The following is a 57,671-nucleotide window of genomic DNA, read 5'->3' on the forward strand; positions in this document are numbered from 1 at the left end:
GCTGTTGCGGTCCACGCGGACGTCGGTGGTGGCGACACTGAATTTGCAAATGGCAAGACCGCTGGGGGTGTAGCTCACCTCCGGGTCCCTGCCCAGGTTTCCGATAATCATCACCTTGTTTAAACTGGCCATGGATGCCTCCTTGGAAGGTCAAATCGAATGGGCCGGAGCCCTTTATTTACAGATCAATTAAGTAATGACAGCTTCGCAAAAAGTCGAACAAGCCATTATGAATGGATTAGATACAAGATATGGAAAGGGTTGTCAATCTGCTCGCCTATCCATGCCGGGACGGATTTCCGGGCCACAGGCGGGGTTAACCGGGGCGGGCGGGCTTCTTCAGGGAGCGTAAATCCTGTTGACGGTTGCCAAGTGCCTTCACTAAGATGATGAAATCCCATAGCCGAACCGGAGAGAAGCTCCCATGGCGGCTTTTAAAAAAAACTGCAGGGATGGTGGGACCCCGAAAAGGGGATGCGCGCCTATGCTGTGACGGTTTTTTCCAAAACGGGGTATGGCCTGAAGGGCGCGGACAACGGGCGCTGAATGACCACTCTTGAGATGGCAGGTGTTGGATGAGGTCGAAACGGAACGTATGGGCCTGGCTCGTGGGAGCAGGCACTCTTTTTTTTGCGGCGGATGCCTGGGCCGACGGTCTTTCGGAGATTCACTGGGGATTTCAGATCATGGGGCTGATGGGGGGGCTGGCTTTTTTCCTCTTCGGCATGGAGCTCATGAGCGACGGCATGCAGCGGGCGGCCGGGGACAGGCTTCGAACCATCCTGGCCAACCTGACCAAGAACAAATACCGGGGGATGCTCCTGGGCATCGTGGTCACCATGCTGGTGCAGTCGGGCAGCGCCACCTCGGTGATGCTGGTGGGCTTTGTCCAGGCCGGTCTCATGCAGTTTATCCAGACCATCGGGGTGCTCATTGGGTCGGGCATCGGCATGACCATCACGGCCCAGCTCATCGCCTTCAAGGTGACCGATTATGCCCTTCTGATGATCGTGGCGGGTTTTCTCATCCGGCTCCTTGCCAAAAGGGACTCGGTGAAATCCTTTGGCGACGTGCTCCTGGGGTTCGGGGTCCTGTTTTACGGCCTTAAGCTCATGGGGGACTCCATGCGGCCCCTGCGCAGCAGCCAGGAGGTGATCACCCTGCTCTCAAGCCTTGAGAACCGGTTCCTGGGCCTTCTCATCGGGGTGGTGCTCACCACCCTGATCCAGAGCTCCACCGCCTTTATCGGGATCCTCATCGTGCTGGGCCTTGAGGGGCTCATTTCCCTGGAGGCGTCGATTCCCATGGTCCTGGGAGCCAACATCGGCACCTGTGTCACCGCGGGGTTTGCCAGCATCGGCGCCAACCGGGACGCCAAGCGGGTGGCCCTGGCCAACGTGATGATCCGGGTCATCGGGGTCATGATCTTTATCGGGTTTATCCCCGAGTTCACCTGGTGCATTGCCTGGCTGGGGGCTGAGTTCAACTCCGACATTGCCCGTGAGATCGCCAACGCCCACTCCGTGTTCAACATCGTCATCGGGGTGATTGTGCTGCCCTTCAGCGACGCCTTTGCAAGGCTCATCGTGCGGATGCTGCCGGAGACCTCCTGCCCCATCCCCAGGTACACCACCACCTTCCTGGATGAGAGCAAGATCTTCTCTCCGGCCCTGGCCGTTGACCTGGCCCGTTCCGAGATCTCACGCATGGCAGCGGCCCTGGAGTACCTGCTCAAGGCCGTGGCCATCCCCTTTGTGACCCAGAGTCCCAAGCGGGACAAGGTCTACCCGGAGCTGACCCTCATGGAGGGCATCGACATGCGCGAAGAGGAGATCGACTTCCTGGAGGAGAAGATCACCGATTACCTGCTCAAGGTGGCCCGCAGCGGGGCCTCGGACGCCCAGTTGCGCGTGGTCTACGCCATGGTCTCCATTGTCCGGGACATGGAGAGCATCGGGGATATCATTCACCGCAACGTGCTGCCCCTGATCCGGAAAAAGCATGCCCTGGCCCACGACTTCTCCGAAGAGGGCAGGGAAGAGCTCACCATCTATCACCAGAAGGTGTGCAAGCAGATCCGGCTCCTGAAAGAGGCCTTCGCCGAACAGGACCTGGAAAAGGCCAACCGCATCATGGTCAAGGAACGAAAGTACCTGGACCTGGAGCTTCAGTACCGGGTCCACCACCTCGACCGGCTGGTGGGCAAGCAGGAGGCCTCCGTGGAGACCCACGAGGTCCACACCGAGCTGATGAACCTTATGGTTCAGATCATTGTCTACTCATCCAACATCGCCAAGACCTTCCTGGAGACCGAAACCCGGGAGAAGGCACTGCTTATTTAACCAAAAAGCTTTCTGTGGTTAACGTTTGGGTGGAAAAAGCACGCCTCCGGCGGCCAGGTGGGGGCACCTGGAAACCTTGTGGCGAATGCATGAAGGCAGATATCATGCACACGTTTTCGGGGCATTCGCGTGGGGTGCGACATGTGGCAACCGTTTTTGCAGGAGAGGCCAATTTTATTCCTCTTGGATGAGGTTTGGGCCCTGGGTTTTGGTTGTCCGCGACCTTTGAAACACTGAGAAAAATCGACTGAAACGGAGGACCGCACTCCGGTACGGTTTTTTTAGTCCGTCGTTACCCGAGCCGCACCGGAGTGCGGCGCTCCAGGGGACAAGGGTGTTCGGGCGGGGACAGGCCGATGGCCTAAATGATGATCAAGGCCTACGTTTGTTTGAAAGGCGGATGTGATTTGACCCGAGGAACGAGGGGCAAAGCGCATGCGCAATTTGCTTTCAAGGTGGCACACCTTGCCGCCGGAGGCCCTTTGAGCTGAGTATTTATGTTTTTTATTTTTGGAGGACCGGAGACTGGAAACACCTCAGGAGACGAAAAAAGGCGACACCGCCTTTGAAAAGAGGGTGCGCCGTCGTGTGGCGGGTCGAGAGCACACCTTTTATGTAAGTGCCGCGCCGGGCCTCGGCGGGCTGCTGGCCCAGGAGGCCGAGGAGTGCCTGGGCGTTTCCGTCGCGCGGGTCACCGGCGGGGTGGAGTTTACCGCACGCCTGGAGGCCATGTGGCAGGCGGCTCTCTCCTTGCGCCTTGCCAACCGCATCCTGGTGCGCCTGGCGAGCTTCAAGGCCGAGAACTTTGAGAAGCTGGAGCGGCGGGTCGCTGAAATTCCCTGGGAGCTCTGGCTGCCTGCCCATGCCGTCCCCGAGGTGGTGGTGACTTCCCACCATTGCCGTCTCTACCACACCGACGCCGTGGCCCAGAGGGTGGCAGGTGTGGTGGAAAAGGCCCTGCCCGGCGGGGAGGGGCAGGTGTCCCAGAAGATTTACCTGAGGGGGGAGGACGATCGCTTTACCCTCTCTTTGGATGCCGTGGGCGAGCCTTTGTACAAGCGCGGGGTCAAGACCCACGGCGGCAGGGCGCCCATCCGTGAGACTCTGGCTTCAGCCATCCTCACCCTGGCCGGGTACACCGGGGAGGCGCCCCTGGCAGATCCCATGTGCGGGGCCGGGACCTTCAGCCTGGAGGCGGCCATGCGGGCAACCCGAACGCCCCCGGGTATGTATCGCCATTTTGCCTTTGAATCCTGGCCTTCTTTTCGGGAGAAAGGCTTTGCCCACATGAAGCGGGAGGCCCAAAAGGCACTGCACGAGGTGTCAGCCCCCGTGATCTTTGCCTCGGATTTGGACCAGGGGGCTGTGGATCGCCTCGGGGTCACCCTGGATGGGCTGCCCTTCGGCAAGGCCGTGGGGGTCAGGGCCGGGGATTTTTTCGCCCTGGATCCGGCTTCCTTTGCTTCTGAGCCCGGGGTGGTGGTTTTCAACCCGCCTTACGGCAAGCGGATCAAAGGAGGCAACGATGCCTTTGTGGTGCGCCTGCTGGATCATCTCGCCACCCACTGGCGCGGATGGACCGCTGCCCTGGCCGTGCCCAAGCAGCAGGTTCCCCGGCCCATGCCCAAGGGGTTCCATGGGCATCCCATGTCCCATGGGGGGCTGGATCTCACCGTCCTTGTCGGTCGTCTTTCCTGACGCCTTTTCTTCCGTTTTTCATCTGTCCGGGCGCATGAACGTGCGCCTGGATCCCTCCTGCCCGATTCATCCCTCGACATATCGGAACTGCTCTGTTTTTTGTGCGATTGCGCCTTTTTTCTGATGCGGATCGATCCCAAAAGGACCCTACGCGTGGTGAACGCCGTTCCGGGTCTGGGACCGGATTTTCGGTGTGGTTGTCCGCTTTGCCGGATGGGAAGGCGCGCGGGGAGATGTTCGCGTCGGGGATTGATAAAAAATCAATGGGATTATTGACCGGACCTATTCGCCGATCCGGCGTTTGTTTTTGCGTTCCCCCGGTACTCCTTCAAGAAAAAGTTGAAGGGAATCATTTTGTTAGCGGCTTTACAATTGACAAAACTTTCATCGTCATATATCTGCATTCTAATTGCTCGAAAAGAACTTTTTATTTGGTTTGGGAAGGCCAATACGTGCTTTTCGGCAAGTAATCGCAAGTGGAACAGACGCCTGCTGGAGCACAAGGGACGAAACCACGCTCCAGGTGATGGCGTTTGTTGTTTTATGAACAACCGGCAGGGTTTGTGCAAGACCCTCTGCGGTTTGGACACCGGATATAAAAGGACAGGGAAGTTCCTTTTAAGAATAGGAAGAAAGAGGTTTATGTATTTAATTTTCTGATTTTCAGGGGGAAGTATCGTTATGTTGACCAAAGTGTTTCCATTTCTGCTCTGGTTCAAGGACTACGACACAGGAAAGTTCAGAACCGACGTGGTGGCCGGCATTACCGTGGCCATGGTTTTGATTCCACAATCGATGGCATACGCTCAGCTGGCCGGGCTTCCGGCCTACTACGGCCTGTATGCCGCATTTCTGCCGCCCATGGTGGCGGCGCTTTTTGGCTCCAGCCGCCAGCTGGCCACCGGACCGGTGGCTGTGGTGTCGCTGATGTCGGCGGCGTCGCTGGAACCGCTTGCCACGGCAGGGAGTACCGAATTCATCGCCTACTCGGTGCTGCTGGCCCTCACCGTGGGGACCTTTCAGTTCCTGCTGGGCGTGCTGCGCCTCGGCCTGGTGGTGAATCTTCTCTCCCACCCGGTGGTGAACGGGTTCACCAACGCGGCGGCCATCATCATTGCATCGAGCCAGTTCTCGAAGCTCTTCGGGGTCTATGTGGACAAGGCGCCTCATCATTATGAGACGATTCTCCATGTCTGCCGTTCGGCCCTTCATTACACCCACCTTCCGACCCTCGCCATGGGGGTCTTCTCCATCGCCATCATGGTGATCCTCAAACGGGTCAATCCCAAGATTCCCAACGTGCTGGTGGCCGTTGCCGTCACAACGGTGATCTCCTTTGCCTTTAAGTTCAACCACGATGTGTTCGTACCTGTGGAGAGCATCAAGGCCCCGGCCATCACCGCCAAGATCGACGCGTTTAACCGGGATGTCGCAGAGATTGCGACTCTGGGGGCAGAGCGTGCCGCCCTCAACACCCGGCTCAAGGCTGTGGAGGATCAATCCGAAGGGCCCATTCCCAGCTCCGAGAAGATGGAACTGGACTATGAGCTGGCACGGATCAATGCCCGCATCGACACCCTGAAGACCTCCTCGGGGTCCCTGCGGGAAGAGCTGCGCCTGGTTCATTTCTCCGCACCCAAGGAGGCCGGGGAGAGCCCTGTCTTTTTCGTGGGCGGGAAAGAACCCCAGGGCATGGTGACCGACGGGCGTAAGTGGCGCCTCAAGGTGGGGAACAAGCCCCTGGCCCTGGACGGCCTGAAGATGATCGGCGCCGGTGCCGTGGTGGGGGACATCCCCAAGGGCCTCAAGGTGGGCATTCCCACCCTGCCCGACAACACCACCTTCCTGGGGGCCTTTATCCAGCTGCTGCCCTTTGCCGTGATCATCTCCCTTCTGGGCTTCATGGAGGCCATCGCCATTGCCAAGGCCATGGCCGCCAAGACCGGCCAGAAGCTGGACCCCAACCAGGAACTCATCGGCCAGGGCCTGGCCAACATCATCGGTTCCTTCGGCCAGAGCTACGCGGTCTCCGGCTCCTTTTCGCGGTCTGCCGTGAACCTCCAGGCCAACGCGGTGAGCGGGATCTCCTCGGTGGTTACCAGCCTCATGGTGGCCCTGACCCTGCTCTTTTTCACCCCCCTTCTCTACCATCTGCCCCAGGCTGTGCTGGCCTCGGTCATCATGATGGCGGTGATCGGGCTGGTGAACGTGAAAGGCTTTGTGCACGCCTGGAAAGCCAAGCGGGCCGACGGCGCCATCAGCGTCATCACCTTCATCTGCACCCTCTACTTTGCACCGCACCTGGAAGAGGGGATCATGGTGGGGGTCGCCCTGACCTTCATCGTCTTCATCTACAAGAACCTGCGGCCTCGCGTGGCACTGCTCTCCAGGTCCGAAGACCAGACCTTCCGAAGCTCTGTGAAGTTCGGTCTCAAGGAGTGCCAGCACATCGCCGTTGTCCGGTTCGACGGACCCCTGATCTTCACCAACGCCTCGTATCTTGAGGACAAGGTGTTGGAGTTCATCACCGTAAAGCCGGACCTTCGTCACATCCTCATCGAGTCCAGCGGCATCAACGACGTGGATGCCTCCGGGGAAGAGGCCCTGGCAATCCTCATCGAGACGGTGCGCGAGAGCGGGCGCGGTATCTCCTTCAGCTCCATGAAGGAGGAGGTGGTCGCCGTTCTGGAACGGACCCATCTCCTGGAGACCATCGGCAAGGAGAACATCTACCCCAACGGGGAGAGGGCCCTGACCGCCATCTACCAGCAGATCCACAAAGAGGGCGCCTGTGGCGGGTGTCCCCTTTCCAAGTATCTGCCTGCGGAAGAGGCAGCCAGCGCCTGATCAAGGCCGAACCAAGGTGCAAGACGAGGGGGACGGGCCCTGTGCCCGTCCCCCGGCAACGAAGGACAACATTGCCGAACAGGACGGTCCATGGACCGTTTGAAGCCCGGACGACCATGCCGCCGTTTTTTTTCAAAAGGACGGCATGGGGGCAAAACCCCCCTTTCCTGTGGCGGCAATCGAAAAAAGGAGGTACCACAAGATGAAACAGTTGGAAAAACTCATTGATCGCGTGATCGCCCGGGTCAACGTGAACCTGCGGACGTTTTCGTTTGATGCGGAACCCTATGCCAAAGATGTGGTTCCCTTTAAGCAGATGCTTCGCTTCAACGCCTTTTACGGCGTCACCAGCCACCATCCCCTCCACGTCAATTTCAAGAACTCCAGCCTGGCGGGCAGCTATTTTCTCGGCAAGTGCTTTACGGACAACGCCGTCCTGTACAAGACCGATGTGCGGGGGGACGAGCTCAAGCGCAAAGGGGACACCATGCTCTTCCAGGGCGCGGAAGTGCCCGTGGAAAAGGATGAAGAGATCCATATCAAGGACAGCTACCTCATCAAGGCCTTGATCCACAACTATTCCCACGACCCCGAAGCCCCGGAGGAGTTTCTGATCCGGAACACCATCGCCAGCTTTTACTCCAACATCCACGGCGCCCCGGTGGAAGGGTGCTATATCGCCCCCTTTGCCACCGTGGACCTGACCTCTCTGCACGGCTGCAAGGTGGGAACCTTTGCCTTTGTCCAGAGCGCCACGGACCTCTACCATGAAGAGATCCCCGACGGCACCATCTGGATCAACGGGGGCACCTTTGAGTTCAAGTACACCTACGATCCCGAGGTGCTGGCCCGCTACATCAAGAACGTTCCCGGCGGCAAGCCCGAAGGGGTCCTCTGGGACTTCATGGAGGACCGGAAAGGGGATTACAGCGATATCTACAGCTCGGCTGTGAGCACGACGCCGGTGACTGTTTCCAGCAAGTCCGCCCTCAACCGGTACGCTTACGTGGCCGGGGACACTCACATCCATGAAAATGTCCTCGTCTCCCAGCGGGCCTATTTGGACAATGCCTGGATGGGGCCGGGCACCAACGCCCAGGAGCACTCCTACGTCATCAACTCCATGCTGGAGAAGAACGATGTCACCGCCCATGGCGCCAAGATCATCAACGCCAATTTAAGTGAGCGGGTGTTTGTGGGGTTCAACTCCTTTATCAACGGCAAGCCCGGCATGCCGGTTTCCATCGGCGCCGGTTCCATGGTGATGCCCCACACCATCATCGACGTGGAAGAGCCCCTGACCATTCCAGAGCGCCATGCGGTCTGGGGCTATATCCGAAACGCCGACGACCTGAAGAATCACAGCATCTCCCTGGACGACCTCTCCGAGGTCACCGGCGAGGTGAACCTGGGCAACCTGACGTTCTCCGGCAGCGGATACGATTTGGTGCATGCCTTCGAGCACCGTATCGACCATATCCTGGAGGCCAACGGCGCTTTCTTCGGGGATGTCAGCAAGGTGAGGGGCCATGCCCAAGCCGGGCATATGATCTCCTTCAACACCCTGCAGCCTTACCTGACAGGCAAGAGCAAGGGGATTTTTCCCACCATTGATATTCAGCCCTAAGGAAGAAATCCGGTCCCTGGTTTTCAGGGACCGTTCAAGGGGGACGGGGCGCTGTCCCCCTTGAAATGATGCCCGGCCTTGGGTATTCTTTGGCCATGCATCTCCCACACATCTTAGGGGAAAGGGGGCGCCATGAAGATTCGAGAATGCCTTGACGTGAACCATATCTACGTGGGGGTTCACCTGCCCGGCAAGGACGACGTGCTGGCGTTCCTGGCGGACAAAGCGGCGGCCTCCGGCCTTGCCGCAGATGCCCCGACCCTTTTGTCCGGTTTCCGGGAGCGTGAAGAGAGCTTCACCACCGGCATCGGCCTGGGCATTGCCCTGCCCCACACCACGTCGCCTTTGTGCACCCGCACCACCCTGTTTCTCCTGCGCCTCACCCGGCCCGTGGACTTTGACTCCATCGATGATGAGCCCGTGGACGTGGTCCTGGCCCTGATCATTCCCACCACCAACCCGTCGGAGCACCTTCAGATCCTGGCCCGTACCGCACGCCTGTGCAAGCAGCAGGCCTTCCCCGAGGCCATTCGTCAGTCCTCGGATGCCGGGACCCTCTGGGAGACCATCCGGCGGATTGAAAAGGACGCGGAGATTGCCTGGTACGGCGGGGAGGTGTAGCCGTGTACCAGATGATGATTGTGGTGCAGAGCGAAGAGACCGCCGATGAACTCATCACCGGCTTCATGGACCTGGGCGTCACCATGAGCGCCGTGGTGGATGCCACCGACGCCCTGGAGATCATCAGCCACCATGTGCCCCTGTTTGCGGGCTTCCGTCTCATGGCAGGGGGCGGCATCACCCGCAGCCGCGCCATCTTCTCCATCGTGGAGACCGATGCCCTGCTTCGCCGCCTGAAAAAGTTCGTGGGCCGCACCATCTCCGGCCGACGCGAAGAACGCGGGTTTTATACCGTCACCCCCATGACCGAAGGCGGTCCCCTCTCCAACCTGGTTTGATTCCCTTTTAAAAAATGCCTCCGGCGGCAAGGTGTGCCACCTTGAAAGCAGGTAGCGGATGTGCATTGCCCCTCGTTCCTCGGGTCAAATCACATCCGCATTTAAAACGACATCTATAAAAATGTTTTTTATGACCTGTTTGTTAAACTTTTTAAAAGTTTAGCCCCCGGCAGGGCCGCCGGAGGCAGGCTTTTACCGCCGGTCTTTTCCCTCTTCTCCGGTCAGTACCAGGGCGCGTTTGAAGGCCACGGGGCCTATGAACTGGTTGATGGTGATGACGGCCAGGGTGAGGGTGGTGAGGTAGCTTGCGGTGAGCGGGTCTTTGCGTGCGATGATCTGGGTAAGGCCGATGGCCACCCCGGCCTGGGTGAGGTGTGCCATCCAGGCGAGGCGGCGTTCCGGTGCGGGGAGGTTTGCCATGCGCCCTGCAAGGCGGGTGGAGATGGCAAGCCCTGCGGCACGGGAGGTGGCCAGGACCAGGGCCAGGGGCCAGCAGATGGCCAGGGCGCCAAGGTCCAGAGAGGCCCCTGCCACCGAGAAGAAAAGTACGTAGATGGGCAGGGAGAGGCGCATGAGGTCCCCTTCGAGTTCTTCGCCGAAGGGGGTGGCGTTGCGCACCACAAAGCCTGCGGCGATGCAGATCAACAGGGGCTCCAGGCTGAGGTGGAGGGCTGTAAATGCGCTGAGCTGGTGCCCTGTGAGCACAGAGAGGCGGGTGACGGTAAAGGCGATGAAGAGCAGAAAAAGGGCGTGGTCTTTTCCCACCCGCTTGTAAAAGGCGTTGATGCCCATGCCCAGAAGGGCCCCCATGGTAAGGGAGCCTGCCAGTTCGAGGACCAGGACTCCGGCCTGGTGCCAGCCCGTGGCGCGGCTTCCGTCCAAAAGGGGGGAGAGCAGGGCCAGGGCCGCGGTGAACAGGACGATCACCAGCACATCCATGGCCACGGTGATGCCCAGGGCCGTTTCGGTAAAGGGGCCCCGGGCGCGGCATTCGGTGATGATGGCCATGGCCGACGAGGGGGATCTGGCGATGGCGATGATGCCCGACAAAAGGGCCAGGGCCAGGAGCTGGGCCTGGGTGATCTGGGCGGTGAAGGCAAAGAGGGGGGCGGTGACCATGATGGCGCCGAAGACGATGAGGGGCACCAGCAGGCACTGAAAGGCCAGGTTGAGGCCCAGGGCCAGGCTGCGGCCCGAGAGCAGGGTCCGGTCCAGGGCGGCCCCGGCGTGCAGGGCAATGAAGCTTAAGGCGATCTCGTTGATGAGCTGGAGCTTTTCCACGGTGTCCACATCGAGGAACTGGGTCACGTGGGGGCCTGCCACCACCCCTGCCAGGATGTAGCCGGTGATTTTGGGGATGCCCAGGTGGGCGAGGAGTTCGGCGGTGAGAAAGCCGCAGAGCAGGGTGGCTGCCAGGGTGATGTTGATGGCTCCGGCCACCTGCCAGCTGCTGTCGATGGGGATCTCCATGGACCAGGCGCACAGGGCCACGGCCATGGCCAGGGTGATGGCGTTTCGGACGATGCGGGTGGCGGGGCGCGGGGTCATGGCGTGGTCTCCCTTTTGGGGACCAGCTCGCCCCAGGTAAGCCGTCCGGAGAGGTCACTGACCAGGGTGGCCAGGAGGATGGCGGTGACAAGGTTGTGGGTGATCGGTCCTGGAAAGGCGTGCTGGGCGTCAAAGCAGAGGGCCAGGGCCAGGCCTCCCTGCTCCATAAAGGCAATGCCAGCGCGCCTGGGCAGGGCCACGCCGGTGTGCAGGTGAGAGATGAGCCATCCCCCGGCCAGCTTGGCTGACGAGCGCAGGAGAAGGTAAAGGACCGCCGTCAGCACAAGGCTCTGGGAGAAGGTGACGGCCCGGGCTCCCAGTAAAATAAGCAGGAGCAGGTAAAGGGGCTTTTCAAGGATGATCACCATGGATAAAATGCGGTCCCTGTACCGGGTGGTGTTTCCGAGGAAAAAACCGGTGATGGCGTTGGCCAGCAGGGGGGAAAAATGGTGGGTTGCCGCCAGCCCGCTCGTGAGGACCACCATGCCGGTGACGATGAGGAGCAGTTCTTCCCTGGGGCGCCGTTCTGAGAAAAAGAGGGTGTAGAGTACCACCAGGGCGGCGGTGCTCATGAGGACCATGGGAAGGTCGGTCTGGATGGACATGGAGAGCCGGTCCGGCAAAGGGTTGGGGGCGCAAAAGAAAAAGGCCGCCGCAAACACCCCGAGGCTGAGGAGGCTTCCCGCCGTTGCAATGCGCATCAGGGTCGTGACGGCCCGGGTGGGTCTCAGGCCCGGGCTGGCCATGACCAGGGCGGCCTGGGAGCTGCAGGCGGCCGTGGCAGCCGTCACCAGGGCCAGGGAGAGGGTGTGCCCCGGCTCCAGCAGGGGGAAAAAGAGCAAGATCACGGCCACGAAGAGAAGAAGGGTCATGCCGGTGTCCAGGACCACGGCCACCAGAAACGGCGGAGAGAGACGCCGCATAAAGGGAAGGTCGAGCTGCAGGCCGTACATCAGCCCCACCCACCCGGTGACCAGCCCGTCCAGGGGGTAGAGCTCCGTGGCGGTTTGTTCGTCGAGGATCCCAAGGAGGTCCGGGCCCAGGAGGTATCCTACCAGGAGAAAGGCCGCCCCCGAGAGATGAAAGCGGCTGCCCGGGCTCCCGTAGACCAGGTGGTAGCCGATGAGGGCCAGAAAAAGAATCGTGGAAAGTGTGATGAAAAGGGACATGTCTCATCCTGCGTCAGGGTGAAGGGCATGGTTTTGTTTCGGCAATTATATAGAAGGATGGAAGGAAAAGTAAACATGCCTCATGTGATGATCAGCGCCTGCCTGGCGGGAGAAAACGTTCGGTACAACGGAATTCCCGTGGAGGATGTGGACAAACGGCTCAAAAAGTGGCTGGCGGAGGGAAAGGCTGTTTTGTTCTGTCCGGAGGTGGAGGGTGGGCTGGTCACCCCCCGGGACCCGGCTGAGATCATCGGTGAAGGGGGCGGAAAGGCCGTGCTGGACGGCACGGCCCGCGTTGTCTCGGAGAAGGGGGAGGATGTGACCGAAGCCTTTGTGGACGGCGCCCGAAAGGCCCTGGCCTTTTGCCTGGAAAAGGGCATCCGCTTTGCTCTGCTCCAGGAGAGAAGCCCCTCCTGCGGGAGCCACCTCATCTACGACGGGCGCTTTCAGGGCACCCGTATCCCGGGCCGCGGCGTCACCGCGGCCCTTCTTGAACAGCACGGCATCCGGGTCTTCAGCGAGGCCGAGATTGATGCCCTGGAATCTGCCTTTACAGGTTCTCTTTAAAAATTTCGTCGCGGTCCGCCTCCCGGGTGAGGGGCTGGGACTGCTCGGTGGGAACGGTGCCCTCTTTGAAGCATTCAAAGAGGGTTTTTTTTGTGTCCGGGCCGGGCAGGAGCCCGGTTTCGGTGTCGATCTTGGCAAAGACCACCCCTTCGGGCACCTCAAAGACCTTCACGGGTTTGTCGGCGAGGATCCCCTTCATGAAGCTCAGCCAGATGGGGCTGGCGGCCCGTGAGCCGGTTTCGCTTTTGCCCAGGGGCGCTTTCTTGTCGTTGCCCACCCAGACCCCGGTGACGTAGGTGGGGGTGTAGCCCATGAACCAGGCATCGTAGAGGTTGTTGGTGGTGCCCGTCTTGCCGGCGGCAGGGCGTCCGAGCTTGCGCACGCGCCTGCCCGTGCCCTCTTCCACCACGCTTTTCAAAAGGCTTGTCATGAGGTAGGCGGTGGACGGCTCAATGGCCTGGTTTTTGATGGGCACGGCCTCTTCCAGGACGTTTCCGTCCCGGTCTTCGATGCGCGTGATGAAGGTGGGTTCCACCAGGTAGCCCAGGTTGGTGAAGACCGAGTAGGCCCGCACCAGCTCCAAAAGGGAAACCCCGGAAGACCCCAGGGCAATGGAGAGGTCCTGGTTGATGGGGGAGGTGATGCCGAGCTTTCTGGAATAGTCGATGGCGTAGTTCACCCCGATTTCTTTCAAGACCTTGATGGTGATGATGTTCATGGACTTGGTGAGGGCTTCCCGCAGCAGGGTGGCGCCGTGGAAGGTGCGCTCGTAGTTGTTGGGCTTCCAGGTGAAGTCCCGGTCTTCATCCAGGTAGACCACCGGGGAGTCGATGATCACCGTGGCCGGGGTGTACCCCTTGTCGATGGCGGCGGCGTAGACAATGGGCTTGAAGGCGGAGCCCGGCTGCCGCCTGGACTGGATGGCCCGGTTAAACTGGCTGTTCTGGAAGTCCCGCCCGCCGATCATGGCCTTGACGTATCCGGTGTCTGCCTCGATGGAGAGCAGGGCCGCCTCCGAGGCCGGGTCCTGGTGGAGGGCCAGGGACCAGAGCTCCGACTTGCTGAGGAGGCTCTGGGTGTCGGTGCCGGGGTTCTCGGTTCCCCATTTGCCCTTGCCGTCGTATTTGCCTGCGATTTTGACAAGGATGAGGTCGCCCTGGGTGAGGGCCTCCGAGGGATTTTTGATGCGGTCTTCCCAGTAGCCTCTGTGGATGTTGGGTTTTCTGGCCCATTTCATGTTGGCCAGGGGCAGGACACCGCGTCGGTTGCCGCATCGGACCAGTACCTCACCGCTTTTGTCGTCCACCTTCTCCACCACCCCTTTTAAGATGGTGCCGTCGGAGATGGTCTTGCCCTCCATCTCCCGGGCGAGGTCGATGGCGGTCTGTTCGGCCTCGGCCGGGGTGAGGTGGCCCAGGGGGCCCCGGTAACCCTGGCGACGGTCCAGGGCCTCAAGGCCCTGGGTGACGGATTTCCGGGCGATCTTCTGCATCTCGATGTTAACGGCGGTCTGGATCTTTAGGCCCCCTTCGTAGAGGGCGTCGGCACCGTATTTTTTCTCCACGTAGCGTCGGACGTACTCGGTGTAGCAGGGGACCTTTTCGATGTACCAGTTTCGCCTGGGTTTGATGTCCAGGTGGGTGGCCATGGCCTCGGTGGCCTGGATGTTGGTGATGTAGCCCTCCTCCACCATGCGGTTGAGGACGTAGATCTGCCGCTGTTTGGCCCTCTCTTTATAGCGGAAGGGGGAGTATCGGCTGGGGGCCTGGGGGAGTCCTGCAAGGATGGCGCATTCGGCCAGGTTCAGGTCCTTGGCGGACTTGCCGAAGTAGTTTTCCGCGGCGGCCTCCACCCCGTAGGCGCCGTGGCCCAGGTAGATCTGGTTCAGGTAGAGGTAGAGCACCTCGTTTTTGCTGAAGCTCTTGTCCAGCCGGTAGGCCAGGATCGCTTCCTTGATCTTTCGTTTGTAGTTCCGGGCCGGGGTGAGGAAAAAGGACTTGGTCACCTGCTGGGTGATGGTGCTGCCCCCCTGGACAATGGCGCCGGCCTTGAGGTTTTTGGTGAAGGCCCGGATGATGCTGAACAGGTCAATGCCCCGGTGTTTGTAAAAGCGCGCATCCTCGGCGGAGACAAAGGCCTGGAGAAGCTGGGGGGGCATCTCGGACAGGGGAATGACAATGCGCCGCTCCCGGAAGAATTCCCCGATTTTGCGGCCGTCGTCCGAGGTGACCACGGTAACCGTGGGGGGCCTGTAATCCTTCAGCTGGGTGATTTTGGGCAGGTCGGCGCTGAAGTAGAGGTAGATGGAAATACCGGAAACCAGGGCGAGACAGAACCCCAGGAGCGCAACTCGCAGCAGAAAGCGCAGGACACGCCGCTTTCTGGGGGTGGGTTCAGGGGGGGGGCGTCGGTGGTGTTCGGGTCGCGGTGATCTGGGGTATCGGTCATGACAATCTCTTTGTTAGCAATGATATCGGGGGTGTTGGCGCCATGGCATTGTCCCCCCACTGTATACAGCCTCTCTTTCCCTGGGGGAGGAGGGCATGGGATCGTTGTGGGATGTCGTCGTACAATCGAAAAAAACTATCAAGGATTGGACCCCGATGCAAGGGGCGGGAATGAAAAAGCAATTGACAAGGGGGCAGGCAGCGATTAGGCAAGGGAGCATGCCCGGCTCGGACGCCGGGGCTCTGCGGCGCGTAACCGGCCGGGCCCCCGGGCGGTGTCCTTTCGGTGACGGCACGTACCGTCGGGGCCGATCCGTGGCGGATTCTGGTGTGAAACAGCGTGATGTGCGGGGGCGTGTGCCGCCCGGCGCGAAAACGATACCTGTGGAAGGAGACGAGGTGATGGTGGAACTGGATTACACGAAATTTGACGGTCTTCTCCCGGCCGTGGTGCAGGACTGGGAGAGCGGGGACGTTCTCATGGTGGCCTTTATGAACGAAGAGGCCTTTAAGCTCACGGTGGAGACCAAAAAGGCCACCTACTTCAGCCGATCCCGGGGCAAGCTCTGGGTCAAGGGCGAGAGCTCCGGCAACGAGCAGATGGTCAAGGAGATCCGCATCGACTGCGACGCAGACACCGTTCTGCTCAAGGTGGTCCAGAAGGGCGGGGCCGCCTGCCACCTGGGGTACAAGAGCTGCTTTTTCAGGAAGGTGGAAGGGGAAGAGCTCGTGGTGACCGGAGAGCCCCTCTTTGACCCGGACGAAGTGTACAAGAAGTAAGAGATAAAAAAGGCGTGGTCTGCCCATGCTCTATGGGGATAGAAGACGGAGGCGACCACACGATTTGGTGATCAACGCCCGGCCGGGCGGGGGCCTTTGATGTTGGTGTATGGCCGTTTGCCGCGAGCCGGGCACAGACCGAAGTCTTCGGTGGTTTGACGAAGCCTTCATGCATGGAGTGTGTATGAACGAGCAGTTGAAACTTGGACTTCCCAAAGGCAGCCTCCAGGAGGCCACCCTTGCCCTCTTTAAGAAAGCGGGTTGGAACGTGTCGGTGAGCGGGCGAAGCTACTTTCCCGACATCAACGACGACACCATGACCTGTGCCCTTTGCCGGGCCCAGGAGATGGCCCTTAATGTGGAAAACGGCACCCTGGACGTGGGGCTCACCGGCAGGGACTGGATCGCCGAGTACCAGTCCGACGTCCACGTGGTGACGGACCTGGTCTACTCCAAGGTGAGCGCCAAGCCCGCCCGGTGGGTGGTGGCCGTGGCCTACGACTCGCCGGTTAAAACCCTGGAAGACCTCCAGGGCAAGACCGTCTCCACGGAGCTGGTGGGGGTGACCAAGCGGTTCTTTGCCGAGAAGGGCATCGACGTGAAGGTCAAGTTCTCCTGGGGCGCCACCGAGGCCAAGGTGGTCTCCGGCCTGGCAGATGCCATCGTGGAGATCACGGAGACGGAGAGCACCATCAAGGCCCACGGCCTGCGGGTGATCCACGAGCTTATGCAGACCAACACCCAGCTCATCGCCAACCGCGCGGCCTGGGCGGATCCTGCCAAGCGAGAGAAGATTGAAGAGATGGCCATGCTCCTGAAAGGGGCTCTGGTGGCCGGAAAGCTTGTGGGGCTTAAGATGAACGTCTCCAAAGAGGATGTGGAAAACGTGGTGGGCCTGTTGCCCAGCCTCCACGCCCCCACCGTGGCCCACCTCTACCAGAGCGACTGGCTCTCCGTGGAGACGGTTGTGGATTCAGGGACCGTGCGGGACCTGATCCCCAAGCTCCTCAGGGAAGGTGCCGAAGGGATCATTGAGTACCCCTTGAACAAGGTGATCAATAAATAAGCCCTTCCCGCGGCGGGAGGCCTCTTTTTTGTGGCAAGTGCCCTTGGGGTTGTGGTAAGGGTATGAAACCATTCGGAAGAAAGAGACGTTTTCCGTCCTCCGAACCTGATTGACATATACGCCCGGAGCCGTATGGCCCGGGCTTTTCGTTGTATACCAGAAACTGTGGCGCCTTAACGCTCTGCGGTTTATGACGCCGCGGCATGATGCACCTGCGCACGGGCCGCCGGGAAAGAAACAGACCATGAAAATCCTGTCAGCCGAGTTTGTGACCAGCGCGGTGAAGGCGGATCAATACCCCGAGCTCCGGCTCCCGGAGATCGCCTTTGCAGGCCGCTCCAACGTGGGGAAATCCTCCCTGATCAACGTGCTGGTGAACCGCAAGCGCCTGGTGAAGACCAGCTCCACCCCCGGGCGGACCCAGCTGGTGAACTTTTTTGACATCAACGATGAGATCACCTTTGTGGACCTGCCCGGTTACGGGTATGCCAAGGCACCCAAGCGCGTGGTGCGCGAGTGGGGCCCCATGGTGGAACGCTACCTGGCCGAGCGCCGTTCCCTGAAAGGGGCGCTGCTCCTCATCGACATCCGGCGGTCGCCCCGGGAGGATGAGTTCAACCTCATCGAGTGGTTCCGGGCCCACGGCATCCCCTTTCGGGTGGTGCTGACCAAGGCCGATAAATTTTCCAACAACAAGCGGCAGAGCAATGTGTCGCGCATTGCCAAGGAGCTGGGGCTGAAGAGCCGCGAGATGATCGTTTTTTCCGCCCTGACGCGAAGCGGCAGAGACGAGGTCTGGCAGGCCATTACCGAGTTGATCGCGCCGCCTTCGGCCCCCATGGACCAGGAGTAAGGGACCACCCATATGGAAAACACACACGATTTCAACGGATTTAAAAGCGGCTTCGTGGCCCTGGTGGGTGCGCCCAACGCAGGCAAATCGACGCTGATGAACAAGCTGCTGGGGGAAAAGCTCTCCATCACCTCCCGAAAGCCCCAGACCACGCGTCACCGCATCCTCGGCGTGGTGCACCGGGAAGAGATGCAGCTTGTCTTTGTGGACACCCCCGGGGTGCACAAGTCCAACCGCGCCCTGAACGTGCGCATGGTGGATGTGGCCCTCACCGCCCTGGGCGACGTGGACGTGGTGGTCTTCATGACCGACGTCCATGAGCCCGACGAGGAGTCGGACGCCTACCTCGTGGGCCAGCTCAAGAAGGTGAACCGGCCCGTGATCCTGGCCCTCAACAAGGTGGACCGCATCAAGAAGCCCGAGGTTCTGGCCCACATCGAAAAGTGGCGAGGCATCCACGACTTTCATGCCATCATCCCCCTGTCCGCCAAGCACGGAGACCAGGTGGATTCCCTGCTCTCGGAGATCGCAAAGATCATGCCCGAGGGCCCTCCCTTCTACCCCGAAGACGTCATCACCGACTTGCCCGAGCGCTTCTTTGTGGCGGAGATGGTCCGGGAAAAGATCTTTCGCCTCACCGGCCAGGAGATTCCCTACTCCACGGCTGTTACCGTGGACACCTTCACCCGGGAGAAGAAGCTCGTGCACGTGGAGGCCACCATCCACGTGGAGCGTGATTCCCAGAAGGGGATCATCATCGGCAAAAAGGGCACCAAGCTCAAGGCCATCGGCGAGGAGGCGAGAAAAGCCATCGAAGAGATGGTGGGCAAAAAGGTTTTCCTTAAGCTCTTTGTCCGTGTGGAGAAGAACTGGTGCAAGGACACCAAGGCCATTCGACGCCTGGGAATTTAGCGATGGACTGGTTTATTGGTGCCGATGAAGCGCACATCAAGCGAGAGCGGCGAAAGGCGCGGGAGCTTCGCCAGAGCCAGTGGTGGAAGCGCCGCTGCGCCAAGGGCGTGTGCCACTGGTGCGAGCAGCCGGTGAAACCGGCGGAGCTCACCATGGACCATGTGGTTCCCGTGGCCCGGGGCGGAATGAGTACCAAGGGCAATGTGGTGCCCTGCTGCAAGACATGCAACACCAAGAAGAAACAGCTGCTGCCCATGGAGTGGGACGCGTGGCTGGAGGGTGTGAAAAAAAGCAGCGTGTAAAACGACGCGGATCACTCCCCATGGCGTAAAGACGAATAAAAAAGGCCGGTACCTGGATGATTCCAGGGGACCGGCCTTTTTTTGTCTGGGGGCGGAGGTCTTTAGCCTTCCTGCTGGCAGAGCCGATGGATGGTCTGGGCGTGCCATTTGCCGCGACCGGAGAAGGTGGGCAGGCCCAGCTCGGTGAGGTGGGCGGCCACTTCGTTGTAGGTGGAGCCCTGGGCACGCATTTTGTGGATCATGCCGATGATTTCGTCCTTGGACATCTCGGCGGCCGGGGCTGCTTCCTGCTCGGGGAGGTCGTCCATGGGCTCTTCGTCCACAAGGCCCAGCTCGTCCTCGTACTCACGCGCCACGGCGTCGATGCCGGAGACAACCTTGTCGATGGTGGGGAATTCGGCCCCTGCAAGGGAACTGATGATGCTTGCGATCTCTTCGATGGCCTCGGCCTTGCGCTCTTCGGCGATGGCTCTGCGCTCGTGGATCTCCATGGCCTGGTTCTGCTGGGTCACCATGGTCTCCAGGAGGTCTTTGATGAGGCCGAGGTTTTCATCCTTCTGGGCGTAGTCGTTGCGGGGCCGCTGGTGGTACCGCCGGTTGTCGTTGTTCCGGTGGTAGTTGTTCTGGTTGTCGTTATTGTTGCGATGGTGGTTGTGGTAGTTGTTGCTGTTGTTCTGATTGTTCTGGTACTGCTGCTGGTTGTTGTGATGGTTCTGCTGATTGTGGTGGTGATTGGAGTGACCGCCGTTGTTGTGATCGTAGGGACGGCGTGACTGGTGGTTGTGCTGGTATCGCTTGTCTTTGGACTGGTTGCGAATGGATTGGAGAAAATCGCTCATGAAAAATACTCCTGTGCCTGGTGATGGTGCGCAACTCCTATGGCAAAAGATGTTGCTCGGCGTCATGTGAATCGGCGAAATATGTGTTACCGATGCGGGGTCGCCCGGCGTGCGATCAAGGCAGGCATCGGGTGGCTCCGGGGTGGCGCCGTCATAAAAATTGCGGTGATAAATCATTCCTTTATCGGCAAACTCACCATGGGATGGGCATGTCGTCCGGGAACGTTTGCCGTCCCTTCTGGGGCGACAATTCTCTTTTTATGCGGATTTTTTTTGGTAACAGATATTTCTCATGGTGTCAAACGGAATCGTTTTTTAGGCGATTATTAGGAAGTGATGAGTATTCGCAGAGGGTACGTTTTGATAAGGTATATTAGAAAAAAGAAGGGAGAAAATGAGGAGGTAAATCGCGAACAGCCCCGTTAAACGGGGCTGTTGTTAATCGAAGAGTCCGGTGGCCACCACCTTTTCATGCATCTCGCCGTGGCAGAGTTTCTCCTTATAGGAACGGATGAGGGAGAGCCCTTCTTCCCGCGTTGACAGGGTAACGGCCCTTTTCCTGAAACTGCTGCATCCGGGCAGGCCTTTGACAAACCATCCCAGGCGGCTTCGCATGGTCTTGCAGGCGATAAATTCATCGGTAAAGTAGTCGAGGGTGTCGGTGAAGTATCGCTCCATCATGGCGAAGTGGTCAACCAGTGACGGTTTTACGATATCCCCGGATAACAGGGCGTTGATGCGTTTGAACAGGGCCGGATCGCCGATGGCGGCCCGTCCGATCATCACCGCGTCGCAGCCGGTGGTTTCGAACATGCGAAGGGCGTCCTCCGGGGTGAGGATGTCGCCGTTGCCGATGACAGGGATGCCCATGGCCTCCTTGATCCGCTTGATGACGGACCAGTCCGAATGACCGCGAAAGCCCTGCTTTGCGGTGCGCGGGTGCACCGCCACGGCATCGACTCCCGCCTCTTCGGCAAACCGTGCCAAAAGCAGGGCGTCGTCCCCGGAGGCGTCCCAGCCGGAGCGCATCTTGACGGTGAGGGGGATGGTGATGGCGTCCCTGACGGCCTTGAAGATCTCTCTGGCCAGGGCGGGTTCGCCCATGAGGGCCGAGCCCGAGCCGGTCTTGAGGACCTTTTTGACGGAGCAGCCGCAGTTGATGTCGATCATCTCGGCCCCTGCGGCCTCCACGCGTCGGGCCGCCTCGGCCATCATGGCCGGGTCCGATCCGAAAAGCTGGATGGACAGGGGCTTTTCTTCGGGGCGGCTGTCCATGAGGCGGTAGGTCTTTTCCGATGCGTAGATGAGGCCATTGGCGCTCACCATCTCCGAGACCACGAGGCCGGCCCCCATCTCTTTGGCCATGAGGCGGAAGGGGAGGTTGGTGATGCCGGCCAGGGGGGCCATCACCGTGGGGCTGTCCAGCTTGATGTTTCCAATGGTAAAACGTGTCATCTCTCGTCTCTATGGTTCGGGCGTACCCTGCCCGGGCGTTTGTTTTTTGCGGGCGAATGCGCCGTCCCTTAAGCCTTGGGGGCAGGAGCCTTCGCGGAACTGGCGTAGCAGTACAGGCAGCCCGTGGGGCAGGGGTGCCGTGTGTAGGAGCCGATATCTTTGCTTTGGGTGCACCGGCACCCGGCCTCTTTTCTCTGGCCCGAGTCCCGTGCAAGGGAGAGATCGCCCCCGTAGAGCCCGGCCAGGAGCGGCCCGGGGATGCATGCGGACGGCGTGATGCCGCTGCCGAAGGGCAGGGCGTCCTGGAGCGCGTTCTCACAGCAGGTAAACAGATCGATGTCGAGGGCTTGCAGCTCCCGGTTCAGGCGCAAAGCGACGGCTACTTTCTCATGGATGGGAGGATCCGTCAACTCGATTCCCGCGGCCCGGCAGCGGCGAACCACTTTGGGGTAGAGATCCGCGAAGCTGGTGATGCAGCGGCGGATCCCGGCGTCGCGGGCCGCCTTTGCGATGCTGGAAAAATCGTGGAGGTTGTCGCAGGGGGTACCGGTTGCGTCCCGGTAGTGGCAGATGGGGTCAAAGCGCCAGACCACGGCGTCCGGGCCCACGCGACGGCAGAGCTCGGCCATGGCCTCCAGGCGGCGGTCCAGGGGGGGGACGCCGGGCTCCAGAAGTCTGTCCGTGCTGTTGACGGTGAGGTTGAAGTAGAGGTGGAACCCTTTTTTCCGGAGGCTGTCATCGCAGCCCCTTTTCAGGAAGGGGCCGATGTCCTTTGTCCAGAACACAAGGGTATGAACGCTCTCCGGGGTGAGGGCAACCCGCCGGGTTTCACCGGTATAGGGGTGATCAACGAGGGCCTCTCCGGCTGCGACGGAGTCCATAAACCAGTCCAGGTAGTGGGCCGGGATATCGCTGCGCCGGGAAACGGAGAGGACGTGTCGTTTGGAACTGCGTGTTGCCATCCACCTTTCCGAAAGGGGCTACTTGTTCCCGAAGGGGAACTGAATCACTTTGGCATCGGGCTGTTGCGGTGACGGCTCGGCGTCGTTGACGGCGAGGTGTTCCTCCATCGCGGGCACTTCCTGCATCTCGGTCAGGGGCTCGTCGTCCCACTCCTCGTCCTGGTCCACTTCGGGGCAGACGACTTTTTCGAGGCGCATGCGCTTGCCGCCCATGGTGAATTCGTCCCCATCGATGTACGCCCCCTTCAGGATCCAGGTCGCCGAGTGCACGGGAATCTGCAGAAAGAGCAGCTTGACGTGGAACCAATCGGGTTTGTCATCTTCCCAGATCTCCTCAATACGAGCGAAGGCCAGGGGGGTGTCTTCGTAATAGATCAGTACGATGTCCTTTTCGAACGTCATGCTACCGGACATGTCACGCTCCTTGCTTCCAACCGGGTGTTTTACAATGAAAAAAAGGCAAAAGCCCCTTTTTTGCGAAATTGCATTATGCACCTTTTTCGCCAAATTGGAAATCGAAAAGATGCTCTTTGGTATTCATGGGATACCGCGTCGGGAACAACAGCCTTGTTCGGTGCGGGGCACCGGCCGTCCGAGGCCTGCTTTTCAGTCCCCGGGGCGGGGAAAGAGAAGGGCTCGCACCCATCCGATCACGGAGTTCCCGCGGAGTTGATCCCGATCGATGATATCGAATTCCCGGGCCAGCTGGCCGGGATTTGAGAGCCATTCGCCCCGGGTACGGAGCTTGGTGTCGGGGTCGAGGTACTTGACGACACGTGCCGGGTTGCCCACGGCGATGGCGTTTGCCGGGATATCCGAGGCCACCACGGCTCCGGCGCCGATGATGCTGTTTTTTCCCACGCGCACCCCTTTGCAGATGATGGCGCTGTCCCCCACCCAGACGTTCTCTTCCAGAATCACCGGGCAGGTCTTGCCGATGGGCAGGCTGCGGTCGTAGATCCCGTGCCAGTCCGAGTCGGTGATGTAGGCGCCGCTGGCGATCATGCAGCTCTCGCCGATGGTGATCTCCGAGGCGGCCAGGATGCGTACCCCCGGACAGACCAGGCAGTAGTCGCCGATGGTGATGCCTTTGACGTCGGGGTCGGCGGACCAGACGGTGAGGCGCACCTTTCGGTCCGGTGCGGCGATGACCGTGGGGTAGGAGCCGATGCGGACGGGGCCGCCGAAGAGTTCCAGGTGCCAGGGTTTCATATAGGCGCCGCCCCGGCCCATGAAGTCGAGCTGGGGGCGGATGTATCGGTTTGCATAGTATTTCTGAAACAGGATGTAGAGGCGTTTCAGCCAATAGGGTCTGTGGTCTTTTTTCACGTCAAACGTCCCGGCGCAGTGTGGGGTTGATTCTATTCGGTTACAGGCATTCGGCAAGGCTCTCGCCTGCCAGGGCCTCGTGGGATGCCCAGAAGTCATGGGAGAAGAGCCGCCCGGCCGGGGTCAGGTCAAAAAGGGCGTCGGCCGCCATGAGCATCACACCGTTGGTCCACGAGAGCTTCTCTTCGGGCCAGATCACCATGTCCGGGAAGGTGTAGCCGCACCAGTAGGAGCCGTCGTCAAATCGGGAGTCCTTGATCCAGTCAAAGATGATCTCTGCCTTGTCCCTGTGGCCCATGGCGGACAGGGCGAGGATGAACTCGGCGGTCTCGGCAACGGTAACCCAGGGCTCGTCGGAGACGCACCGCACCCCCTGGCCCTCTACGACGAATTTTTTCCAGTATTTGTCCAGCCGCTTCTGGGCCTCGGCCCCGGTGAGGGCGCCGGAGAGGATGGGGTAGAACCAGTCCATGGAGAAGCGGGACTTGGTGACGTTGAAGGAGTGGGGCCGGGTGCGGATGGCTTCCCGAACGCGGCGGAGGCCTTCGGACCAGCTGGGCATGTCGTGGCCCAGCTCGCGGGCGATGGCCAGCCCGCACTTGAGGCTCATGAAAATGGAGCTGGAGCCCGTAAGCAGGGCCATGGGGTCCACTTCCCCGTCCGGGCTGGTTGCCCAGTGGATCTCACCGCCGGGTGCCTGCAGGGAGAGGGCAAAGTCGAGGCCCCGTTTCAGGGTGGGCCAGTAATCGGCGAGGAACTGACGGTCCTTTGTAATAAGGAAATGGTGGTAAACCCCCACGGCCACATAGCTGCTCATGTTGGAGTCGTGGGTTTGGTCCTCGGGCACACCTTTCTTATAGGAGGCATACCAGCTTCCGTCGTCCAGCTGCATGGCGGCCAGCCAGGCAAAGGCCTTGCGCGCCTCAGCGATGTGGCCGCCCACGGACAGGCCCATGGCCGATTCCACGTGATCCCAGGGGTCGGTCTTGTCTCCGTCGCTCCAGGGAATCTCGCCCGAGGGGAGTTGGGTCCGGACGATGGAGGCTGCCACCGATTCCAGATCCAGGGTCGCCACCCTGTCCTTGTCCAATCTTTTAAACTCCATGAACGCCACCTCACTTTCCCAGCTCATCTGCTCTGCAAAGGGGTTCCGGTCGGGTCCGGGTCCCTCAGATCAGGGTGTTGTACCGATTGGTAAAATATACCGATGATGTTTAGCAGAAGGGGGTGTCGGAATCAAGGGGGAACTTGGATATCCGGATTGAAGTGGGAGGGTTACCCGGGGTTTCTTTGTCCGGGAAGCGGTTGTTGAATGATGTTTCATTCACCTGGTATCATTGACTTAAATGGTATGTATACAAAGTATGTGCCGAAGCGATTAAAAGGGAGAAAAAAACTTGTAAAAGGTCATATATTAAGGCCTATGCATGTCCTGGTAAGAGGCAATTGAAAGAGACTTGTTTTCTCTTGACATACAAATAATCGGTCTGTTACAACATTCACTGTCAATATATAAATTGAACGATCATTCATTTCATGGCGTGATTGTAATTTATTATGCACAGGAGGGAATTATGAGTAGAAAAATCAGAAAAGCTGCAGTGATCGGGTCCGGGATCATGGGCGGCGGCATCGCAGCTCTCTTGGCTGCTGCAGGCGTGAAGGTGCTCCTTTTGGACATCGTCCCCTTTGACCTCACCGATGAGGAAAAGAACGACCCTGCGGCACGTAACCGCATGGTAGACAACGGTCTGAAAGCCACTCTGGCTGCCAAGCCGTCTCTGTTCATGACCAAGAAGGACGCTGCTCTCATCGAGACCGGCAACCTGACCGACGACTTCGACAAGCTCGCCGATTGCGACTGGATCTGCGAAGTGGTTGTAGAGAACCTGAAGATCAAGCAGGAACTCTTCGCTCGTATCGACAAGGTGAGAAAAGCCGATGCCATCATCAGCTCCAACACCTCCGGTATTCCCCTTGCCAAGATCTCTGACGGCCTCTCCGCAGGTTTCAAAGAGCACTTCCTCGGCACTCACTTCTTCAACCCCGTCCGCTACATGCACCTTCTGGAGCTCATCCCCGGAGCGGAGACCAAGCAGGAAGTCCTCGACTTCATCGCCAACTTCGGCGAAGTATACCTTGGTAAAGGGATTGTCTGGGCCAAGGATACCCCCAACTTCATCGGTAACCGTATCGGTATCCAGGGCATCGGCCGCGTACTCCAGGCCGTTGTTGAAGACGACATCACCATGGCCGAAGCCGACGCACTGCTCGGTCCCGCAATGGGTCGTCCCCGTACCGCCATCTTCGGCACCGCCGACATGGTAGGTCTCGACACCATGGTTCACGTCGCCGACAACTCCTACGAGCTCTGCCCCGACGACGAAATGCGCGACACCGTTGTTGTCCCCGACTTCGTTAAGAAGATGCTCGCCGACAACAAGCTGGGCAACAAGACCAAGGAAGGCTTCTACAAGAAAGGCCGTGACGAGAACGGCAAGCGCTTCAAGAAGCAGCTTGACCCCGCCACCGGCGAGTACATCGACATCGAGAAGCCCTCTTTCCCCTGCCTGGACGCTGCCAAAAAGGCCGCTACCCCCGCAGAGAAGATGCAGGCCATCGTGTACGGCGACGACAAAGGCGCCAAGTTTGTCTGGAAGTGCACCGCCAACGCCATGACTTACTGTGGCAACCGCATTCCCGAGATTGCCGACTCCCTGGTTGAGATCGACAACGCCATGAAGTGGGGCTACGGCTGGGATGTAGGTCCCTTCGAAGCCTGGGATGCCATCGGCGTACGCAAGTCCGTTGAGAAGATGGAAGCCGAAGGGCTCCCCGTCTCCGCCAAAGTAAAAGCCATGCTCGACGCAGGCGTTGAGAGCTTCTACCGCGTAGAAAAGGGTATTCCCCAGTACTACGATTTCGACAAGGCTGCTTACGTAGACGTACCCCTGTCAGCTTCCGCTCTGTCCCTGGCTGCTGCCAAGGCAGACGGCAAAGTGGCTCTCTCTTGCCCCTCTGCTTCTCTCGTTGACATCGGTGACGGCGTTTACTGCCTCGAGTTCACCACCAAGATGAACGCCCTCAACGGCGAAATCATCGACTTCATGGGCGGCGCCCTGGATTACGTAGATGAGCACGGTGTAGGCCTTGTTATCGGTAACCAGGCCGGTGGCATGCCCGGTGCGTTCTCCGCCGGTGCAGACCTCGCCTTCGTTCTCAAGAAAGCAGAAGACAAGGCTTACGACGAGCTCGACGCCTTCCTCGAAAAAGGCCAGATGGGTATGCTCCGCGGCCTGTACTCTTCCTTCCCCGTTGTGGCTGCCCCCTACGGCATGACCCTCGGCGGCGGTTGCGAAGTGTGCCTCTCTGCTGACAAGATCGTTGCCCACTCCGAGCTGTACATGGGCCTCGTTGAGATCGGTGTTGGCCTCCTGCCCGCAGGCGGCGGTTGCCTTAACCTCTGGAAGAAGTACATCACCTCTCTTCCCGCAGGTACCGACAAAGACACCGACCTTGCCAAGCTCTTCATCCCCACCTTCATGAAGATCGCCATGGCGGCAGTCTCCATGAGTGCTGCAGGCGCCGTTGCAAACGGTCACCTCTCTCCCACCAAGGACCGCATCGTCATGAACCGCGATCTCCTCATCGGCGAAGCCAAGAAAGAGGTCCTGCGTATGGTGGAAGACGGATACGCACCCCCCATGAAGAAGAAAGTCCGCGTCATCGGCCGCGAAGGTTACGGCATGGTCAACGCAGAGATCTTCAACATGCTCAACGGTGGGTTCCTGTCAGAGCATGACGCCATGCTGGCCAAGCGTATCGCCTACGTTATCGCAGGCGGCGACGTGAAGTCCGGCACCGAAGTGAGCGAAGAAGCCATTCTCAAGCTCGAGCGTGAAGCCTTCATCGACTTCCTCAAGGAAGAGAAGAGCGTTGCCCGTATCGCGCACATGCTGAAAACCGGCAAACCTCTCCGTAACTAATAGCCGGGTTGGCCAATAGCCTTACGTTCAATTTCGATGCCTGTGAAGAGTACATGCATCACGCCGTGACGCACAGGGCGGGTCGCCCGCCCTGTGCCTCACTCCGGCGGATGCAGGAAAAGAGGGCATCAGGAAAATGGAGGAATAGAACATGAGAGATGCATACATCGTCCAGTCAGTGAGAACGCCTGGTTGTAAGAATAAGAGGGGTCAGTTCAAGGAGACCCGTCCTGAGGACCTCCTCTCCTTTATCATGAAGTCTTGTGTCGAAAAAGCAGGGGTTGATCCCCTCGAGATCGACGACGTCATGTGCGGTTGCGCCTTCCCCGAAGGTGAGCAGGGCCTTAACGTTGCCCGTGTCGCAGCCCAGATGGCTGGCTTCCCCGACGAAGTGTCCGGTGCCACCGTGAACCGCTTCTGTGCTTCCGGCATCGAAGCCATCGCCCTGGCCTCCCTTCGTATCCAGGCCGGTTGGTCTGATCTCACCATGGGTGCCGGTCTTGAGTCCATGACCTACGTTCCCATGGGTGGTCACACTCCCCGCCCTCACCCTGAATTCTCCGCAGTCAAGCCCGAGGCTTACATCTCCATGGGTGTAACTGCTGAGAACGTGGCTGACCGTTACGGCATCACCCGTCAGGAGTGCGATGAGTTCGCAGTTCGCTCCGTAAACAAGGCGGTTGAAGCTCAGGAGAAAGGCTACTTCACCGAGATCGTACCCGTTCCCGCATACAAATTTGTTGAGCAGGCTGACGGTACCTTCAAGAAAGAGACCTTCATGGTCGAAAAAGACGACGGCGTTCGCGCCGGCACCACCGTTGAAGGGATCGCTCGACTGAACTCCCCCTTCAAAGCCGGTGGCGTGGCTACCGCAGCCAACTCTTCCCAGACCACTGACGGCGCTGCCGCTACCCTCCTTGCCAGCAAGGAAGCATGCGAGCGTCTCGGCCTCAAGCCCCTTGCAAAGCTCGTGACTTACGCCGTAGCCGGTTGCAAGTCCGACGAAATGGGTGTTGGTCCCAAGTACGCCATTCCCAAGGCTCTGAAAAAAGCTGGCCTTAAGGTTGAAGACATCGACGTCATCGAGCTTAACGAAGCTTTTGCTACCCAGTCCCTGCACTGCATCAAAGAGCTGGGCCTCGACGAGTCCAAGATCAACCTCAACGGCGGCGCCATCGCCCTGGGTCACCCCCTGGGTTGTACCGGTGCCAAGCTCACCGCTACCCTCATTGCCAACCTGGAGCGTACCGGTGGCAAGTACGGTATCGTCTCCATGTGTATCGGCGGCGGTATGGGCGCATGCGCCATCTTCGAAAGGGTTGAAGGCTTCTAATTGATGCCTCCCTTCAGGGAGATCCGTTGATTGCAAGTTATAAGGGCCGTCTCGCTTGTGCGAGGCGGCCCTTTTTTTTATCTGATTTAAGGTATGGCGTGTGGCGGGCTTTTACCCGCGGGCGTGGGGACAGCGGTGCTTTTTGGATTTTTCTTCGATCATGGCCCCCAGCATCTTGATGATGTCTCGCCAGCTGATGATGCCCACGGGCCGGTTGTCGTCGTCCACAACCGGGATGCAGGTGATGGTCTCGGTGTTGAACAGGCGCACGGCATCCCGCACCGAAGCATTCCGGGGCAGGGTGATGGGCTCGCGGCTCATCACCTGGTGCACCTTCTTGTTCAGGGTGGCCCGGTCTTCCTGAGTTTCTGCGGCAGTGCCCAGGTTCGGGCTGAGGGCCTTGAGCAGGGCCCGGTCGGAGAGGACGCCGTAGAGGCGTTTGTTCTCCACCACCAGCAGGTTGTGAAAGGCCACGTTGGCAAAGATATCCCGGACGACCCGCAGGGTGTCGTCGAGTTCCACGGTGACGATTCGCTTGGACATGATCTCTGAAATGTTCATGGGCCGCCCTTCCTTCGGTATCAACGTTTCCTTATCTTGCTTTTCCTTAGTTTAGGCCTGGGCTCCTGTATCTGTCAATGACTCCCGTAGCACATGCGCCGGAGCTTACCTGCGGGTGACGCAGAAGGTCACGTCACGGGATCGGTGGGCATCGCTGTCGGGCAAGAGCCCGTCATGGCAGCTGATGTTTCGGAACCCCCGGGCCGACAGCAGGCGGTGGAGCGTTTCGTGGGAGAAGGTATGGGTCCAGAAGCGGTAGGTATCCACCGAGCCGGATTCATCCGCCACGATATGCTGGCTGAGGCATACCCCTTGCTCTTCATAGCAAAAGGACCGGGACAGGGCGAGGTAGGGCCGGTCCCTCCAGAATCCCTTGTCCGAAGCTTCCCATTGCGGCTCGGGAAGGGTGGCGAGAACTCCTTCGTTCATGACGTCAAAGACAAAGACCCCGCCCGGCACCAGGGCCCGGTGGATCTTTGCAAGGAGGCGGTTCTGCTGTGAAGGTGTCAGGACCCCAAAATCACAAAAGATCATGATGATGAGGTCGTATCGGCTGTCATGGTCCAGCTCCAGGTAGTTTTGGTTCAGGTAGGAGATCTCCAGCCCGCTTCTCCGGGCCGCTTGCCGGGCATATTTGATGGAGGTGGCGGAGATGTCCATTCCGGTGAGCCTGTGGCCGAGTCGGGCCAGCTTGTCGCAGTAGAGGCCGGGGCCGCAGCCCAGGTCCAGAATGTTAAGGGGTTTGTCCGGGGCCTGACCCAGAATCCAGTTTACCGTGTCCGTGATGGTCGACTCTTTTCTGCTTGCGAGGTCTGTGGCCTGGCTCAGGTGGGTTTCAAGGAGCCGGGCCCCGATGTACGGGTCGTCCCACATGGTGGCTGTAGCAGGGGCGTAGAGTTCGGGCTTTTTGGATGCGTCGATGAGTTGCTTGATGTTCATGAAAACCTCATGGTCCGGCCGTCCTTTGACGGAGCGGTGCCGGAATTGTCTTATGTTGAAGATGACATACGGTGCAGGAGGGGCGGCGCGTAAAAAAAAGGCGGGGGCTCTGTCGCAAAGGCGCACCTCACCGGTCCCGGGCCTTGGCCACCGCGCGTCCCAAATAGAGAGAAGGGGATATGTCTTAGATGGTTTTCATGATCCGCTGACTATAAATGTGGTGGATGGACATGTCAATCTCTTGTATGGTTGGTGCGTTATTTATCCCCTTAATGTATGAACAGCCCCGTTAGGAGAGAGAGTTCATGACGGTGACCACGGATTTGAATCAACAGCCGGAATCGGTAATGGACGATGAAGAGATGAGCTCCTGCTGCCTGGGGAACCTGGTGGTGATTATCAACACCAGGGGGGCCATTCCCACGGCCAAGGGGACCTACCCGGCGCGTTTCGGGCTCTATGGCGAGATCCGGAGCCGGGAGTTTGCCTTTCACTTCAACCCCACCGGAGAGATCCGCTACATGCGCGGTCTGACGCGGGCCTGGCCCCATCCCTGGGAGTGGCTGAAGCGGAGCTGGGGCAACGACTGGGTTTACTACTCCGTGGGGCTGGACAGGGGCCAGGGCCGGGTGAAGGACTGGGTGGGGGAGGACTACCTGCCCTGCCTCTCCTACGAGAGCAACGCCATCCGGGAGGTGACCCCGTACACGGAGCCGGGCATTGCCCGGGCTTTTTCCGCCTGGTCCCAGGTCTACGGGACCCTCTGCACCACCTCCCTTGAGGGGCTGGCCCCTGAGATGCGCGCCTTTGTGGAGGGGGTCATCGAGGCCAACGACGACTCGGCCCTGATCCGGCGGGCCGAAGACCTGCACCGCATCATCGGCGGCCGGGTGAGCGTTTTGCCCCCGGACACCCGCCATGCGGACTACGAGGTGATTCCCCTGAACATCGCCGACGGTTGCCTCTACAAGTGCCGCTTCTGCTCGGTGAAATCCCGGGCACCCTTTGCCCCCAGGAGCGACGAGGAGATCACCGCCCAGATCGAGGCCCTGAAGGGGTACTACGGCTCAAGCCTCCAAAATTTTAACGCCCTGTTCCTGGGAGACCACGACGCCCTGGCCGCGGGTGGAGAGCGGGTGGCCCACGCTGCGCAGACCGCCTGTGAGGCCTTTGGCTTCGGACCATCCAAAGGGGGCCCTCCCTCGGTGTTTCTCTTCGGGAGCTGCGCCTCGTTTTCCAAGGCCGGGGAGGAGACCTTCAAGGCCCTTGAGGCGTTGCCCTGCACCGTTTACATCAACCTGGGCCTGGAGTCTGCGGACGACGACACCCTGAAGATGCTCGGCAAGCCCATTACCGCGGCCATGGTCACCGAGGCCCTGCACAAAATGGTGGCGGTGAACGCCCGCTACCCGTCGGTGAACGTCACCGCCAATTTTCTTCTGGGCACCACTTTTTCCAAGGCCCATCACGCGTCCATCATGGCGCTTCTGGGGTCGGTTTCCCGGGAAGAGGGGGCCAAGGGCTGCGTCTATCTTTCGCCCCTGGTGGAGACCCAGCGCCGCGAAGAGGTGCTGCCCATGTTCCACGAGATCAAGGAAGCAAGCGGGCTTCCCGCCTATGTTTACCTGATCCAGAGACTTTAAATTAGGACGCATCGCACCTTTTCATACCCTCTCAGGAATGCTATATAATGCGCCGTCTGAAACAATAATTTCATCCAAACAACCCGTGACGTATCATCCCCATCGGAGCCCAGCATGCACGAATTGATCATGATCCATATCTACGGCCAGGACAAGCCCGGCCTTGCCGCACAAATGACAGGTATTCTGGCTGAATACGATGTGGAGATCCTGGACATGGGCCAGACCGTGATCCACGATAATCTCTCATTGGGTATTCTCATTCGGATTCCTGTCAAGCATGAGGCGGCACCCATCGTCAAAGAGGTGCTTTTTGCGGCCCACGATCTGGACATCAACGTAAAATTTCGGCCCATCTCCGATGCCCGATACCGGGACTGGGTGGCGGCCTCCGGCAAGAAGCGGTACATCGTGACCCTTCTGGGCCGCAAGGTCACGGCCGTGCACATGGCCGAGGTGACCCGGGTCCTGGCCGAGAGCGGGCTCAACATCAACGGGGTGACCCGTTTGTCCGGCCGCATGCCCCTGACCGACGTGGAGAAGACCGAAAAGCCCGTCTGCATCGAACTCTCCCTGCGCGGCACCCCCGACGAGCTGGAGGGAATCCGCAAAAAATTCCTGGAGATCACCTCTCGCCTGGGCATCGACATCGCCCTGCAGGAGGAGACCCCCTACAGGCGAAATCGCCGCATGGTGGCCTTTGACATGGATTCCACCCTCATCCAGGCCGAGGTCATCGACGAATTGGCTGCCGAAGCCGGAGTAGGGGAGAAGGTGGCCGCCATCACCGAATCGGCCATGCGGGGCGAAATCGATTTCAAGGAGAGCTTGCGGCGCAGGCTGGGGCTTCTGGAAGGGCTCTCAGAAGAGAGCATGCAGAAAGTGGCCGAGCGAATCCCCATGACCGACGGGGCCGAGCGCCTCATCGCCAACCTCCGCCAGTTCGGCTACAAGACCGCCATCCTCTCCGGGGGCTTTACCTATTTCGGCCGGATCCTCCAGAAAAAGCTGGGCGTGGACTACGTCTACGCCAACGAGCTGGAGATCAAGGAGGGCAAACTCACCGGCAAGGTGGTGGGGGACATCGTGGATGCCGCCAAAAAGGCCGAACTCCTCCAGATGCTCGCCAAAAAAGAGGAGATCAACCTCCAGCAGGTTATTGCCGTGGGTGACGGGGCCAACGACCTGCCCATGCTGAACCTGGCAGGCCTCGGCATCGCCTTCCACGCCAAACCCGTGGTGAAACAGGGCGCCCGCCAGTCCATCTCCACCCTTGGCCTCGACAGTATTTTGTATCTGGTGGGCGTTAGAGATCGGGATACCCTTATCTGATCCGCCCCGACGAAACACGTGAACAAGAGGCCCCGTCGCTTTGATGTGCTACAAAAGCGGCGGGGTTTTTTATTATATAACGGGTATGGGAGGGCCTTTATGCTGCATCGGTTGACCACCGGTGGCCATTCACGGGATACTCGTTGATTGCAAGCTTTTCCCCCCCTATCACACCGATGAGAAAGGAGAGAAACCATGCAGTACAGGCATGTTCCGCAAACGGGCGACAGGCTGTCCGCCCTGGGGTTCGGGGCCATGCGCCTGCCCATGACCGAAGAGGGACAGGTGGATGAGGACCGGGCCATCCGGCAGATCCGGTCTGCCGTGGACAGCGGCGTCAACTATCTGGATACGGCCTGGCCTTACCACGGCGGCCAGAGCGAGACCATCCTGGGCCGTGCCCTGAAAGACGGCTACCGGGACAAGGTGAAGGTCGCCACCAAGCTGCCCTCCTGGTTGGTCAACACCCGCGGGGAGATGGACACGTACCTGAACACCCAGCTGGACAAGCTCGGGGTGGACTGCATCGATTATTACCTTCTCCATGCCCTGGACGGCAAAAGCTGGGACAAGCTGGAGAGCCTGGGTGTTATCGATTTCATGGATACGGCCCTTGCCGATGGCAGAATCAAGAACGCAGGGTTCTCATTCCACGGCAGCGTGGAGGATTTCAAATGCATTGTGGACGCCTACCCCTGGACCTTTTGCCAGATCCAGTACAATTTTCTGGACCAGGAGAACCAGGCCGGCACCGAAGGTCTGGAATACGCGGCCGCAAAGAACCTGGGTGTGATCATCATGGAGCCCTTGCGGGGCGGGAACTTAGGGGCCCCCGAGGCGCCTCCGGCCATCCAAAAGATCTGGGACGAGGCGCCGGTCTCCCGCACGCCCGTGGCCTGGGCCCTGCAGTGGGTCTGGAACCGCCCCGAGGTGACGGTGGTCCTTTCGGGCATGAACGACGAAGCCCACATCAAGGAGAACCTTGCCATCGCAGAGATCGCCCTGCCCGGTTCCCTGACCCCGGAAGAGTGCGAGCTGGTGAACCGGGTGGCCGACACCTACCATGAGATCATGCGCGTGGGCTGCACCGGCTGCGGGTACTGCATGCCCTGCCCGGTCGGGGTCATGATCCCTGCGGCCTTTGAAGTGTTCAACAAGGTGCACCTGTTCGGAAAGAAAGAGGAAGGAAAGTTTCTCTACGCCCTTCGCCTGGGCGGCGTCCTGAGGCCCGGCGGCACGGGCTACGCCTCCCAGTGCGTCCAGTGCGGGGAGTGCCTGGATAAATGCCCCCAGCACATCGACATCCCCGAAGTCCTCTCCGAGCTGGTGGACGAGCTGGAAGACGAGCACCTGCCAGAGCGTCTGGCCGCGGCCAGGAAGATGATGGGGTTGAAATCGGCTGATTAAAGCGACCTGTGGCGATAAGCCGAAGATGCGTAGGATGGGCAAAGGCAAGGCCGTAGCCGTTGGCATGGCGGTGGTTTTGGCGCCGTGCCCATCGCGTATGAAATAAAGATGGGCACGCTCCGCTTTGCCCATCCTACGGATGTCACAGGGCGGCCGTGGTGGATATGCCGAAGGTGCGTAGGATGGGCAAAGGCAAGGCCGTAGCCGTTGGCATGGCGATTCTCTTGGTGCCGTGCCCATCGCGTGTAGTGACGGTGACCATGTCGGGATGTTATGGATTTTGGGTGGTGCGGGTTCACCGAGCAAAGATGGGCACGCTTCGCTTTGCCCATCCTACGGATGTCACAGGGCGACCGTGGTGGATATGCCGAAGGTGCGTAGGATGGGCAAAGGCCAATCCGAACCCGTTGGGATGGGGACGGTCTTGGCGCCGTGCCCATCATGTCCGGGGGAACCATGGACGCCGGCGTTTGCCTAAGCTGCCTTGGCTTCCCTGGTGCGGGGTGACCGGATGCGGTGCCACAGGTTCAGGAGCTGCACGGCGGTGATGGCGGCGATGAGCCTGGGGATCCAGAGCCAGAACGCGCCGATGCCCAGGGGAAGAAAGAGGGCGGGGTCTTCGATCATGGCGTGGTTGATACCGATGGAGAGGTGGAGCTGGGTAAGCTCATGGTCGGTGAAGGCGTTCTCCTTGGTCTCTTCCACGATGACGGCGGCCCCGTAGGAGAGGCCGAAGAGGGTGGCGGTGAGCCAGAGGATGCCCATTTTCCTGTCCACGCCCATGACGGACATAAAGGGCCCCAGGGGGCGCAGGATCACGGGGATGGCCCCTCCGGCCTTCATGATCTGGAGGGCCACCATGATGGTCATGATAATGGCCAGGATCTTGGCGGCCAGGGCGGCGGTTGCAATGGCCCACGCCCTGGCAAGGGGGGCAAAGGCCCCTTTGGAAGCTGCGGCAAGGCCTGCGCCTGCGGGCACAACATCCGGCGGGTTCAGCACCAGGGCGCAGATGGCCACGGTGATGACCGAGGTGGTGAGGCGCAGGAGGGTGGCTTTCACCGGGTTAAGACCGGCCTGTCCCTGGATGGCGCTCTCCTGGATCAGGTTGTGGCTGACGAGGAGGAATATGGCCACCAGGGTCATGTGTTCCGGGGCCATGGGCAGTACGAGCATGGCGGCAACAGCCCCGTAGATGCCGGTGAGCAGGCCAATGATCAGGGGCAGGGCCGCCACCGGGGGCAGTGAGAGAAGCCCCATCACCGGGGAGAGGATAAAATCGAGTTTTGTGATGATGCCGGTGTAGTCCAGCACCAGGGTAAAAAAGGAGATGGGGACGAGGATCTTCATCATCCAGAGAAACCCGAACCATCCCTTGGCGACGCCCTCCCGGGCGGCTTGCGCAACTGTTGCCCTGCTTATCATGCTATCCAACCTTGACTGCGATGCTCCGTTGTTTACTCTTCCTGGCTCTCCACGACAACCACCTTCAAGGACATCCCCTGAAAGGTAACCACGTCGTTGTTGTAGACTTTCTTGGCCTTGCGGGTTTCCACCTGGCCGTTGAGTTCCACCAGCCCTTCGGAGATGACGAATTTTGCCTCGCCCCCGCCCCCGACCCAGTTGGCGAGTTTGATGACTTTAAAGAGTTCGATGGGCTCTTGTCTGATGGCGATGAGGTCTGTCATGGTTTGTTCTCCTTATATGTGTGGGGTGCCGATTTCGCAACGGCACCTGGGTGTGTATACGGATTCTCCGTAGAGCAGACGAAATACACGAAATGTTACCAAAAGAACAGAGGAAAACAGGGCGAACCCATTCATTTCCTACCACCCGTTGACGCGGTGCCATGTGTCCACGACCTCTCCGGCGTCATCCACCACATGGTAGCGGTCGTACATGGCCCCTGTGGCGCAGGCGTGGTTGGGCAGGATTCGGACCATGGACCCGATGCCGCAGGATGCCCAGGGGATCTCTTTGTCTTCTCTGTGGGAAACGATGCCGTGCTCCTGGTTGGCACCGGAGACGATGAGGTCGCTTAAGGGGGCTCCGTCCACACCGCAGACCCTTCCGTAGCCCTGGTCCAGGGCTTGGGCTGCCGTGCCCCTGTCCCGGGACATGGCCATCCAGCCCGCGTCGGTGATGACCCAGCCCTTTCGCTTCTGGTGGCCGATGACCGAGGCCAGGACCGAGACGGCAATATCCTCTTCCTTGCACACCCCGAGACCCGCCATCACAAGATCATAGAACATGTAGACCCCGGCCCTCACCTCGGTGACGCCTGTGAGGTCTTCGGCAAAGTTGGAGGTGGGGGTGGAACCCACGCTCACCACGGGGCAGGGGAGACCGGATGCTCGCAAGGCTTCGGCACAGGCCACGGCCATGGATCGTTCCTGCTCTGCCATGGCGCGGATCGCCTCGGTGGAGCGGCACTGGTAAGACTCCCCTGCGTGGGTGAGCACGCCTTTGAGGGAGACCCCGTGCTCGTTATGGAGCAGGGTGCCGATGGCAATAAGATCGTCCCCTTCCAGTGTGATGCCGGACCGGTGCCCGTCGCAATCCAGCTCGATGAGGGCCGGAACCGTGACCCCGTGCTCCGCGGCAGCCTCGGCCACGAACCGCACCTGCTCGGCAGAATCCAGGAGCACGGTGATCTCCGCGCCTTTGTCCATGAGACGAAAGATCCGGGGCAGCTTCACCGGGGCAATGCCCACGGCGTAGACGATGTCCGTGATGCCCTTTTCGAAATAGTATTCCGCCTCTTTCAGGGTGGAGACCGTGATGCCGCCTTCCTGCCCTTCCAGGGCCATGGTCATGACATCGATGTTTTTGGCGGTCTTGCCGTGGGGCCTCAGGTTCACCCCCAGGGCCTTCATGCGCGCGCTCAGATTTCGGATGTTCTTCTGCAGCTTGGCCTTGTCCAGAATCAGGCAAGGGGTTTCCAGTGTCGTCAGATGCATTGGTTTTGTCTCCATGTGACCCGTGTTTCTAACCATTGTCTCGTTCCCAGGCTCCGCCTGGGAATGCTCCTCGGAGGCTCTGCCTCCATGTTGATGTCGCCTGAGCCTGGGTGTGTCAACCCGCGTTCGCTTTTACTTTCAGGCAAGGCAGAGCCTTGCGCCCGACACTCCCAGGCAGAGCCTGGGAGCGAAGCAAACAAGCTTTACGGGCGTAGCCCGTCCGCAAATGAGGAGGGGCTTTAGCCCCGGAGCATTTGCAAACCTGGGGTCCAGGGGATCATCCCCTGGCCGTCGGAGGCGCTTTTTTTATTCGGAAACCATCTGCGCCTCGTAAAACGGCGTGGTCTTGATGCCCGTGCCCGTCAAGATCACCACGGTCTTTTCGTCTGCTTTGATGGTTCCCGCTTTCAGGAGCTGGGTAAAGGCCGCTGCCGCGTGGGCGCTGGTGGGCTCGGTGTAGAGGCCGATGCGGGCAAGGGCGAGGCTTGTTTTGATGATCTCCTCTTCGGGGATGGCCACGGTGCCGCCGTTGCTTTCCCGCAGGGCCGCCAGGATCTGCTTCATACGGATGGGGCGCTTGATGGCCGTGCCCTCGGCCACGGTGGGGGCAAAGTCGGTCTCCACGTACTCCTCGGCACCGGCCTGGAAGCTGGCGTGCACCGGGGCGCAGTGGGCGGGCTGGGAGAGAAAAATGCGGGGCATCTTTTTAATCTCCCTTGCGGCCATGAGTTCTTTGAAGGCGATATAGCATCCCAGGGCGTTGCTTCCGGCCCCGCCGGGGATTACGATGTTGTCCGGCAGTGAAAAGTTAAAATCTTCCCAGATCTCGTAGCCCAGGGTCTTGGTGCCCTGGAGGAAGAAGGGGTGCCAGTTGTGGCTGGCGTAGAATATCTCGGAAGACTTTTCGATGGCCGCTGCTTCGGTGGCCTCCCTGGGGCCGGGGACCAGCACCACCTCGGCGCCGTAGGCCCGTACCTGAGCGATCTTGGACGGGGAGGTAGACTCGGGCACGCAGATGCAGGTGGAGAGTCCCCCTGCGGCCCCGTACCCGGCAACGGAGCAGCCCCCGTTGCCGGAGCTGTCTTCCAGCACCGAGGTGATGCCCTGGGCCTTGAGCATGGAGAGCATCACCGAGGTGCCGCGATCCTTGAAGGAGCCCGTGGGGGCGAACCACTCCAGCTTGAACGAGCAGGACGCCCCGCCGAATGTTTTGGTGACGAGGGGGGTGCACCCTTCGCCCATGGTGATGGGCTCTTTGACCTCAAAGGGAAAGGCTGCCCGGTATCGCCAGATGGAGCGAACCGAGGTGTCGATCTGTTCGCGCGTGATGCCGGGAAGCTCGGTGAGCATCAGGGGGCCGCCCGAAGGGGCTCTCCAGATGGGTTCGTTAATGGGAAAGGTCTCGCTGGTTTTGGGATCGATGTATCGTGCCATGCTGTGTCCTCGGTGAGGGTTGTTTTATGCCTCCGGCGGGTCGCTTTTTTGAAAAAAAGCTCCGCAAAAAATTTTCCTGGTTTGAATCTCGCAGGAGCCTCGAACGTCAGAGCAAAAGCCTGTTTGTTTAACGTTTTAAGCGTTTTACTCGTTTTGTGGAGGCAGAGCCTCCATGCATCATTCCCAGGCGGAGCCTGGGAACGAAAGATATCCGGTCTCAGGGTATTGCCTCTGCCCCTCGGTGTTGAGCAACGCTGCCTTGGGCGGCAAGGGTGGTTTGGAGCGCCGCACTCCTGTGCGGCACGGGTAATGACGGACTAAAATGCCGCACCGGAGTGCGGCGCTCCGTTTCGGTGGATTTTTCCCGGTTTTTTATAGGTTGCGTGCCAAACCATAGCCAAGAAGAACCAGAGCGATTTGTTTGCTAAATAGCTGCTATTGCCTCCAGCTCCACATGGAACCCGAAGTGCAGCTCACCGTGGGTTGGCACCACGGAGCGGGCGGGCTTGTGGTCGCCGAAGAACTCGGCGTAGACGCGGTTCACCTGGTCCCAGAGGGCGATGTCCGAGATGTAGAGGGTGGTTTTGAGAACCTTGTCCTTGCTGCTGCCCGCTTCTTTGAGAACCAGCTCCAGGTTGGTGAGGACCTGGAGGGTCTCCTCTTCAATGGTTGCTTTTCTTTTTTCTCCGGTCTCGGCATCAAAGGCCAGCTGCCCGGAGGTGTAGATCATGCCGTTGTGGACGATGGCCTGGCTGTAGTGACCGGCCGGTTTCAGGGCGTTGTCTGTGGTGATGGTGTCCATGGGGTTACCTTGCCTTGTTTTTTTTGATTTCATCTAAGTAGCTGTAGACCGTGACCTTGGAGATGCCCAGCCGGGCCGCCACCTTGTCCATGGCTCCTTTGATGAGGAAAATGCCTTTGCTCTCCATGAAGGCGATGAGCCGGATTTTTTCTTTTTTCTTCATGGCGGCTGTGTCTGCCTGGGCGATGATTTTTTCGATGAGGTCGTCCACGATCTCCACCACGTTCTCCACGGGGGCCGATGCCGGGGCCTCGGGCTCTGCTTCCACGGGCAGGAAGTCGTCGAGAAAAGCCTTGATGGGCCCCATGGCCGAGAGGTCGTAGTTGATGCACAGGGCGCCGATGACTTCGCCTGTGGCGTCCCGGATCAGGGCGGTGGAAGATTTGATCTCCCGGCCGTCCTCGGTGACGGTTTTGTAGTTGGCGGTCATGTCCCCTTTGAACTGCTTCGAAAGGAGCACCTGCTTGATCAGGTGGTCAAAGGACTGGCCCACCTGTCGTCCGGTGACGTGGTTGTTGACGGCATAGATCACCGAGTTCTGGGGCATGGAGAGGTCGTGAATGACCACCTCGCAGTGCTTTCCAAACGTGCTGGCGATCATGTCGGCGACGGGGATGTACGATCTCAGTCGGGTGTCCGGGCTCTGCATGGGAATCCTGGGGTTTTGATTAAGATTGAAATATAAAAAATTCTATAAATTGGTTTTTTGTCATGATTTATGGGTTTATTGTATAAAAAATTATACAAAAGGCAATAAAAAAATATATGGGAGAGGTGGGGAAGGGGTGCCTCACGCCTGTGCGGCTTTTTTGGGGCGGCGTGGCGTATGCCGCACGGAGTGCGGCGCTCCAAAAGGTTGGGTAATGGCCTGGAGCGGGAGATGCCACGCCTTATGTGTTTGGACATCGCGTGGGGCGGCATGAAATATGGAGCGCCGCACTCCTGTGCGGCTTTTTTGGGGGCGTGGCGTATGCCGCACGGAGTGCGGCGCTCCACAGGGTGGGGCAATGGTCTGAACGGAAGATGCCACGCCTTATGTGTTTGGACATCGCGTGGGGCGGCATGAAATATGGAGCGCCGCACTCCTGTGCGGCTTTTTCGGGGGGCGTGGCGTATGCCGCACGGAGTGCGACGCTCCAAAAGATGGGGTAATGGCCTGGAACGGAAGATGCCACGCCTTATGTGGCTGGGTATCGCGTGGGGCGACATGAAAGGTGGAGCGCCGCACTGCTGTGCGGCTTTTTCGGGGGACGTGGCACATGCCGCACCGGAGTGCGGCATGCCAAAACAAGAGAATTTTATTTAATCCCCTTCATAAACTCCGGACTGATAAAGGCGGGGTCCGGGTAGCTGTAGAACCCTTTCTGGGTTTTGACGCCCAGGTCTCCTGCGTCCACGTAGGCTTTGACGAACTCGCCGTTTTTCTGGCTCTGGGGATCTTTGGTAACCTGGGCCCAGTAATCCGTTACTTTCCAGATGGTCTCAAGGCCGATGGCGTCCATGATGCCGAAGGGGCCCACAGCGGTTTTCATGATGCCCATCCAAGCGCGGTCGATGTCTTCCACAGAGGCCACCTTGCGGCTGGCAAGGGTGAGGGCGGAGCCGAAGAGCTGGGAGAGCATGGTGTTGAACACATAGCCGTGCTGCTCTTTTTTGAGTTCGATGGGGTATTGCTCAATCTGAAAGACGAACTCGCGGACAGCCGCAAGGGTTTCCTCAGAGGTGCCGGGGTGGGGCATGATGTCCACGATGTTGGTGATGCGCACGTCGTGGAAGTGAAGGGCCACGAAGCGGTCGGGCCGCCCGGTGTGCTCGGCGATCATGGAGGGCACCAGGGTGGAGGTGTTGGTGGTGAAGAGGGTGTGTTCCGGGCAGATGGCGTGCAGGGAGGCAAAGACCGAGGCTTTGAGCCTGGGGTCTTCGGGCACGGACTCGCTCACCAGGTCCGCGTCTTTTCCTGCCTCGGCAAGGTCGGTTGTGGTGCGGATGCGGGCCATGGCCACTTTGGCTGCTTCCGGGCTCACACGGCCCCCGGCCTCCATGGCTTTGCCGATTTTTTCCATGGTGGTGAGGGCCTTGGCCAGCGCATCTTCGCTGGTGTCGTAGAGGGTCACGTCCAGGCCGCACGCCGCGCACTGGTACCCGATCTGCTGGCCCATGGTTCCTGCCCCGACAATCAACACGCGTTCTACCTTCTTCATCCGTCTCTCCTTAAAGTGGGGTGTATTGAGATGGTCCTGCCGTCGGCATCGCAGTGCGGTGGCGCGGCGTAGGAAAAAATCAGGCAACAAGCATGCCATATGGCGAAAGGCCCGTTTGGCGGGGCTCTTGTTTCGTGAGAGGATCGCATCCGCGATATGTCGCAGTTTACTTCCTTTTTATTGTGTGGTTCTGCGATATATCAATGGTTACGCGGGGCCGGGCGATAGCACCTGGTGGAGCGCCGCACTCCTGTGCGGCTTTTTTCGTGTCCCGTGGCTATGCCGCACTGGAGTGCGGCGCTCCATATCTTATGGTTCCACGGAGTCTCCGTAGACCTGGGGCGCTGCTTTAAGGCGACATTGCCCCTAAAGCCGGATTCATTTACTCTGCTTTTATTTTCAATTTTACGTGTCGTGGTACCCCGGGCCGGGCGATAGCGCCTGGTGGAGCGCCGCACTCCCGTGGGGCTTTTATCGTGTCCTGTGGTTATGCCGCACTGGAGTGCGGCGCTCCATTTTTTATGGCTCCACGGAGTCTCCGTAGACCTGGGCGCTGCTTTAAGGCGACATTGCCCCTAAAGCCGGATTCATTTACTCTGCTTTTACTTTGAATCTTACGTGTCTTGGTACCCCGAGCCGGGCGACAGCACCTGGTGGAGCGCCGCACTCCCGTGCCGTTTTTTTCGTGTCCCGTGGCTATGCCGCACAGGAGTGCGGCGCTCCATATTTTATGGCTCCACGGAGTCTCCGTAGACCTGGGGCGCTGCTTTAAGGCGACATTGCCCCTAAAGCCGGGTTCATTTACTCTGCTTTTACTTTGAATCTTACGTGTCGTGGTACCCCGGGCCGGGCGATAGCGCATGGTGGAGCGCCGCACTTCCGTGCGGCTTTTTTCGTGTCCCGTGACTATGCCGCACAGGAGTGCGGCGCTCCATTTTCCTGATCATTATCCGTTTGAATGGTTGTTTTCTCATGAAATATACGGGCTAAAGGTCAGTGCGCCCGGACATAAGCTTCCAACTCAGCATGCCACTGATCGGGATCGCATGTGCCGGGGGCTGTGGGCTGGCCGAAAAGCAAATTCACCAAATGGTGCGGGGTCTTCCCCCCGTTGTGTATGGATTTGATGCACGATACGCAGTAGACCACCACGTCTTCTTCGGGCATCTGATCCGCTCTCTGCGTCATTTTTTCAATGATTTTATCTGTTGGCAGCACGCCCCAGGCACTGTCCCCGCAGCAGATGCTTTTGTTTTTGATTCTTTCGGCTTCCCTGACCTGGATGTTCATTTTTTCAAGCAGGGAGCGCACGGCCCCATGGACCCTGTTCTCCGTTCGCACAGGGCATGGGTCAAGCACAGACATGGATGCGCCTTTGTGGTCCGGGAAGGCCCAGAAATCTTCTTTATCAAGAATTTCCCAAAGGGATATCGTGGTGCAGTCCGGGTAATTTTCCCTGTAGCGTTTGTCGCACCCCGCACAGACATTTATCACGGTGGTGCCGGGGGACAGTTTCGGAGAATTCCTGCAACAGGTATCAAGCCGCTGGGTGGGCCCCATGTGTTGATTCAGAAGGGTCAAGATGCGGTCCGCCGCCCCGGGGTTTTCAATGGCCAGCGCGCATCCTGGCGCAAATACGGTATTCATGGCTTCTTCCTTTTTTCGGTCACGTGGTTGTGTGGTCTGGCCATGATCTACCATGCGCCAAAAAGAATTGCTGGCGATTATCGGAGGCGGCATTGAAATGATTCAGCTCTCCTGAAGCGGCCTTCGGCGGCAAGGTCTGCGACCATGAAAGCGGGTTGCGCAAGCGTGCCCTTATGTGGATTTGACATGTTGCCGACGGTGTAGGGGATGTGAGGTAGGGTGCGCTTGCGCACCGTCGATAAATCGGAACGGCCACGAAAACCCATGTACGGGTGTCCTACGCGCAGCTTAGACCTGGCAAAAGAGATGGGATTTCCGAACACATGGTGCGCAAGCACACCCTACAGGATGTTACAGACTATCCGGGTTAATGCTCTGTCGCGTGCCACTCTTCATACCCCCCTTCAAGGTTGAAGGCGGTGGGGAGCCCTGCCATGGTGTGGGCCAACCAGGCCCAGCCCGAGCGGATCCCGCCGGTGCAGTAGTAGACCACGGGTTTGTCCAGGGGGACTTTTTTCTTGGCAAGAAGGGCGTTCATGGCCCCGGGGGAGATGGGGGTGCGGGAGTTTTTATCGACCATCTTTTTCCAGGAGATGTGGACGGCCCCGGGGATATGGCCGGTGAGCCACTCCGCGAAGGAGCGGGTGTCCACCAGGGTGTAGGTGTCCGGGTTGTTCCGAAGATCCTCGGCCGTGATAAAGACGGTGGCATCTGGGGTCGGTGTGTACAGAGTCCTTAAGGGGGTATCCTGAAGCCCTTCGGGTTGCTCCTTTAAGGGAAGGTTCTTATCGATCCAGCCGGGCATGCCTCCGTCCAGGAGGTAAACCGGGCCCTGATGGCCGATCCACTCCAGGAACCAGGCGATCCAGCCTTCGCCGCCCCAGGACTTGTCTGCATCGCCGGTGATGACGATGGGCGACGTCGCCTGGATACCCAATGCTCCTAAGGCTTCGGCCATCTCTTTGGGGGGAAAGGTTCTGTAAGGTATCTTTTGGTCATCGGTTTTTGTATACTCTTCCCAGTTAAAGGAGAAGGAACCCGGGATGTGCCCTTTGGCCCACGCCTTTTTCGGCCGGGCATCCAGGATAACGGGTTTTTCCTCCATGGTATCCAACGAGCCCGGGGTGATCCGTTCCACCGCCCCTGCGGGCACTCCAACGACACACACCGAGACTACCAACATGAGAATGGGTATGAGAGTCGCAAGTCTCTTTTGCATCTGTCTTGCCTCCTGGATGGGTTTGCTCTTTTGCAGCCGCCCCTTTGCCATGGGTATATTCATGGCGGCTGCCTGCGTTCAGGGGGGATTGGTTTATGCGAATGCCCGTCTGGCCGAGTCCGGCACCTGGCCTTTGAAGGCCTCGACCCTTCTGGTCGTCGCCCTGTTGCTTCGGCTGCCCTTTGTGGTGTCTCCCCCTGTGTTGTCGGACGATATCTACAGGTACCTCTTTGACGGGATGGTCCAGGTAGAAGGGGAGAGCCCCTATGCACGGTCTCCCGAGCATTACGCATCACTGCTTATGCCCGGCCGTGACGAATCCGCTGCAGAGACTATTCTGGCTGAGCTGGCCACAAAGGTCAACCACCCCACGCTGGTGACCCTCTATCCCCCTGCGGCCCAGTTTTTCTTTCGCTTTTCCGCTCCCTTGGGCATGGCCGGGATGAAGGCCCTGCTGGTGGCCGCAGATCTTGCGGTGATTGTCCTGTTTCTCACGGCCTCCGGCCGGGGAGGACCACCGCTTCACAGGGTGATCCTTTACGCCTGGAATCCCCTGGTGGTCTGGGAGATCGCCTGGTCCGGCCACATCGATGCCCTGGCCCTTCCCTTTCTTCTGGCCGCCACCCTGCTGATCTCCACGGCCAGGGGCCAGAAAAGGGCGATTTGGGCTGGGGGCCTTTTTGCCGTGGCCGTGTGGGTGAAGCTGATCCCGGCCATGTTCGCCCCTTTTCTGCTCCTTGCCGCAGGCAGGCGGGCAGGGTGGGCGACCCTTGGCGGGGCCGTGGTGTCCGTTTTTCTGGTGGTGCCCTATCTGCCCCAGGCCGCCCACGCCCTGGAGACCCTTCGGGTGTACGGCACTACCTGGGAGTTTTCCGGGTTTCTCTTTCGCACGGTGCGGGACGTAACCGGCATGAACGGCGTGGCCCGTCTGACCATGGCAGCCCTTTTGGCCTGCGCTTTCTCCGGGCTGCTTTACCGTCAGGTTCGGTCCCCCTCATCCCCCGGCTTTTTCATGGGATGGGCGGCCTTTGCCTGGCTCCTTGTCACCCCCACCCTGCACCCCTGGTACGGCCTCTACCTGGCCATGTGCCTGCCCTTGATGGGGGCAGGCCGCGTGGGCGTTGCCCCGGCCTACCTCATGACCCTGACCCCCCTTCTGGGGTATGATGTGCTTACGGACTACCTGTCCGCCGGGGTCTGGTCCGAAGGGGCCTGGATTCCTTTCTGGATTTTCAGTGTGCCGGTGTGCGCTCTGCTGGTGGCATGGTGGAAGGGCAAAACCAACGCATGATTTTGGTATTGATGCTGTAAAAAACGCCTCCGGCGGCAAGGTGGGGGCACCTTGAAACCCTATGGCGAATGCATGGATTCCGTCGTTATGCATACTCTATCAAGGCACTCGCGTGACGTGTGACATACGGCGACGGGCGGTGATGTGCCGAAAATACGTAGGATGGGCAAAGGCAAAGCCGAACCCGTGGGGATGGCCACGGCCTTGGTGCCGTGCCCATCGCCTGAGCCACCATGGTGGCAGTGATGACACCGCCTGTAGGGTACACTCTGTGCACCATGCCCGGGTCACCCAGGGCTTCGATGTTACAGATGCCTTCGAGATATGCCGGGCTTTGATGTCGGTGCACGGAGAGCACCCTACCTTTGCCATGCAGGCCGAAGCCAAGCGAGGGTGAAATCGTTTTAATAATTAGCTTTCAAGGTGGCTCACCTTGCCGCCGGAGGCATCGTTTTTTGCTGTTTTATCCCCTAACTCGATCACAGAGGGCCTTTTATGAGCGATTTGCTGTTTCACGCGATGTATCTCCTTCACCTGATATCCGTGGTCCTGGTGGCCCTGTATGGTGTGCACCGGCTGGTTCTTTTGCGGGAGTGGCTTGGTGTGCGGCGCCGGAGAGGCGGCGTGGCACCTGTGCCGGACGAGGTGCCCATGGTGACGGTGCAGCTTCCCCTGTACAACGAAGAGGCCGTGGCCGAGCGGTTGATTGCGGCGGCAGGGGCTCTCTCCTGGCCTTTGGATCGCCTGGAGATCCAGGTGCTGGACGACTCCACGGACGGAACCCGGGAGGTGGTGGATCAGGGCGTGGCCCGGCTGACGGCGCGCGGGGTGACGGCCTCGGTGCTGAGGCGGCCCAGCCGCAAGGGGTACAAGGCAGGGGCCCTGGCAGCAGGCCTTGAAAAGGCCCGGGGCGACTACATTGCCGTGTTTGACGCCGACTTTGTCCCGCCTTCGGATTTTCTGCTGAAGACCATGCCCCGGTTTACGTCACCGGGCATCGGCATGGTCCAGGCGCGATGGGGGTTTTTAAACGATGAATCCTCTCTGGTCACCGGGGTCCAGGCCCTGACCCTGTCCGCACATTTTGATATCGAGCACGCCACCCGGCATGCGGGGGGGCGCTTTTTCAACTTCAACGGAACGGCCGGGGTGTGGCGCAAAGAGGCCATCATCGGGGCAGGGGGCTGGCGTGCGGACACCCTCACAGAAGACCTTGATTTAAGCTACAGGGCCCAGATGGCCGGGTGGCGGCTTTCCTATTACGGAGAGTGCGTGGTGCCTTCCGAACTGCCGCCCACCCTCACGGACTTTATCTCCCAGCAGCAGCGATGGACCAAGGGGGCCAGCCAGACCGCGGTGAAGGTGTTGCCCCGTCTTCTCAGCACGGCCTTGCCCCGGCGGGTGAAGGTGGAGGCGATCTTTCATCTGTTGGGGGGCCTGGGCTGGGTGGCAGGGGCTGTTGCCACGGTGACCCTCTGGCCCGCCCTTATGGTCCACGGCACGCGGGCCGCGTCCCTGGCCTGGATCCCCGGGGTGGCCGCCCTCACCGGAAGCTGCGGGGCCATCCTCTTTTACTACACGGTGTATGCCTTTACAGAGCCCCGCACCCGGCATCTTGTGCGCTACGTGCCCATGATCCCCCTGGTCTGCATCGGGGTGGCCCCGTTTCTGGCCCGGGCAGCGGTGCAGGGGTTCTTCCAGAGCCACGGGGAGTTTAAGCGAACTCCCAAGTACGGAACCTCCAAAGACACCGCAACCCGGGAGACCGCCGGTGCAGGCCGTGCCACCTTCGGCAGGGCCATGGTGGCCTTTGTCCTTTTGGTGGCAACGGCGTTTCCCATGCTCTTTGCCCTGGACACCCTGGCCCTGTACGCCATTCCCCTGGCCCTGGCCGTGCCTGCGGGCTATCTCCTTACCGGGGCCATCCTGGCCCGGGAGAGCCGGTTCGCGGGGGAATGCGCGCCTTCGTCCCTGGATCCGTTCGCCAGGTAGAAAACCTTCTCTGCGGATATTCGGTTTATGCAAGGGGAAAGCCGGTTTACACAGAGGGTGGCTCCGGGTATAATGCAGGCCTTTTGTGATTATTCAGCGATGCCTTTGGCGGGCCGCTTTTGCAAAAAAGCGCCTTAAAAACGTTCCGGTTACCCGGCTTTCCTCTGCGCCCACAGGTCGCGATGCAGGGACGGGACGCACGGGAATGCGGCCGCTGCGTTGGCAGTGGTCATTAACTACCTGTTTGCCGGATGATTTAAACAGGGCTGCCGAAGGCGACGTCAGGCTGAACAGTTACCCCTATGTTACGACGGATTGACCGAGTTATATAGCAAGAGACAATCTGCCCACAAGGCGGGCATGGAGACAGGACATCATGGACATTTTCAACTATCCTTCGGTAGAGGCTGAAGCCAAGGTTCGTGCCATCACGGACCGTGGCCTGGGATACACGGCAGAGGACGAAAAGGGCGTTATCGATATTCTCGAGGCGGTTCGCACAGGCGGCGACGAAGCTCTTTTACATTATATCCGCCGTTTCGACGCCCCGGAGATGACTCTTTCTCAGCTCGTGGTCACCGAAGCCGAGATCGACGAGGCCGTTGCGTCGGTGGACGACGATTTTATGAAGGCCCTGGATCTGGCCGCCACCCAGGTGGAGTCCTTTCACCGCAAGCAGCTTGAGAATTCCTGGATCGACATGCCCCGCAAAGGGGTCACCCTGGGTCAGGTGGTCAACCCCGTGGACGCCGCCGGTGTCTACGTGCCCGGCGCCACCGGCGGCATGACGCCCCTGGTCTCCTCCGTGCTCATGGGTGCCATCCCCGCCAAGATCGCAGGGGTCAAGCACATCGCCATGGTCACGCCCCCCATGGCCGACGGCACCGTCAACAAGCACCTCCTGGCCGCCGCACGGCGCACGGGCGTGGACGTGGTCTACAAGGCGGGCAGCGCCTGGGCCGTGGCTGCCCTGGCTTACGGCACCGAGTCCGTGGGCAAGGTGGACGTCATCGTGGGCCCCGGCAACATCTACGTGACCCTGGCCAAGAAGTTGGTCTCCGGCACCGTGGGCATCGACATGATCGCAGGCCCCAGCGAGATCCTCGCCATCGCCGACGAGAGCGCCAACCCGGTATGGGCCGCAGCCGACCTTCTTTCTCAGGCCGAGCACGATCCGTTGGCCTCTTCCATCTTCGTCACCACCGACGCAGAGCTGGCCAAGAAGGTCCGCGCCGAAGTGGACCGCCAGCTGGAAGAGCTGCCCCGTAAAGAGATCGCAGGTGCTTCCATCCGCGACTACGGCGCCATCATGGTTACCGACTCCATCGAGTCCGCCTGCGAGCTGGCCAACCGCCTGGCCCCCGAGCACCTGGAACTTCTCGTGAAAGCCCCCTTTGAAGTGGTGGGCATGATCCGCAACGCAGGGGCCATCTTCATGGGCCACTACACCCCCGAGCCCATGGGCGACTACGTGGCAGGCCCCAACCACGTCCTGCCCACAGCCGGTACCGCCCGGTTCTCCTCAGCCCTTTCCGTGGAGAACTTTACCAAAAAGAGCAGCCTGATCTGCTACTCCGAAGACGCCTTCCGCAAAGAAGCCGAAGAGGTCATGCTCCTCGCCGAAACCGAAGGCCTCAGCGGCCACGCCCGCTCCGTAAAAGTCAGGGTTTCCTGATTTTGAGCCTATTAAAAACCGGCACCCCGATCCGGGTGCCGGTTTTTAGGCTAATAGTGAACAGTGAACAGGGAATAGGGAATAGGGAATAAGAATGGTGCGACCCCCTCTTCTTCTTTCGTTTTCGGCCTCCCAATGCCCCTAATCTACTCACTACTCACTATTTTCTATTCACTTTTTGTCTTGCCGGATGCGCCGTGCGCACCGCCTAACGCCCCAAGGCCCCGCCCTCCCCGCAAAAATCGCCCCCCCTCCCTCTAACGTCACCCCCTTCCAACACACCACCACACCGGCACACCGTCCAAACCAATTTTATCTCGTGTTTTCCCCAAAAAAAGGAACGGAGCCGCACCCTCCCACCTCCCGGCACGACCCCGCCCTTTTCCCCCCTTCGGTCCCTCAAGCCGCAAGCCTCCTCACCCACGGTTCTTCCCAATCTATTCGCCTCTCACCACTTGCTACTCGCCTTCCTTCACTTTCTATTCCCCAAACCGCAGGCCCTGCCCATCGACAGCCCTTCCTAACCCATTCACCACTCACTACTTGCTACTCACCTCCCTCCACTTTCTATTCCCCAAACCGCAGGCCCTCCCGACCCACAGCTCTTCCCAACCTATTCACCACTCACTACTCCCTATTCACTTTGCCCCTTCCCTTCCCCATTCGTTCCTGCTCCTCTCTATAAAACGCCACAATCCGATCCACGGCCTTGTATTGCCGCTCCAAAAGATCCTCGGTAATGGTTCTGAGGCCCCATTTCTTGAAATCGATCTGAAGGCCGTTTCCCCCCGGGGCCTCGGCAGTTTCCAGTTCGGAAAAAAATGCCCCCACGGATGTGAGGAGGCGATGAACGTCCTTAATGGCATCGCAAAGCTCAGCAATCTCCGACCCGGAAAACATGACGGGGCCGTGCTGGCTGTCCGGTGAAGTCATGGTGGCTCCTTGTTGGGTGAATGTGAGCGGTGAATAGAGAACAGGAGGCAGGGCACGGAAAAATAGTCGAAAATCAACAATTTTACCTTGAGCACAATGACCCAGCCTTATTCGCTTTAGCCTTTAGCCTTTAGCCTTTAGCCCGTAGCCTTTAGCCCGTAGTGCACCATTCCGGTTTTCAGGTATCGAAAAGTAAAATGAGACCTACCGAATCGCTCAACAACGCACCAATGCCTTATCTATTCACTACTGACTATTCACCATTCACAATTTTTTTTATGGAGGCCCCCCCGGCAAAAGGAAAAGAGAAAACCCAACCCAAACCAGAAAGCCGGGCCTGCCGCAGGACAACTCAAGCTTCCGAAGGGGCGCAACTCCGCCTGTCAGTCAGAAACCCGCGTGATCAAGGGCCATTTTGTAAGGCGATAGTGTTGGTGAAAGGCGCGCTGGATTGCGCGTGACGAGGAAAATACGACTTGAAATGGGGGTGAGTGTGGTGTAAAAAATCGTGTAGCCATGACGACCTCCCTACAAGGTTGTTTTGGTCAGGCCTGGCAGGATGTTAGCGCATCCTGTCGGGTCGCAACATGCATTCCATGATCTTCGTAATAACTAGTTATTACCTCTCACCCTAATTCCATCCTTTTGACGTGTCAATAGTTTTTTATCACTAAATCATCATGTTATTCATTTCGACTTTTACTGAAATAATGCCCGCCTCATCTTTCTGGTGCATTTACGGTCTGGCCTGCTTAGTCTCATGGGGCTGATCAGGGCCGTCACAAAAATATAAAATTCAAAAACGATGGATGCCTCCGGCGGCAAGGTGAGCCACCTTGAAAGCTGGGTTTCGAAGCGCTATGCAGAAAAAAGAGAATGTCTTGAATGAATAGCTATATCGATATTAAGCGATATAACAGGATGGGTGATAAGCAGCTTTTACAGTGTGTTGTGTAAAGTTCTTTGCAAGGGAAGATGAGTTTTTTAAATTGAAAATTTGAGATTTCAGGCGTATGACTTGAAATGACTCGGTGGTCTTCGGTTGAAAAGGTGATGCATTACATTGCCTACGAAGCTGTTTTTGATTGGGGTATCAAGGGGCAAATATGGAAAACTATCCGCATCCAAGATCAAAGGTAGAAAATTTTCTGGGTATCACCGTATTAAAGCCTCAAAAGTGGACATTGCTATCGGGGTGTATCAATAACCCATTGAGGTGGCAGGGGATGTGCTGATTGGATTAAATAATCAATTAAAAGAGGAGGCCTTGATGTGTTGTGATGTGTGGCAGTCGCTTGATGTACGAAATGGTTTGATGTGCATGATAGCAGAAACCGTTGTTCGACAGTATTGAACTTCAAAAAATGGAAAAGAACCCCTTCGACTTTCCACTTTTAGCCCTTGAATAAACGATACCTTGGAAAATTATCCATTTTATATGGGTGATACATAGAAAATTTGGTGGGTATTCAATGTTAGCCTATAACCATACAAAGGAAGATATGATAGATATTCCAAATCCAAAAGATTTTTATACCTCAGGAAAAGAACTTATAGATTTTGCTTGGGATTTAGTCGCGAATTTATTAACAAATTTAGATGAAGCTCAAGAATTAGGGTATGCACCTGAAAATTTATCATTTGAACAATATTGGGGAGCGTCGAAAAGGCGTTTAACAACGGCATTATCGACAATCCAGCAAGGAGTGGAGTTCATTCTTAAAGGTAAAATTGCCGAAATTTCACCTTACTTGTTAATCGCCGACGCACCATCCGCTTGGCCTTCACCATACAATGGTCAAGCCATACGATTTTCGGATTTCAGAACAATAGATGCGCAAGACTTAACTAAAGTTGTAGATACATTTTCAGATAACCCTTTAGATAAAAATTTTATTCATCAATTTAATGAATTAAGAGAGAAGCGTAACAAAATAATGCACTCTGTCGATAAAAATCTCTCTGTTTCTGTAACCGAAGTCATAGGGTCCATTTTATTCATGCACAAATCTTTATTTCCTGAAGAGTCATGGCCAAAAATTCGACTTGATTTCATAGAATCGTCACCCGACTCACAAATTGGTGATTTAGATTATATTATAAACCAAATATGTTGGGAAATTTCAACTGTAATTGATTCGTTATCACCAGCTCAAGTTCAAGAGTATTTCAAAATCAATAAAAAGCAAAGGCGTTACTTCTGTCCAAAGTGTACTGGTGCAGCAAATCATGATGCAGATTTCGAATATAAACTTGCTGTATTACGACCAAAAAGTCCCGATTCGACAACTTTGTATTGCCCTATTTGTGACGATACTTTTGAAGTTGATAGAGTTGATTGTGAAAGGGACGATTGCCCAGGTAATGTAATTGCAAAAGATGGTATTTGCCTTACCTGCTGGGACTATCAATAAAATAAACTCGGACGTCACAAAGCAGCTCCGCTCGTTCCTCGCTCTGCAACTTCGTGCCGACGGTTATTTAAGCTTTATGTGTACGGAGACAATATTAAATGAAATCGGAAAATTTATTTTTTAGCTATTATTACAAAAATTCAACTGAATATGATCGGCTTATTGAAATGCTTAAAGGGCGGGGATATTTTCATTATTCCAATGCTTCTCTTGACGAGGATAGCAGTGCTGAAAATGAAGATTATATAAAAACAAAAATCCGATCAAAAATAAAATGGGCAGGGACAATTGTAGTGTTGGTTGGGCCGGGAACTTACACTCGAAAATATGTTAATTATGAAATTGAATATGCCAGGAAAAAAGAAAAAAGAATAGTTGGTGTCTATTTGTGGGGTGAATCTCAATCAAAACTTCCAGCAGAACTTCGTAAAGCTCATAATGAAGATTATGGTGATCTTGCGTTAGTTAGGTGGAACTCTAATTCCGTAGTAAGTGCAATTAGGGGTACAAACTCATGGGATGAAGGGGATTAACATGATCGGAGCGAAGAGAATTTGTTTTGTTATTATGGGGTTTGGAACTAAAACTGATTTTTCAATAGGCAAAACACTTGATTTGGATCAAACGTACAAGAATATAATCCAGCCAGCTGTTGAAAGTTCAGGCTTCCAATGCATAAGAGCAGACGAAATACAGGAATCAGGGTTAATAGATAAGAGTATGTATGCACTTCTTATGCAGGCTGATTTAGTAGTAGCAGATATATCTACATACAATCCAAATGCAATTTATGAATTGGGTGTAAGGCATGCTGTGAAGCCATATACTACCATCGTGCTAATGGAAAAAGATGGAAAAATTCCATTTGATCTCGACCATACCCGAATCTTCAAGTATTCTCATTTAGGGGTAGATATAGGTGTTGATGAGGCTAAGCGCTGCCAACAAAAACTATCTGAGTTGATTGATCTTACATCGAAAAAACCAATAGCAGATAGCCCATTGTATGAAAATTTTAAAAAAGTTGTACCACCGACCTTACCTAAAGAAGAGTATGAACGGATAATTGGTGAATTAGCAGAAAAAGAAAAGCACATTTTCGCAATCGTTGAAAAAGCAAAAAAAAGTATGGTTGAAAGCAATTTTGAGGAAGCAAAAAAATATTGGAAAAAAGCAACTGAAAAAATCCCATCAGAAAGTTATTTTGTTCAACAATATGCTCTATCAATATACAAGTCAAAGCAACCAACTGAATTATCGGCTTTATCAGATGCGTTGAGGGTTATGGAATCTCTTGATCCAGATGGTGATACAAATGATCCAGAAACTTTGGGGATTACAGGAGCCATATATAAAAGAATGTGGAGGGTAAATAAAGATAAAGAGTATTTGAGGCGAGCTATAAAATATTATGAAAAAGGATTTAATCTTAGAAATGATTATTATACTGGTGAGAATTATGCATTGTGCCTTAATTTGATGGCAAGTATCGAGGAAGATGAAGATGAGAAAACTTACTATTCAATAGCGGCTAAAAAAGCAAGACATCGGATAATAGACGATCTCATTCATGCTTTAGAAAATGGCGACGATGTGAATCGAGCAGATATTAAATGGGTATATGCCACTTTGGCTAATTGCTATTATGGGATCGGTAATGATAGAGATGGGGCTAGTTGTGAAGCAAAGTTTTTAGAGACAACTAATGTTAAATGGGAACGTGACACTTTTAATCAGTCGAAGGCACAGATTAAGGAATTAATTTAAGATGTAGTATGGAAGAATTTACAAAAAGGGAGAGGTAGATGAGCGTTAGACAAATCCATGTATTTATCAGTCATGCTTGGTCATATTCAGTTCACTATGACACGTTGGCAGGTTGGATTTTTAATGGGACTTGGAGTGTGGGACAAGCTTCATTAGATTTTCGAGATTACTCTGTTCCTCGGAATGATCCCATTCATAATGCAGACAACGATGCCCAACTAAGAGCCGCTCTGTATGACAAAATTTCAAGAAGTCATGTAATTGTTATTCCTACTGGTATGTATGCTAATTACAGTAAATGGATTCAAAAAGAAATTGACGGTGCAGCTACATACGCAAAACCCATATTAGCCGTTAATCCATGGGGTGCCCAGCGTACATCAACTGTTGTTAGTAATTCCGCCCAGAAAATAGTTGGTTGGAATAAAGACACAGTTGTTCGCGGTATTTGGAATTTATATCAATAAAAGCCACTACTATGGATCAAGCAAATATCTTAGTGAACGTTTAGAAAATAAATTGAGTGGTATGATACAACGAGTCAGAAAAACCAGAACTGGTTGAAGTCCCTTCGGATAACTGAAATAATATGTGCTGCCTTGATCCCACTTGTTGCTGGAGTCTCCGGTACTATTTCAGGCGGACAAATTCTCATGGGAGCTCTCGGTGTTGTTATAGCGATATGTACAGGGCTGTCTTCCTTAAATAAATATCAAGAAAGTTGGCTTACCTTTCGTACCACGTCCGAAACACTTTGGCATGAGAAATATCTGCACCTAACCATGTCTACACCTCTATAGAGATAATTCTCTTTTAAATCAATTAATAAGACGTGTAGAAGGTATTATATTAAAAGAAAATTCTCAATGGTCTCGCTATACGAAAGACAAATTACATAACAAAGCTATTTAGCCGACGCAAAAAGCCGAGCGGGTGAATAGCGGCGTTAAATTATTATCACCAAACATATATCTACTAACACTCTGCGGAGGATTAAAAATGCCAGATCTTCACAATTATCGACTCTTTATCAGTCACAAATGGGCTTATGATGACGACTACAACAGAGTTATTGAATTCTTAGATAGAGCCAATAATTTTAAGTATTCAAATTATTCTGTTCCACGCGATAAAGGGTTTGGTCAAATGACAAAAGCTGAATTGAAAGAAGAAATTCGTCAACAGATTAGACCAGTGGAAGTTGTTATCATTCTCGGTGGAATGTATGTTTCGTACAGTGATTGGATTCAATTTGAAATTGATTTTGCTGAGTCAGTTAGTAAACCTATTTTAGGCATCAAGCCATGGGGTTCAAAAGTGATGCCTCAAGCAGTAACAAATGCTGCCGATAAAATTGTTGGTTGGAATACCGATAGTATCGTTCGCGCTATTCGTGACTTAGCATAACTAAATAGACATGCGCCCCAGAAATGAGGCGCAAACCGTAAGGTTACCATGAAATATCCATCACTATACAATGTTGCTGATGCTGCGTCGCTGAGTTCACAAAACTACTTTTTACGACTCACAACTATCCACTCTTTACTTTTGATTTTTGGTACATTGTTAGCGGTCAATATCATGCCCCATAAAATCTATAGTATTATCATGGCGGTCTTTTATTTGGCTGGTTTGGGTGTCTCAATTTTCTTAGGTGTAAAAAAATATGAAAAGACTTGGTATAACGGAAGAGCTGTTGCTGAGTCTATTAAAACATCCACATGGCGATATGCCATGAGAGCGAAACCTTTTGATGATGCTCCTTCAATCCAAATTCCAAAATCAAAATTTAGAAACTTGTTACAGCAAATAATTGAATCAAACAGAGAATTGGGTGACTCAATTGGTGCTTGTCAAGATCTTACTGAGCAAATCACACCTGAGATGAGCCAGATAAGAGACTTAACAACGAATGAGCGTAAGGATTATTACTTAGAACATCGAATTGATGAACAACGCCATTGGTACGCAATGAAAGCAGCTTATAATAAAAAAATGAATAAGCGCTGGTTTATTGGAATTATCGTAGCTCAATCATTGGCTGTTGTGTGTGCCCTCTTAAGAATTGCATATCCCGACTGGAAATTTTGGCCCACTGATGTTTTTGTTGTTATTTCTGCGTTTGCAATCAGCTGGATGCAAATTAAAAAATTTAATGAGTTAGCATCTGCTTATTCACTTACTGCTCAAGAAATTGGCATCATAAAAGGTTTAGCTGAAGAGGTTGAAACAGAAGGCCAACTATCAAAGTTTGTAATCAATGCTGAACGTGCATTTTCGAGAGAACATACACAATGGGTTGCCCGTCAGAACGGATAAAGATTTAACAATTGGCTTATGGCCGACCCCAAAAAGTTGGCCACATCTGTCGTGATTTCAACCGCTATCCCTACCAGCTCTCTGGGGTGGCATAGCCATGCGTTGGGCATCGTG

49 protein-coding genes (1 of these 49 cut by a window edge) are annotated in these 57,671 nt (G+C 57.3%); 27 read left to right on the top strand and 22 right to left on the bottom strand.

Features of this window, described 5'->3' with window-relative positions; genetic code table 11:
• Positions 1 to 132 carry the start of a single-stranded DNA-binding protein gene (locus ACOYW0_RS13125; RefSeq protein WP_482414323.1) on the bottom strand. It extends 483 nt beyond the left edge of the window, so 132 of the gene's 615 nt are visible here — the first part of the coding sequence; its start codon is at positions 130 to 132; the stop codon falls past the left edge of the window.
• A gap of 443 nt (positions 133 to 575) precedes the next feature.
• Between ACOYW0_RS13125 and ACOYW0_RS13130 the strand changes: the two genes are divergently transcribed.
• The 6 genes from ACOYW0_RS13130 to ACOYW0_RS13155 all read left to right on the top strand — a co-directional run bounded on the left by ACOYW0_RS13130 (position 576) and on the right by ACOYW0_RS13155 (position 9,473).
• A complete protein-coding gene (locus tag ACOYW0_RS13130) occupies positions 576 to 2,342 on the top strand; it encodes a Na/Pi cotransporter family protein (RefSeq protein WP_482414324.1) in 1,767 nt (588 codons plus the stop codon).
• A gap of 588 nt (positions 2,343 to 2,930) precedes the next feature.
• Positions 2,931 to 4,040: a THUMP domain-containing class I SAM-dependent RNA methyltransferase gene (locus ACOYW0_RS13135; RefSeq protein ID WP_482414325.1), complete on the top strand. Its 1,110-nt coding sequence runs from the start codon at positions 2,931 to 2,933 to the stop codon at positions 4,038 to 4,040.
• A gap of 681 nt (positions 4,041 to 4,721) precedes the next feature.
• Entirely contained in the window at positions 4,722 to 6,887 is a 2,166-nt protein-coding gene (locus tag ACOYW0_RS13140; protein ID WP_482414326.1) for a SulP family inorganic anion transporter, read from the top strand.
• 202 nt (positions 6,888 to 7,089) lie between these two features.
• On the top strand, positions 7,090 to 8,514 hold the full coding sequence (locus ACOYW0_RS13145; RefSeq protein ID WP_482414327.1) for a transferase: 1,425 nt from the start codon (positions 7,090 to 7,092) through the stop codon (positions 8,512 to 8,514).
• A 132-nt stretch (positions 8,515 to 8,646) separates the two neighbouring features.
• Positions 8,647 to 9,135 (top strand): PTS sugar transporter subunit IIA, encoded by a 489-nt coding sequence (locus ACOYW0_RS13150; RefSeq protein ID WP_482414328.1) that lies wholly within the window; start codon positions 8,647 to 8,649, stop codon positions 9,133 to 9,135.
• Positions 9,136 to 9,137: 2 nt separating this feature from the next.
• Positions 9,138 to 9,473, top strand: a complete 336-nt coding sequence (locus ACOYW0_RS13155) for a hypothetical protein (protein WP_180138870.1) — start codon at positions 9,138 to 9,140, stop codon at positions 9,471 to 9,473.
• Positions 9,474 to 9,665: 192 nt separating this feature from the next.
• On the opposite strand, the gene ACOYW0_RS13160 is transcribed toward ACOYW0_RS13155, so the two are convergent.
• Both ACOYW0_RS13160 and ACOYW0_RS13165 read right to left on the bottom strand, forming a co-directional pair.
• Positions 9,666 to 11,021, bottom strand: coding sequence for a cation:proton antiporter (locus ACOYW0_RS13160; RefSeq protein ID WP_482414329.1), 1,356 nt, complete (start codon positions 11,019 to 11,021; stop codon positions 9,666 to 9,668).
• The gene (locus tag ACOYW0_RS13165; protein WP_482414330.1) at positions 11,018 to 12,190 is read right to left on the bottom strand and encodes a cation:proton antiporter; all 1,173 of its coding nucleotides are present in this window, start codon (positions 12,188 to 12,190) and stop codon (positions 11,018 to 11,020) included. The genes ACOYW0_RS13160 and ACOYW0_RS13165 overlap by 4 nt, the downstream gene beginning before the upstream one ends.
• A 75-nt stretch (positions 12,191 to 12,265) precedes the next feature.
• Here ACOYW0_RS13165 and ACOYW0_RS13170 point away from each other — a divergent pair, with 75 nt between their 5' ends.
• The gene (locus tag ACOYW0_RS13170) at positions 12,266 to 12,757 is read left to right on the top strand and encodes a 2-thiouracil desulfurase family protein (protein ID WP_482414331.1); all 492 of its coding nucleotides are present in this window, start codon (positions 12,266 to 12,268) and stop codon (positions 12,755 to 12,757) included.
• Here the strand turns inward: ACOYW0_RS13170 and ACOYW0_RS13175 are convergent.
• On the bottom strand, positions 12,741 to 14,990 hold the full coding sequence (locus tag ACOYW0_RS13175; protein WP_482414332.1) for a penicillin-binding protein 1A: 2,250 nt from the start codon (positions 14,988 to 14,990) through the stop codon (positions 12,741 to 12,743). The two genes, ACOYW0_RS13170 and ACOYW0_RS13175, sit on opposite strands and share 17 nt — an antisense overlap.
• 544 nt (positions 14,991 to 15,534) lie before the next feature.
• On the opposite strand from ACOYW0_RS13175, the gene hisI reads away from it, so the two are divergent.
• From hisI to ACOYW0_RS13200, 5 genes are all read left to right on the top strand, one after another.
• Complete coding sequence (gene hisI / locus ACOYW0_RS13180; protein ID WP_482414333.1) at positions 15,535 to 15,984, top strand: phosphoribosyl-AMP cyclohydrolase; 450 nt, start codon at positions 15,535 to 15,537, stop codon at positions 15,982 to 15,984.
• A gap of 184 nt (positions 15,985 to 16,168) precedes the next feature.
• Positions 16,169 to 17,050, top strand: coding sequence for an ATP phosphoribosyltransferase (hisG, locus tag ACOYW0_RS13185; RefSeq protein WP_482414334.1), 882 nt, complete (start codon positions 16,169 to 16,171; stop codon positions 17,048 to 17,050).
• Positions 17,051 to 17,294: 244 nt separating this feature from the next.
• A complete protein-coding gene (gene yihA / locus ACOYW0_RS13190) occupies positions 17,295 to 17,903 on the top strand; it encodes a ribosome biogenesis GTP-binding protein YihA/YsxC (RefSeq protein WP_482414335.1) in 609 nt (202 codons plus the stop codon).
• Between the two features lie 12 nt (positions 17,904 to 17,915).
• Entirely contained in the window at positions 17,916 to 18,815 is a 900-nt protein-coding gene (gene era / locus ACOYW0_RS13195) for a GTPase Era (protein ID WP_482414336.1), read from the top strand.
• 2 nt (positions 18,816 to 18,817) lie between these two features.
• On the top strand, positions 18,818 to 19,117 hold the full coding sequence (locus ACOYW0_RS13200; protein WP_180138886.1) for an HNH endonuclease: 300 nt from the start codon (positions 18,818 to 18,820) through the stop codon (positions 19,115 to 19,117).
• Positions 19,118 to 19,218: 101 nt separating this feature from the next.
• Here the strand turns inward: ACOYW0_RS13200 and ACOYW0_RS13205 are convergent, their stop codons facing one another.
• The 6 genes from ACOYW0_RS13205 to ACOYW0_RS13230 form a co-directional block, all read right to left on the bottom strand.
• Positions 19,219 to 19,956 (bottom strand): hypothetical protein, encoded by a 738-nt coding sequence (locus ACOYW0_RS13205; RefSeq protein ID WP_482414337.1) that lies wholly within the window; start codon positions 19,954 to 19,956, stop codon positions 19,219 to 19,221.
• Positions 19,957 to 20,394: 438 nt separating this feature from the next.
• Positions 20,395 to 21,411: a tRNA dihydrouridine synthase DusB gene (dusB, locus tag ACOYW0_RS13210; protein WP_482414338.1), complete on the bottom strand. Its 1,017-nt coding sequence runs from the start codon at positions 21,409 to 21,411 to the stop codon at positions 20,395 to 20,397.
• Between the two features lie 68 nt (positions 21,412 to 21,479).
• Complete coding sequence (locus tag ACOYW0_RS13215; RefSeq protein WP_482414339.1) at positions 21,480 to 22,373, bottom strand: DUF1848 family protein; 894 nt, start codon at positions 22,371 to 22,373, stop codon at positions 21,480 to 21,482.
• Positions 22,374 to 22,391: 18 nt separating this feature from the next.
• Entirely contained in the window at positions 22,392 to 22,787 is a 396-nt protein-coding gene (locus tag ACOYW0_RS13220) for a hypothetical protein (RefSeq protein ID WP_482414340.1), read from the bottom strand.
• 192 nt (positions 22,788 to 22,979) lie between these two features.
• Positions 22,980 to 23,702, bottom strand: a complete 723-nt coding sequence (locus ACOYW0_RS13225) for an acyltransferase (RefSeq protein ID WP_482414341.1) — start codon at positions 23,700 to 23,702, stop codon at positions 22,980 to 22,982.
• A gap of 40 nt (positions 23,703 to 23,742) precedes the next feature.
• Positions 23,743 to 24,807 (bottom strand): prenyltransferase/squalene oxidase repeat-containing protein, encoded by a 1,065-nt coding sequence (locus tag ACOYW0_RS13230; protein WP_482414342.1) that lies wholly within the window; start codon positions 24,805 to 24,807, stop codon positions 23,743 to 23,745.
• Between the two features lie 469 nt (positions 24,808 to 25,276).
• Between ACOYW0_RS13230 and ACOYW0_RS13235 the strand changes: the two genes are divergently transcribed.
• Together ACOYW0_RS13235 and ACOYW0_RS13240 are read left to right on the top strand one after the other, a co-directional pair.
• Positions 25,277 to 27,688, top strand: coding sequence for a 3-hydroxyacyl-CoA dehydrogenase/enoyl-CoA hydratase family protein (locus ACOYW0_RS13235; RefSeq protein ID WP_180138897.1), 2,412 nt, complete (start codon positions 25,277 to 25,279; stop codon positions 27,686 to 27,688).
• A gap of 151 nt (positions 27,689 to 27,839) precedes the next feature.
• Positions 27,840 to 29,021: a thiolase family protein gene (locus ACOYW0_RS13240; RefSeq protein ID WP_482414343.1), complete on the top strand. Its 1,182-nt coding sequence runs from the start codon at positions 27,840 to 27,842 to the stop codon at positions 29,019 to 29,021.
• A 111-nt stretch (positions 29,022 to 29,132) separates the two neighbouring features.
• Here ACOYW0_RS13240 and ACOYW0_RS13245 read toward each other — a convergent pair whose 3' ends face one another.
• Both ACOYW0_RS13245 and ACOYW0_RS13250 read right to left on the bottom strand, forming a co-directional pair.
• Entirely contained in the window at positions 29,133 to 29,582 is a 450-nt protein-coding gene (locus ACOYW0_RS13245; protein WP_482414344.1) for a CBS domain-containing protein, read from the bottom strand.
• A gap of 105 nt (positions 29,583 to 29,687) precedes the next feature.
• Positions 29,688 to 30,521, bottom strand: a complete 834-nt coding sequence (locus ACOYW0_RS13250) for a class I SAM-dependent methyltransferase (protein WP_482414345.1) — start codon at positions 30,519 to 30,521, stop codon at positions 29,688 to 29,690.
• 305 nt (positions 30,522 to 30,826) lie between these two features.
• On the opposite strand from ACOYW0_RS13250, the gene ACOYW0_RS13255 reads away from it, so the two are divergent.
• The 3 genes from ACOYW0_RS13255 (at position 30,827) to ACOYW0_RS13265 (ending at position 34,903) form a co-directional block, all read left to right on the top strand.
• On the top strand, positions 30,827 to 32,164 hold the full coding sequence (locus ACOYW0_RS13255; RefSeq protein WP_482414346.1) for a radical SAM protein: 1,338 nt from the start codon (positions 30,827 to 30,829) through the stop codon (positions 32,162 to 32,164).
• A gap of 114 nt (positions 32,165 to 32,278) precedes the next feature.
• Positions 32,279 to 33,496: a phosphoserine phosphatase SerB gene (serB, locus tag ACOYW0_RS13260; RefSeq protein ID WP_482414347.1), complete on the top strand. Its 1,218-nt coding sequence runs from the start codon at positions 32,279 to 32,281 to the stop codon at positions 33,494 to 33,496.
• A gap of 195 nt (positions 33,497 to 33,691) precedes the next feature.
• Positions 33,692 to 34,903 (top strand): aldo/keto reductase, encoded by a 1,212-nt coding sequence (locus tag ACOYW0_RS13265; RefSeq protein WP_482414348.1) that lies wholly within the window; start codon positions 33,692 to 33,694, stop codon positions 34,901 to 34,903.
• Positions 34,904 to 35,377: 474 nt separating this feature from the next.
• On the opposite strand, the gene ACOYW0_RS13270 is transcribed toward ACOYW0_RS13265, so the two are convergent.
• The 9 genes from ACOYW0_RS13270 to ACOYW0_RS13310 form a co-directional block, all read right to left on the bottom strand.
• The gene (locus tag ACOYW0_RS13270) at positions 35,378 to 36,328 is read right to left on the bottom strand and encodes an iron transporter (protein WP_482414349.1); all 951 of its coding nucleotides are present in this window, start codon (positions 36,326 to 36,328) and stop codon (positions 35,378 to 35,380) included.
• 32 nt (positions 36,329 to 36,360) lie between these two features.
• Positions 36,361 to 36,591 carry an RNA-binding S4 domain-containing protein gene (locus ACOYW0_RS13275; RefSeq protein WP_482414350.1) on the bottom strand — a complete coding sequence of 77 codons (231 nt, stop codon included), beginning with the start codon at positions 36,589 to 36,591 and terminating at the stop codon, positions 36,361 to 36,363.
• 138 nt (positions 36,592 to 36,729) lie between these two features.
• Positions 36,730 to 37,863 carry a DSD1 family PLP-dependent enzyme gene (locus ACOYW0_RS13280; RefSeq protein ID WP_482414351.1) on the bottom strand — a complete coding sequence of 378 codons (1,134 nt, stop codon included), beginning with the start codon at positions 37,861 to 37,863 and terminating at the stop codon, positions 36,730 to 36,732.
• A gap of 306 nt (positions 37,864 to 38,169) precedes the next feature.
• Positions 38,170 to 39,297, bottom strand: coding sequence for a threonine synthase (locus ACOYW0_RS13285; protein ID WP_482414352.1), 1,128 nt, complete (start codon positions 39,295 to 39,297; stop codon positions 38,170 to 38,172).
• A gap of 424 nt (positions 39,298 to 39,721) precedes the next feature.
• Positions 39,722 to 40,099 (bottom strand): RidA family protein, encoded by a 378-nt coding sequence (locus tag ACOYW0_RS13290; protein ID WP_482414353.1) that lies wholly within the window; start codon positions 40,097 to 40,099, stop codon positions 39,722 to 39,724.
• Between the two features lie 4 nt (positions 40,100 to 40,103).
• A complete protein-coding gene (locus tag ACOYW0_RS13295; protein WP_482414354.1) occupies positions 40,104 to 40,748 on the bottom strand; it encodes a helix-turn-helix transcriptional regulator in 645 nt (214 codons plus the stop codon).
• A gap of 649 nt (positions 40,749 to 41,397) precedes the next feature.
• Positions 41,398 to 42,300 (bottom strand): 3-hydroxyacyl-CoA dehydrogenase, encoded by a 903-nt coding sequence (locus tag ACOYW0_RS13300; RefSeq protein WP_482414355.1) that lies wholly within the window; start codon positions 42,298 to 42,300, stop codon positions 41,398 to 41,400.
• Between the two features lie 993 nt (positions 42,301 to 43,293).
• Positions 43,294 to 44,040, bottom strand: a complete 747-nt coding sequence (locus ACOYW0_RS13305; protein WP_482414356.1) for a hypothetical protein — start codon at positions 44,038 to 44,040, stop codon at positions 43,294 to 43,296.
• Positions 44,041 to 44,314: 274 nt separating this feature from the next.
• A complete protein-coding gene (locus tag ACOYW0_RS13310; RefSeq protein ID WP_482414357.1) occupies positions 44,315 to 45,166 on the bottom strand; it encodes a sulfurtransferase in 852 nt (283 codons plus the stop codon).
• Here ACOYW0_RS13310 and ACOYW0_RS13315 point away from each other — a divergent pair.
• The 3 genes from ACOYW0_RS13315 to hisD all read left to right on the top strand — a co-directional run bounded on the left by ACOYW0_RS13315 (position 45,141) and on the right by hisD (position 50,124).
• Complete coding sequence (locus ACOYW0_RS13315; protein WP_482414358.1) at positions 45,141 to 46,457, top strand: MptA/MptB family glycosyltransferase; 1,317 nt, start codon at positions 45,141 to 45,143, stop codon at positions 46,455 to 46,457. The genes ACOYW0_RS13310 and ACOYW0_RS13315 overlap by 26 nt on opposite strands.
• Before the next feature lie 495 nt (positions 46,458 to 46,952).
• Complete coding sequence (locus tag ACOYW0_RS13320; RefSeq protein ID WP_482414359.1) at positions 46,953 to 48,449, top strand: glycosyltransferase; 1,497 nt, start codon at positions 46,953 to 46,955, stop codon at positions 48,447 to 48,449.
• A gap of 376 nt (positions 48,450 to 48,825) precedes the next feature.
• Positions 48,826 to 50,124, top strand: coding sequence for a histidinol dehydrogenase (gene hisD, locus ACOYW0_RS13325; protein ID WP_092213131.1), 1,299 nt, complete (start codon positions 48,826 to 48,828; stop codon positions 50,122 to 50,124).
• A 627-nt stretch (positions 50,125 to 50,751) separates the two neighbouring features.
• Here the strand turns inward: hisD and ACOYW0_RS13330 are convergent.
• Positions 50,752 to 51,057, bottom strand: coding sequence for a hypothetical protein (locus ACOYW0_RS13330; RefSeq protein ID WP_482414360.1), 306 nt, complete (start codon positions 51,055 to 51,057; stop codon positions 50,752 to 50,754).
• Positions 51,058 to 52,559: 1,502 nt separating this feature from the next.
• Here ACOYW0_RS13330 and ACOYW0_RS13335 point away from each other — a divergent pair.
• From ACOYW0_RS13335 to ACOYW0_RS13365, 7 genes are all read left to right on the top strand, one after another.
• Entirely contained in the window at positions 52,560 to 53,471 is a 912-nt protein-coding gene (locus tag ACOYW0_RS13335) for a hypothetical protein (protein WP_482414361.1), read from the top strand.
• Positions 53,472 to 53,569: 98 nt separating this feature from the next.
• Positions 53,570 to 54,004, top strand: coding sequence for a TIR domain-containing protein (locus ACOYW0_RS13340; protein ID WP_482414362.1), 435 nt, complete (start codon positions 53,570 to 53,572; stop codon positions 54,002 to 54,004).
• A gap of 1 nt (position 54,005) precedes the next feature.
• Positions 54,006 to 55,238 (top strand): TRAFs-binding domain-containing protein, encoded by a 1,233-nt coding sequence (locus ACOYW0_RS13345; protein WP_482414363.1) that lies wholly within the window; start codon positions 54,006 to 54,008, stop codon positions 55,236 to 55,238.
• 38 nt (positions 55,239 to 55,276) lie between these two features.
• Complete coding sequence (locus tag ACOYW0_RS13350; protein ID WP_482414364.1) at positions 55,277 to 55,705, top strand: TIR domain-containing protein; 429 nt, start codon at positions 55,277 to 55,279, stop codon at positions 55,703 to 55,705.
• A gap of 51 nt (positions 55,706 to 55,756) precedes the next feature.
• Positions 55,757 to 56,038 (top strand): DUF4231 domain-containing protein, encoded by a 282-nt coding sequence (locus ACOYW0_RS13355; protein ID WP_482418834.1) that lies wholly within the window; start codon positions 55,757 to 55,759, stop codon positions 56,036 to 56,038.
• A 199-nt stretch (positions 56,039 to 56,237) separates the two neighbouring features.
• Positions 56,238 to 56,645 (top strand): TIR domain-containing protein, encoded by a 408-nt coding sequence (locus ACOYW0_RS13360; RefSeq protein WP_482414365.1) that lies wholly within the window; start codon positions 56,238 to 56,240, stop codon positions 56,643 to 56,645.
• A 48-nt stretch (positions 56,646 to 56,693) separates the two neighbouring features.
• The gene (locus ACOYW0_RS13365; protein ID WP_482414366.1) at positions 56,694 to 57,557 is read left to right on the top strand and encodes a DUF4231 domain-containing protein; all 864 of its coding nucleotides are present in this window, start codon (positions 56,694 to 56,696) and stop codon (positions 57,555 to 57,557) included.
• Positions 57,558 to 57,671: the final 114 nt, after the last annotated feature.

Source organism: Desulfoluna sp. HI9BLuna (assembly GCF_056829775.1).

What these genes read in the sequence shown, in the direction of transcription:
- ACOYW0_RS13160 (WP_482414329.1), bottom strand. Translation starts at nt 11,021, where the DNA reads ATGACCCCGCGCCCCGCCACCCGCATCGTCCGAAACGCCATCACCCTG.
- ACOYW0_RS13255 (WP_482414346.1), top strand. Translation starts at nt 30,827, where the DNA reads ATGACGGTGACCACGGATTTGAATCAACAGCCGGAATCGGTAATGGAC.
- ACOYW0_RS13200 (WP_180138886.1), top strand. Translation starts at nt 18,818, where the DNA reads ATGGACTGGTTTATTGGTGCCGATGAAGCGCACATCAAGCGAGAGCGG.
- ACOYW0_RS13365 (WP_482414366.1), top strand. Translation starts at nt 56,694, where the DNA reads ATGAAATATCCATCACTATACAATGTTGCTGATGCTGCGTCGCTGAGT.
- ACOYW0_RS13215 (WP_482414339.1), bottom strand. Translation starts at nt 22,373, where the DNA reads ATGGCAACACGCAGTTCCAAACGACACGTCCTCTCCGTTTCCCGGCGC.
- ACOYW0_RS13345 (WP_482414363.1), top strand. Translation starts at nt 54,006, where the DNA reads ATGATCGGAGCGAAGAGAATTTGTTTTGTTATTATGGGGTTTGGAACT.
- ACOYW0_RS13360 (WP_482414365.1), top strand. Translation starts at nt 56,238, where the DNA reads ATGCCAGATCTTCACAATTATCGACTCTTTATCAGTCACAAATGGGCT.
- ACOYW0_RS13235 (WP_180138897.1), top strand. Translation starts at nt 25,277, where the DNA reads ATGAGTAGAAAAATCAGAAAAGCTGCAGTGATCGGGTCCGGGATCATG.
- ACOYW0_RS13320 (WP_482414359.1), top strand. Translation starts at nt 46,953, where the DNA reads ATGAGCGATTTGCTGTTTCACGCGATGTATCTCCTTCACCTGATATCC.
- ACOYW0_RS13295 (WP_482414354.1), bottom strand. Translation starts at nt 40,748, where the DNA reads ATGCAGAGCCCGGACACCCGACTGAGATCGTACATCCCCGTCGCCGAC.
- ACOYW0_RS13270 (WP_482414349.1), bottom strand. Translation starts at nt 36,328, where the DNA reads ATGATAAGCAGGGCAACAGTTGCGCAAGCCGCCCGGGAGGGCGTCGCC.
- ACOYW0_RS13335 (WP_482414361.1), top strand. Translation starts at nt 52,560, where the DNA reads ATGATAGATATTCCAAATCCAAAAGATTTTTATACCTCAGGAAAAGAA.
- ACOYW0_RS13170 (WP_482414331.1), top strand. Translation starts at nt 12,266, where the DNA reads ATGCCTCATGTGATGATCAGCGCCTGCCTGGCGGGAGAAAACGTTCGG.
- hisD (WP_092213131.1), top strand. Translation starts at nt 48,826, where the DNA reads ATGGACATTTTCAACTATCCTTCGGTAGAGGCTGAAGCCAAGGTTCGT.
- ACOYW0_RS13290 (WP_482414353.1), bottom strand. Translation starts at nt 40,099, where the DNA reads ATGGACACCATCACCACAGACAACGCCCTGAAACCGGCCGGTCACTAC.
- ACOYW0_RS13240 (WP_482414343.1), top strand. Translation starts at nt 27,840, where the DNA reads ATGAGAGATGCATACATCGTCCAGTCAGTGAGAACGCCTGGTTGTAAG.
- ACOYW0_RS13245 (WP_482414344.1), bottom strand. Translation starts at nt 29,582, where the DNA reads ATGAACATTTCAGAGATCATGTCCAAGCGAATCGTCACCGTGGAACTC.
- ACOYW0_RS13220 (WP_482414340.1), bottom strand. Translation starts at nt 22,787, where the DNA reads ATGTCCGGTAGCATGACGTTCGAAAAGGACATCGTACTGATCTATTAC.
- yihA (WP_482414335.1), top strand. Translation starts at nt 17,295, where the DNA reads ATGAAAATCCTGTCAGCCGAGTTTGTGACCAGCGCGGTGAAGGCGGAT.
- hisG (WP_482414334.1), top strand. Translation starts at nt 16,169, where the DNA reads ATGAACGAGCAGTTGAAACTTGGACTTCCCAAAGGCAGCCTCCAGGAG.
- ACOYW0_RS13340 (WP_482414362.1), top strand. Translation starts at nt 53,570, where the DNA reads ATGAAATCGGAAAATTTATTTTTTAGCTATTATTACAAAAATTCAACT.
- ACOYW0_RS13275 (WP_482414350.1), bottom strand. Translation starts at nt 36,591, where the DNA reads ATGACAGACCTCATCGCCATCAGACAAGAGCCCATCGAACTCTTTAAA.
- dusB (WP_482414338.1), bottom strand. Translation starts at nt 21,411, where the DNA reads ATGACACGTTTTACCATTGGAAACATCAAGCTGGACAGCCCCACGGTG.
- ACOYW0_RS13130 (WP_482414324.1), top strand. Translation starts at nt 576, where the DNA reads ATGAGGTCGAAACGGAACGTATGGGCCTGGCTCGTGGGAGCAGGCACT.
- era (WP_482414336.1), top strand. Translation starts at nt 17,916, where the DNA reads ATGGAAAACACACACGATTTCAACGGATTTAAAAGCGGCTTCGTGGCC.
- ACOYW0_RS13205 (WP_482414337.1), bottom strand. Translation starts at nt 19,956, where the DNA reads ATGAGCGATTTTCTCCAATCCATTCGCAACCAGTCCAAAGACAAGCGA.
- ACOYW0_RS13280 (WP_482414351.1), bottom strand. Translation starts at nt 37,863, where the DNA reads ATGCATCTGACGACACTGGAAACCCCTTGCCTGATTCTGGACAAGGCC.
- ACOYW0_RS13350 (WP_482414364.1), top strand. Translation starts at nt 55,277, where the DNA reads ATGAGCGTTAGACAAATCCATGTATTTATCAGTCATGCTTGGTCATAT.
- ACOYW0_RS13230 (WP_482414342.1), bottom strand. Translation starts at nt 24,807, where the DNA reads ATGGAGTTTAAAAGATTGGACAAGGACAGGGTGGCGACCCTGGATCTG.
- ACOYW0_RS13315 (WP_482414358.1), top strand. Translation starts at nt 45,141, where the DNA reads ATGAGAGTCGCAAGTCTCTTTTGCATCTGTCTTGCCTCCTGGATGGGT.
- ACOYW0_RS13285 (WP_482414352.1), bottom strand. Translation starts at nt 39,297, where the DNA reads ATGGCACGATACATCGATCCCAAAACCAGCGAGACCTTTCCCATTAAC.
- ACOYW0_RS13165 (WP_482414330.1), bottom strand. Translation starts at nt 12,190, where the DNA reads ATGTCCCTTTTCATCACACTTTCCACGATTCTTTTTCTGGCCCTCATC.
- ACOYW0_RS13145 (WP_482414327.1), top strand. Translation starts at nt 7,090, where the DNA reads ATGAAACAGTTGGAAAAACTCATTGATCGCGTGATCGCCCGGGTCAAC.
- ACOYW0_RS13250 (WP_482414345.1), bottom strand. Translation starts at nt 30,521, where the DNA reads ATGAACATCAAGCAACTCATCGACGCATCCAAAAAGCCCGAACTCTAC.
- ACOYW0_RS13265 (WP_482414348.1), top strand. Translation starts at nt 33,692, where the DNA reads ATGCAGTACAGGCATGTTCCGCAAACGGGCGACAGGCTGTCCGCCCTG.
- ACOYW0_RS13310 (WP_482414357.1), bottom strand. Translation starts at nt 45,166, where the DNA reads ATGCAAAAGAGACTTGCGACTCTCATACCCATTCTCATGTTGGTAGTC.
- ACOYW0_RS13305 (WP_482414356.1), bottom strand. Translation starts at nt 44,040, where the DNA reads ATGCCGCCTCCGATAATCGCCAGCAATTCTTTTTGGCGCATGGTAGAT.
- ACOYW0_RS13150 (WP_482414328.1), top strand. Translation starts at nt 8,647, where the DNA reads ATGAAGATTCGAGAATGCCTTGACGTGAACCATATCTACGTGGGGGTT.
- serB (WP_482414347.1), top strand. Translation starts at nt 32,279, where the DNA reads ATGCACGAATTGATCATGATCCATATCTACGGCCAGGACAAGCCCGGC.
- ACOYW0_RS13140 (WP_482414326.1), top strand. Translation starts at nt 4,722, where the DNA reads ATGTTGACCAAAGTGTTTCCATTTCTGCTCTGGTTCAAGGACTACGAC.
- ACOYW0_RS13300 (WP_482414355.1), bottom strand. Translation starts at nt 42,300, where the DNA reads ATGAAGAAGGTAGAACGCGTGTTGATTGTCGGGGCAGGAACCATGGGC.
- ACOYW0_RS13330 (WP_482414360.1), bottom strand. Translation starts at nt 51,057, where the DNA reads ATGACTTCACCGGACAGCCAGCACGGCCCCGTCATGTTTTCCGGGTCG.